The sequence below is a fragment of the Anaeromassilibacillus sp. An250 genome, from assembly GCF_002159845.1.
Classification (GTDB): domain Bacteria; phylum Bacillota; class Clostridia; order Oscillospirales; family Acutalibacteraceae; genus Anaeromassilibacillus; species Anaeromassilibacillus stercoravium.
The window spans coordinates 1-57671 of record NZ_NFJK01000001.1 but is presented as its reverse complement, the minus strand read 5'-3'; the positions used below and the strand labels follow the sequence as shown (position 1 = coordinate 57671).

Genomic DNA, 57671 nt, shown 5'->3' with positions numbered 1-57671 from the left:
GTTTTCCAAAAGAGAGTGAATTGTGAACAACTTCATAATGCGGAATTGTGTAATGGTAGCACGGCAGACTCTGACTCTGTTTGTGAGGGTTCGAATCCTTCTTCCGCAGCCATCGAGGTGTGGCTCAGTTTGGTAGAGCGCTACGTTCGGGACGTAGAAGCCGGAGGTTCAAATCCTCTCACCTCGACCAGTAAAAGCCGAGTACAATTTGTACTCGGCTTTTTTGCGTCTTGATTTCCAGGTTGCATAGCGCGGTTCATTTGGTCATTTATCCAGATAAAAGATGTTTAATAAAAGGTAGTTGGTAGGCCAAAAATAGAGAGGATACGCTCTCGCAAAGTTTCAATACAATCGGGACATAAAAATCCTTTTTGGCTGGTGAATCGGAAAGGTGTTTATTCACATAATGTTTAGATTTGAAAACGTACATCCGCAAGAATAGACAAGAAAATCGAAGGATTTCGAAAAATCAAAAAGATAATTTAAAAAATCCGCGAATTTTACAGAAAAATACAATCATATATTGACAAATGACGGTTTTACTACTATATTAGATTCGTTGCGTTTGCATCTAATACGGCGCGATGCAAATGTCCGCGCGGCGTCCTGCGAAGGGTGCCTGCTTTTGCGGCGTTTGTATGGGGCCGGAGGGGATGGGGCAGGTTGCCGGCATTCCCGAACCGTCAGCCTCGCTTCATTGCCGCAGTCATGTTTGATTGTGAAAAATCCTTTGCGGAGGGCAATGGGAACGGCACGGCTGCGCTTGCGTTTAGTACCGTGAATCATTTTAATCGTTGTTCCGGCTTTCACGCAACGAATTTTACCGCAAAGGGGATGCACTTTTCCAATGGGAGAGACACCAATCATCGAATTAAAAAACATCGCCGTTTCCTTTGATGGCGAGGCCGTTCTGAAAGATTTCAATCTCCGTATCCGGGGAGGCGAATTTGTCACCCTGCTTGGTCCGTCGGGATGTGGAAAGACCACGACCCTGCGGATTGTCGGCGGCTTCGTTCATCCGGACCAGGGCGATGTTTTTTTCAATGGCCAGAAAATCAACGATGTTCCACCGCACAAGCGCGAGGTCAACACCATTTTCCAAAAGTATGCGCTGTTCCCGCATTTGAATGTTTATGACAATGTGGCGTTTGGAATGCGGGTCCATGGCAAAAGTGAAAAGGAAATCAAATCGACCGTGAAGAACATGCTGAATATGGTCAATTTGAATGGCTTTGCGCACCGCAATGTCAATCGCCTGTCCGGTGGCCAACAGCAGCGCGTCGCCATTGCCCGTGCGTTGGCAAACCATCCGAAGGTTCTTCTTCTGGATGAGCCGCTGGGCGCGCTTGACCTCAAGCTGCGCAAGGATATGCAGGCCGAGCTCAAAAAGATTCAGCAGCAGACGGGAATCACCTTCATTTTTGTCACACACGATCAGGAAGAGGCGCTTTCGATGTCCGATACTGTCGTGGTGATGGATAAAGGAGAGATTCAGCAGATCGGTTCTCCGCAGGATATTTATAACGAGCCAAAGAACGCGTTTGTGGCAGACTTTATCGGGGAAAGCAATATTTTGGACGGCGTGATGGTTGACGACTATCTAGCCGAGTTTGCGGGGCAAAGGTTCCGCTGTGTGGACAAGGGGTTTGCGAAAAACGAACCCGTGGATGTGGTCATCCGCCCGGAGGACATCGATGTGGTGGCGCCGGACGAGAGCCCCCTCTCCGGTGTGGTGACCAGCGTGACGTTCAAGGGCGTGCATTACGAGATCATTGTGGATGTCGCAGGGTTTAAATGGATGATTCAATCGACCGACTTCCAGGAGGAAGGCAGTAAGATCGGTTTGCTTTTACAACCCGACGATATCCATATCATGAAAAAATCGGAATATTCCGGAATGTTCGGAGATTATACGACGTTCAGCGATGAGATGGATGAGGATATCCTTGCGTCTCAGAGGGAGGAGGCGGAAGAAGAGGATGAGATCTAAAACCGCTTCCATCCCATATGGAATTTGGATGGCTATTTTTATTGTTGTCCCCATGATTTTGGTGGTGATTTTCGCATTTACCGATAAAAGCGGCCGGTTCACGCTGGAAAATATCGCAGCTGTAGGACAGTATTCCAATGTTTTTTTTGCGCTCCATTTGGCTGGGTGCAATCGCCACAGGGATCTGCCTGCTGGTGGGGTATCCGCTGGCCTATATCATCTCACGCACCGGCGCACGTGTGCAAAGCGTACTGGTGATGCTGGTGATGCTGCCCATGTGGATGAACTTTTTGCTGCGCACCTATGCGTGGATGACGCTCTTGGAGGACAACGGCATCATCAATACGGCGCTTGCCACGCTGGGATTGCCAAAGCTGCATATGATCAATACGTCCGGCGCGGTGGTGCTGGGCATGGTCTATAACTATATCCCCTATATGATCCTGCCGTTGTATTCCGCCCTGGCCAAGATGGACCATTCCGTCATCGAGGCGGCGCAGGACCTCGGCGCCAACCAACGCCGTGTGTTCACGAAAGTGATTTTCCCGCTCAGCATGCCAGGCGTCATTTCGGGGATTACGATGGTGTTCGTCCCCGCAGTGAGCACCTTCATCATCTCCAAGATGCTGGGCGGCGGATCAAACCTGTTGATCGGCGACCTGATCGACATGCAATTCCTTGGAAGCGCGTACAATCCCAATTTGGGGTCGGCTATTTCCCTGGTGCTGATGGTGCTCATCCTGATTTGTATGGGTATCATGAATCAGTTCGACGACGGCGAAACGCGCGGGGGAGGGCTGATGATATGAAAGTTGCATCGAAAGTATACACCTTCCTGGTTTTTCTTTTCCTATACGCGCCGATTTTTGTCTTGATTATTTTCTCCTTCAACGATTCGGATACAATGAGCCGTTCGGTATTTTCCGGCTTCTCGCTGCGGTGGTACGCCCGTCTGTTTGAAGACCGCATGATTATGGATGCGCTCAAAAATACGCTGATCATTGCGGTTGTTGCGGCCGCGGTAGCGACCGTACTTGGCACGGTTGCGGCCATTGGGCTCAATGGGATCCGCAACAAATGGGTCCGCCGCATGATGATGAATGTCACCAACCTTCCGATGGTCAATCCGGAAATTGTAACAGGCGTTTCCCTGATGCTCTTGTTCGTCTTTGTGGCCCAAAGCTTGGGAGGGCTTTCCCTCGGGATGTTGTCCCTGATTTTGGCGCACATTACGTTTTGTACGCCCTATGTGGTGCTGTCCGTCCTGCCAAAATTGCGGCAGATGGACCCGCACCTCTATGAAGCGGCTCAGGATCTGGGCTGTGATCCGCGGCGGGCGTTTTTCAAGGTGGTCCTTCCGGAGATTATGCCGGGCATTGTGACTGGCATGATTATGGCTTTCACCCTTTCCATCGATGACTTTATCATCAGTTACTTTACAAGCGGCACCACCCAGACGCTGCCGATCTATATCTATTCGATGACCCGGAAGCGGGTAAGCCCGGAGATCAATGCACTTTCCACCTTGCTGTTTGTGGCCGTTTTGTTTTTGCTGGTGATTGTCAATCTGCGCCAGGCAAGGGACAAGCGCGCGCAGGAGAGAAAGGAGGGCCTGGAATCGTGAGTTTCAAAAAGCGTTTTCTGGCTCTTTTTGCGGCGGCGCTCCTTTTGCTGGGCATGTCCGTCCCTGCTGGGGCTTCCTCTGAGGAAGAGGAACCGGCTGCACCGAAGCGTGGCGTCACCATCAATGTCTACAACTGGGGGGAATACATCTCCAACGGCGTGGAAGGGACGCTGGATGTAAACGCGGAATTCACCCGCCGCACGGGGATTGACGTGAACTACACCACCTTTGATACGAACGAATCCCTCTATTCTAAGCTGGCCGGCGGCGGGGCCAATTACGATGTGATTATCCCTTCGGACTACATGGTTTCCAAGCTGATCGAAGAGGGGTATTTAGAGAAGCTGGACTTCGATAACATCCCCAACTTCCAGTACATTGACGAGCAATACCGCAATCCCGATTACGACCCGACCAACGAATATTCCGTGCCTTACACTTGGGGTGTCGTGGGAATTTTCTATAATAAGAACTATGTGAAAGAAGAGATCAACAGCTGGAAGATCCTGTGGGATGAAAAATATGCAGGAAAGATTTTGATGTTTGACAACCCGCGGGATTCCTTTGGCATTGCGCAGAAACTGCTGGGATATTCCTTTAACTCCACGGACGAGCGCGAGTGGCAGGAGGCGGCCATGCTGCTGAAAGAGCAGAAGCCGTTGGTGCAGGCATATGTGATGGACCAGATCTTTGATAAGATGGCGAACGGCGATGCGTGGTTGGCGCCGTACTACGCGGGAGATGCGGCCACGCTTGTGGAGGATAACCCAGACATCGGTTTTGCGATTCCCACCGAAGAGGGGACAAACTTCTTCGTGGATGCACTCTGCATCCCAAAAGGGGCTGCTCATAAAAAAGAGGCCGAAGAGTACATCAATTTCCTCTGCGATCCGGAGATTGCCGCCGCAAATGTGGATTACATCGGCTATTCAACCCCGGAATCGGCGGCAAAGGAGTTGCTTCCGAAGGAGACCGTAGAGAACCCGATTTTCTATCCGCCGCAGGAGATTCTGGACAATTCCGAGGTGTTTGTCAACCTTCCGGAGGAAACCAGCTTACTGTTGGATTCCCTCTGGGCAGAGGTAAAGATGGGCGGTCCTGGAGAGACAGCCACGCTAGTGGCAATATTGGCAGGTTTTTTACTGCTCTATATTGGGATTGTCGTCTATAAAAAGATCAAGGCAAAGCGAGAATTGCAATAGATATATCCCCCGGCTTTGGCTGGGGGATTTCCATTTTGAAGAAGCTTCCCCAGCAGGATCCTGATTCCTGCCGGGTTAGAAGTCGTACGTTTGAAAGGATGGTACAACATGGAGCGATTGACCAAGAGAGAACTCCCTGAAAGCCCTTGGCGGGTAGAGCCCGCCGCAGTGGAGCGCACGGAATTCGGCTACAGTGGGACGGCAATCGAACGATTGGCCAAGTTTGAAGACATCTTGGAAGCGGTTTTGGAGGAGCAGGGGCGTTTAGGGCCGAAACTGGAACAAATGCGCATCGATGGAAAGACCCATTCGTATCAGTTTAAGGAAATGATGGGAAAAAAGCTGATGAATGCACATCTGTTGGCGCTTTTCAAAACACATGGGATTATGGACTGAGAAAGAGGATTGCGGTTTCTATAGGAGAATGATACAATAAGAGGGACAAGACGTGTAATGGGGCGTTTTCCGGCCGCCCAAAAGACGCGCGAAATTAGAGAAAGGGGAAGGAAGTATATGCGCACAAAGATTCAAAACAAAACGGCCAGTGCAGAGATCGAGTCCCTGGGTGCCCAGCTGATGAGCCTCAAAAATGCGGAGGGGACGGAATACCTCTGGCAGGGGAACCCTGCATTTTGGAGCAGCCGCGCGCCGGTGCTGTTTCCTACCGTGGGAAACGTACGCGGTGGGACAACGATTATCAATGGAAAGCCCTATGCGCTGAAGCGCCATGGGTTTGCCCGCAATCTGGAGCACTCGGTGTTGGATTCCGGCGCAAATTTTATTGCGTATTCCCTCAAAGACTCAGAGGAGACAAGAAAGCTATATCCGTTTGTCTTTGAACTGCGGGTCACTTACCGGTTGATCGAAAACGGACTTACAACGGAATTTGCGGTGTTTAACCGGGGGGATGAGGAGCTGCCGTTTGGGATCGGCGGCCATCCGGGATTCCGTTGCCCGCTGGTTCCGGGGGAGCGCTTTGAGGATTACCGCATCCTGTTCGAAAAAGAGGAGACGGCCGATTGCCCGACCATTGACATCCAGACAGGTTTGATCGACTTCAATAAGCGCCATACGGTTCTGCGCGGGGAGCGGGAGATCTCCCTGCGGCACGATTTGTTTGTCAACGACGCGCTGGTATTTGATGCGCTTCAATCCACCAAGGTGAAGGTGGTCAGCCGTGTTTCGGGCCGGGGAGTAGAGATGGATTTCGCTGGCTATCCGATGTTGGGCATCTGGTCGCCGTTGGGGGAGGCGCCGCTTGTTGCGCTGGAGCCCTGGGCGGGATGCGCGACGGCCAAGGATGAGGACGACGTGTTTACCCATAAACGGTATCTAAACGTATTGGAGCCGGGAGAGAGTAAAGTCTTCACCTTTACGGTCAAGCTTTTATAAAAATTTGAAATTTGGATAGATTATCCCTGCCATTTTACAGAAATTCCTGTAAAATGGCAGGGATTTTTGATGTACCTTCTCTTTCCCGCAAAACCAATCCCACCCAAAAACCTCCTGAGAATGCCGTAAACCTGCGCCGCTTTGCCAAATTGTGACGGAATAAAAGAATATTGCTAACATATCTTTCACGCAGCGAGGCAAAGTAAGAGATGCCGGTTCGGATAAGAGCCGGCAGGCGGCGTCGAAGGAGGTGAGACCAATGAGACCGTCAAGGAAACATTATGGGAAATATCTGGTTTTTGCGCTGACCGTGACAACCGGTCTTTTGGTGAGTATGGTCGGCGTTGCGCGTTATTTTACCCCGAACGAATATTATGTGAAACGAGGAAACCAATTGCAGTGGGATTCACAGTGGATTTCCCTGGAAGACCCTTACAATGAAGGCGATTTGCCAGCGGGGACAGCGACTTCGTCGAACGAGACCTATCGTGCGGAGTTAATGCTCTTTCACACGGTTCCGGTTAAAACCGTGGACGTAAAGGTGGTGGAAGATCGGGAAGTAGCGCTTTGCGGCACACCGTTTGGGATCAAGATGTTTACCAATGGTGTGATGGTTGTCGGCGTGGCAGATATCCAAGGGGAAGATGGAACGGCGAATCCCGGGACGGACGCCGGATTGGAAGCGGGCGACATCATCACCGCTCTGAATGGGCATCCGGTTAACCGAAACGAAGAAATCGCACAGGCGATGGAAAAGAGCGCGGGAAAGCCTGTGAAAATTGCTTTTCTGCGCGAGCAGGAATCTATGGAGACGACGCTTCTTCCAGTCCGCTCCAAAGTAGATGGGACCTATAAGGCAGGCCTTTGGGTCCGCGACAGCACGGCGGGAATTGGTACGCTGACCTTTTACGATCCCTCCACGCAGGAGTTTGCAGGACTTGGCCATGGAATCTGCGATACGGATACCACCGAGCTGATGCCCCTGCGCAACGGGGAGATCGTACCTGTTACCATCAATGGCGTGGTTAAGGGACAAAAGGGCGCCCCAGGAGAGCTGCGCGGGTATTTCAATACGGATGTCCCCATGGGGACACTGCACGCCAATCTCAATCAGGGGGTCTACGGGCAATTGAATAGCGGCGCTGTGGAAGAACAAAAGCTGGCCGGGGATACGGTCTGCGTTGCCATGAAGCAGGAAGTTCAGGCCGGGGCCGCGCAGATTTTGACCACTGTGGACGGCGGCGAGCCGCAGTTTTACGATGCTGTGATCGAAAAAATTAGTTATCACCATACGGAAAGCAGCAAAAATATGGTCCTCCGGATTACGGACCCCACCCTTTTGAGCACCACCGGAGGCATTGTGCAGGGGATGAGCGGAAGCCCGATCGTCCAAGATGGCAAATTGGTGGGCGCCGTTACCCATGTATTTGTCAATGATCCGACACGCGGATATGGGATTTTTGCAGAGAACATGCTCGGCACCTGTCAGAGCGTGTTGGGAGAGGTAGAAACAACTGCTGCGTAAACGAATGTTTCCAGAGTATATTTCCCCCTAATAAGAAAAATATTTTTACAAGCTATTGCCAATTTTACCAATATATGGTATTATATCAGCACAATCAATCTATTAGGGGGATTTCGTATGGAAAAGCGGTTAAAGGTATTGGTTTCAAATGACAGTGTAGAATTTCAGCAAGAATGCGGCCAAGTTCTGGAGGATTCCGGGATGGAATTGATTTATACGCAAAAAGATGGCGTAAAATTGCTGGAGAAAATCGAAGCAATCCACCCCGATGTGGTCCTTGCCGATCTCTTCATGCCCCGTCTGGACGGCATCGGTGTGATGCATGCGGCGGACAAATTGGGACATCAAAAGCCATTATTTGTAATAATTTCCAATTTTACCAGCCCGACTTTAGAGCGTGAAGTGATGACCTCCGGCGCTGCGTATTTTGCGGTTTCTCCGTTTAATGCATCGGAACTTGCAGAACGCATCGTTCAGATTGTTGGTTTGACGGAAGGTGCCCTTCAACCGGAATCGGAGCCATCTTTGGAAATCCAAGTCACGGAAATTCTGCACCAGATCGGCGTTCCCGCCCACATCAAAGGATACCATTACCTGCGTGACTCCATTATCATGGCAATTGAAACACCGGAAATTATCAATGCGGTGACGAAGCAGCTCTATCCAAGTGTTGCAAAGAAATACGACACGACCAGCTCCCGCGTAGAACGCGCCATTCGCCATGCGATCGAGGTTGCATGGGATCGCGGAGACGTCGATATTCTCAACAGCTATTTCGGCTATACCATCCACAACACGCGCGGGAAGCCAACCAATTCGGAATTTATCGCAATGATCAGCGACCGTCTACGCCTGCATATGAAATCTGCCAGCTAAGTTGCGAATACTCGCTTTTTGGGGATAAGTTGTATTCAAAAAGGCCCTCTCTTCTGTGGAAATCGTCCACGAAGGGAGGGCCAAACTTTTTAAATTGGACAGTTTTATGGTTCTTTGATGGCTTCCATCTTTTGATAAAGCTCTGGAAAATGTTTTTTCATACTCATGGGACGGAACGTTTTGGCGTTGACCCAAGCGTGGAGGGTGGAGCCGGTATTGATCGGCTTGTCCTCGCCCTGCTTGAAGACGCGGTAGGCAAAACGGATTCTGGATGGGGTCAATTCGGCGATGGATGTTTCGACCGTCAAGACGTCCTCATAGCGGGCGACTCCGATGTACCGGCAGCTGAGTTCCACAAGCGGCGTCATTACCCCCATGCGCTCCAATTCCGAATACGTGATGCCCGTCTCTTTAATGAGGTCCGTCCGGCCGATTTCATACCAAACCGGATAATTGGAATGGTGTACAATGCCCATCTGGTCCGTTTCCGCATAACGGACGACCACTTGGCTTTTGCTAATCATAGAATCCCTTCTTTTATCAATAATTTCAAGATTACGATCCGATTTTATCATATTTCCCCGTATGGAATCCAGTATAAAATCTATCATAAAAGTGATATTTCCTGTTGGATATTTTGTAAAGGGAGGTTCAAAAAGTAAATAGGAATCCAGCAAAAGATAATGGGATAATAGGAATTCAGATTTATAAATGTAATGAAATAATTATAATTATTGACTGTTTTACTATAATATGTTAATGTTTAACTGTATGAAAAGCTGGTAAAATATTTTTTACGAGGTCTCAAAAGAAAGGAGGTACTTGGGATCTCAACTTTGCGAATTTTTAAGAAGAAAGGGGAAATTGTATGAAAAGGTGGAAAAAATTTATCAGCTCCATACTCGCAATTGCCATAGCCACCAGCACCCTTCCAGCTTCTTTCGTATCCTTTGCACAGGATATTTCCTTTAAGATTGAAGCGGAGACGGGCTATATGGTGGACCGCGACGGCGAGAAGCTCGATCAGGCACCTGCAACGGATGATCAACATGCCAGCGGAGGGGCGTACTATGGTCATTTTGATGACGGTGCTGGCAGAGGGCTTATCCTGGAAAATGTATCCGAGACGGATGCAACATCGCTTTCCATCAAGTATGCTTCTTATAACCAAGGGACCTTCGATATTTATATCAATGCGTCCGAGGAGGCGTACCAACTAGCATTTATCGCTACGGGTGACTGGTATATGGACACCGGGAGAGAGGTTTCTGCGAACATAGAAATTCCGGCCGGTGCAACCATTAAGATTGTCCCCAGCCGGCCCGCCAATATTGATTACATAACGTTGGGGAGCCGGGCGGCGGACTCCGAGTTGATCGAAGCGGAAACAGGGTATATGGTCGACCGCAACGGCAATCAAATTGATCAAGCGCCTGCTACAGACGACCAATATGCCAGCGGCGGCGCCTATTACGGCCATTTTGATGAAGGCGAAGAGAAAGGGCTCGTGCTGGAAAATGTGACCAGCACCGCCAAAACGTCGCTTTCCATCAAATATGCTTCTTTCAATAACCAGGGAACCTTTGCCATTTATATCAACGATGAGGAAAGCGCTTACCAGCTTTCTTTCAGCGCTACGGGCGGTTGGTATATGAACACTGGAAGGGAAGCATCCGGCTGCATTGAAATCCCTGCTGGTGCAACCATTCGAATTGTCCCCAGCCGTCCTGCCAACATCGACTATATTGTCTTGGGAACCGAGACCGATCTTCCTGCCATTCCCAATGAGGATGACTTTGTCTTGATTGAGGCGGAGACGGGCTACATGGTGGATCGCGGTGGCAATCGAATCGACCAGGCCCCCGCGACCGATGACGAATATGCCAGCGGTGGCGCGTATTACGACCACTTTGACAGCGGCGAGCGCAAAGGTTTGATTTTGGAAAACAATACCGGTGAAGATAAGACTTCCATTGCGATTCGGTATGCTTCCAAAGGGTATACTGGAACCTTCGACCTCTATATCAATGATTCCAAAACCGCGCGCCAGCTCGCATTTACGTCGACCAGCGACTGGTATATGAATACGAGCAATATCGTTTCCGGCCGCATCGACATCCCGGATGGCGCAACAATTAAAATTGTCCCGAGCAATCCGGCGAACATCGACTATATCGTTCTCGGAAATGACGAGACGCTCCCGGTGATCCCGGAAGAAACGGTTTCCCGTGAGCAGGAGCTTGCCCGTCAGATGGAAACGGAAAGCATCGTCCTTGCCCAAAACGACGGCGTCCTGCCGCTCTCTGAGGACACCAAAATCGCGGTATTCGGAAGCGGACAGCTGGCGCCGGCCACCGGCGGTTCCGGTTCAGGAGCGGCCAACGGGGAATACACCTCCAACTTTATTGATGGGCTGTATGAACTGGGGATCGAACCGTATCAGGAGCTTTTGGAGTATTACGAAGAGCGCGTCCATTCCAACCGGGATATCGACCATGGCTGGGATACCAGCACAGAATATCCGGACGAATGGGGTACCCCTTTGTATTCCGGGACAAGCTGGTCGCACGCCGCAGGGGTCAATACGCCCGACGTCAAGTTGGATAACGGGGAAATCACCGACGACGGAATCGTCGCAAGGGCTGCGCAAGAGAGCGATGTCGCCATCGTCTACATCACCCGTACTACCGGCGCAGAAGAGATGGACCGCATCGAGCAACCGGGCGACTGGAACTTGAACGCATCCGAGCGGGTGCTTCTGGAACAGGTTTCGGATAAATTCGATCGGATTGTCGCCATTCTCAGCATCAATGGGCCGATCGAAATGTCGTGGGTAAAGGAATACGGCGTGGATGCCGTCATGATCTCCTATGCAAGCGGTTCCCAGAATGGGTACGCCATGGCGGACCTCGTTTTTGGCAAAGAGAACCCGAGCGCCAAGCTTGCGGATACCATTGTCGAGACTTATGACGAACATCCTACAGCGGATACCTTTGGCTACATTACATATTCGGAGATGGGTCTGGATGGCGAAGCCAACCATACTGCGTTTGGCGATGAGGACCCGATCAGCCCCTATCTGGAAAATATTTATGTCGGCTACCGTTACTTCGATACCTTTGGCAAAGAGGTGCTCTATCCCTTCGGAAGCGGGCTTTCCTATTCGGATTTTGCCTTTGAGGATATGGACGTCGGCTTGAACGCTGCGGACAAGAGCATCACCGTCAGCGCAACCATTGAAAACGTTACGGAGGACCCGTCCATTGTCCCCGGCAAAGAGGTAATGGAGGTCTACGTGTCCATTCCAGACGGGAAACTGGAACAGCCCTATCAGAAGCTGGTCGATTACGAAAAGAGCGAAGAGCTTGCGGCCGGCGAATCCCAGCGGATCTCCATCGATGTCCCGCTGAAAGACCTTGCCTCTTATGATGAGGAACGTGCTGCCTATATCCTCGAGCCCGGCACCTACTATTTGCGCGTCGGTTCCTCTTCGCGGGATACCCATATCGCAGGCGCGTTTACAATCGAGGATACCATCGTTGTCGAACAGTTGACCAATCAATTGGTCATGTCCGACGATGCAAAGGCGTTGTTTGAAGAAAAAGCATTGACAAAAGAGGGGGCGACCCCCATCACGTATGACGGCGAAGCGGAAGAGATGCAGAAGGCAGAGGCAGAAGCGTTTACCGTCACCGCAGACGATGTGGAGGTAAGCCTGGAAGCCCCCACAGTCACGGAACCAAGCTTCCGTGAGCTTCCGGAGGATGAACCGGTCCATAAATTCTCCGAAGTGCAGTCCGGGGATATTTCTCTGGAGGACTTTGTCGCGCAGATGACCGAGGATGAGCTCATCACCTTCCTGTCCGGCGGCAACTACCGCAAAGACGATGGTGTGGGCTATTCGGACGACAGCGGCATCCCGGAGAATTTTGCTTCCAAGGCTTCCGGCGTTGGCGGCGCAGGACAGACCCGCAACATCGAGCGCTTTTCCATCCCGTCCATCACCTTTGCCGATGGTTCGGCTGGAATTGGTTATAGTGCGATCCCAGGCGTCCGCGATAAAAACATCGGCTGGCCGCGCGCAGCGGCGATGGCCTGCATCTGGAACAAGGAACTTCTGCGGGAGTTCGCGGTCGAGATGGGCAAGGCGATGCTGGACATCAATGTCGATGTATGGCTGGCGCCGAGCATCAACTTGCACCGCAATCCTCTGGGAGGACGCGGCAACGAATACTATTCGGAGGACCCGATCCTTTCCGGCCTCGTTGCATCGGTCGTTGCGGAAGGTGTGGCAGAAAGCGGTGTGACAGTCTGCTTAAAGCATTTTGCTGGAAACGACCAGGAGTATTACCGCCGCGGCGTCATCAACGATACCACGGAACAGAATGGCACCAGCCGGGATGCCATCAACGTGATTGCCACCGAACGGACCTTGCGTGAGATCTATTTGAAACCGTTTGAGATGGCTGTAAAGACCGGCAAGGTCATGAATGTCATGTCCGCCTTTAATAAGATCAATGGACAATACTGCGCGTCCAATGAAGGCCTTCTCACCGATATTCTGCGCGGGGAATGGGGCTTCCAGGGCTTTGTAGTGACCGACTGGGGCGACTATGACGTCCTTGCGCATGAAGGGCATGCTTTGGCGGCCGGCAATGACTTGAACATGCCGGGCGGCCACAGCCGGTACTGGATTACAAATAAATACCGCGAGAGCTTGGCGGATGGCAGCCTGACGCTGGATCAGATGCGGCGCAGCGCCTATCGCCTGTTGAACACCATTCAATCGAGTGCACTTTCCTCCATGCCGGAAAAGCACAATTTTGCAAGCAATCTGTCGATTCAATCCACAACCTTGCCCGATGCAAAGATCGGGTTTGAATATTCGGAGAGCAAGGTCAACCCGTTGATTGCCGCTGGAGGGAAAGGCTCGCGCTATTCCTTCCAGGTTGCTGCGGATTCCCCGGCGCAATTGCCAGAGGGCATCACGCTGCGGCCGAACGGAGCGTTAACCGGCATTCCCGCCGCTGGGACGGAGGGAAGCTACGACATTAAATTCCAGGTCACGGATAATACCGGCGCCTCGGCAACCAAACAGCTCACCTTGACGGTGAACGGCGAGCTTTCTATTGCTCCGGAAGAACTGCCGGTTGTTGTGCTGAACGAAGCTTACGAACAGAAGCTCACCGCAAGCGATGCGCAGGGAAATCCCGTGGATGCGATTTTTACCACCACGGATGCTCTTCCCACTGGATTGACCCTTTCCGAGGATGGCACGATCCGCGGAACCTGCACCGATATTGGCGACGGGGTATTTGATATCACCATTTCGGTCGTTTCCAAGGACGGCAGCAAAACCGGAACGGTGTCCTATAAGTTGGACGCCATTTCGAGCACGGCGCAGATTGCCACGGAGTCCCTCGAAGATGCCGTTCCCGGCGAATTCTATAGCTTTGCGCTGTCGGCGGACGGGGGCGTCCAGCCCTATACCTGGGAAGTGAGCGCTCTGCCGGAGGGCTTCGTCCTGCACGACGGCGCCATCAAGAGCGGAAGATTGTCCGGAAAGGACTTCTTGGAGCAGACGGTTCCGGAATCTGCCGAAGGTGTTTATGAAATCGAGGTCAAATTGACCGATTCCATCGGCTACGAGGATACCAAGACTTTCCTGTTGAAGGTTGGAAACCCGGACGAAGAGGCCTTTGCGATCACGACCGGCTCCCTGGAAACTGGACGGGTTGGCGCCAGCTATGAAACGGTGTTGACTTCGATCAATGGGGAAGGGGATGTTCGCTATACCTTGGCGGAAGACAGTGATTCTTTGCCAGATGGAATGACTCTTTCAGAGGATGGAATCCTTTCCGGCACACCGTCCCTGTTGTCTTCCAATCTGTATCGCATCGTCATCCGCGCAACCGATGGGAGCGGCAGTACCTGCGATCGCACCTATTCGCTGTATATTGCAGGCCAGCTTACCGCCGATCCTGCCGCCTTCCAAGTGCTGAATGCATCGGAAGGAAAAGCGTTCAAGCAGAGCTTTTCCGCGACCGGTGGGTATAACAATGAGTACAAATTCGAACTGGCGGAAGGAAGCAGCGCACTGCCGGCCGGCCTGTCGATGACTTCCGACAGCTCCGGTATGACCATTTCCGGAACGCCAGAACCGGGAACCGCCGGCACGTATGAGCTCCTCATTTTGATGGATGCTGCGGAATTTGGAGGAAACCCGGTCACCAGCGTGATCCCCTACACGCTAGTTGTGGAGCCGGAGGAGATCAATCTGGCACTCGAAAAAGACGTCTATGCCAGCTCCTACATCGATATGCCGCCGGAATGGGCGGTCGACGGCAATATGGGCACCCGCTGGTCCTGCTACTGGCAGGATGGGGACGTTGACACGCCGTGGCTGACTGTGGACTTGGGCGCAGATTATGCTATCTACCGGGCTGTCATCTACTGGGAGACCGCACAGGCGAGCGAATACGTGATCCAGGTCTCGGACGACAATGAGACGTTCACCCCGGTGGACGTGGTCGGGCGTTCTCTCAATGGCAACACCCATACGTGGGAAATCGAGGCTACCGGACGCTATATCCGGATGCAGAGCATCAAAGCGGCTACGAAGTGGGGATCGTCCATCTTTGAATTTGAGGTGTACGGGACTCCGGCGGAAGAAACGGATTATAGCATTGCCTCAAAAACCTATGCGATAGATGCAGAAAACGCCATTGTTTCTGGCATCCCGGCGAAGACGACCGCAGAGGATGTCCTGTCCGAATTGACTTGCCAGGCACAAGATGCAACGATTCAAATAGTTGATGCGTCTGGAGAAGCCCTAGATGGCGGTGGCATGGTTGCTTCTCAGATGAAGGTACAGGTTGTCGCTCACAATGAAGTCAGAAAGGAATATGTGGTTTCCGTGCTAGGCGATTTGGATGGATCTGGCGGCCCAAGTGAGGCGGCTATCGAACAAATCCAATCTTACATCCTCGGGGATGCTTCTTTGAATCTTCTCCAAGCATTGAGCGCGGATGTCAAGCCGGATGGAAAGATCAATGTGCAGGATCTTGTTTTGATAAAAAAATCGATCTTGCTCGGCCAATGACTCTTGCAAATCCTAGTTAGATAACCTTTAAATGGCCCCTAAGCCCCTTATACAAGGCTTGGGGGCCAGATGAATGAAGCAGACCAATGACTATGCGGCGATTCCCTCTAAAATAGAACATCCAGATATGGAAAAAAGGCGGTATTCCGATCCCGTGCGAAGGGCACATAACCGGAATATCGCCTTTTCTTTTGAAGTTGATAGGAGAGAGGACTGCTTTAAAAAGATCCTTGCTGTTTGTTGCTGGCACGCACGATTCCTTCCAGCGTGGCCAATCCATCGGATACCATGAGACCATTTCGTGGGATGGGCTCTTTTACATTGGCCCATCCATGTTCGTCCAGTTGTATACCGGCAATTTCCGGTTTATGATGGAATTACAAACGTAAAAACCGGCTTGCCTTAATCAAATCCGGACCTGTCCCCGGTTCTTCGTACCGCCGAAGAAGCAGGGAATGGCAAGAGATGTTCTGGCCTTGTTTGAACCGTTTATCTGGCTAAGGACAGCGCAGCGTTCGCCGTTTGCCAACAGTTGCAATTGATCGTTTAATCCCGAAGATCCGCGTTCCAATCGAAGATAATCCCTGTTTTGGGGTCCATTTCAAATTCATATTTCATGTTGTTATAGGACAGTTCACCCTCGTACCGGCCGCGGCTATCGCCATGTTTTTCCCCAATTTGAATCATATCTGGAGAGGCACCGGGAACTTTTGCTTGGATAATAGCACGGGCTTCCTCTAATGTTACGGCCTTTCCGCCAAGTGCGTCCAGCCATTGTTCATCAACCTCATAATCGGCCCCCACGATCTGACCGCCGGAAATTGACACTTCGAAGTCGTAATCTCCATAATCAGTTTCAAATTCAATATCATAAATAGGGATGTCATGATCTCCGTCCCGCTCTATCTTTACATGATAAGCATCTTCCTCTGGAACACCAGCGTTGGCAAGGGCAATGGATAAGGCTTCTTCTTTGTCAATTGCTGAGGAGAAGATCTCTTCCTGCGAACCGCTGTTTCCTTCAAGTAGCACAGAACCGGCTGCTTCACTCTCAATAGAAGCATCATCTAGGGTAGATGGGATGTCCGATAAATTCACAGAGACAGGATTCCTTCCTGTATTTTGGAAGAATGTAGCCCCTTTTAGATGACAACCTGTAAAAGTGGTGGAAACGAAAAGAAAGGCTAACGCTGTAACCCATATATGTTTTTGCTTGTTCATGAAATTCTCCCCTTACTCGTTCAATTGACCAGTAAAAGCAAAATAACCGGATGTACAAGTTTATGAGGCCACGCAACAGGCTGGAACAACTATTTATTCGCAGATCGCGCCATAGCACTCCGGCCGGCGGTCGCGGAACATCCCCCAGGAAAGCCGCGCCTCCCGGATCGCGGCAAAATCGTACTGTGCGCACAGCACGGCGTCGCTTTCGCGCCCGGCCTGCTGCAAAATGGCGCCGGTCTCGTCGGTCAAAAAACTGCTGCCATAAAATTGCAGTGCAGAAGTCTGCCCGCCGTTTTCGGGGCAAGGGGTGACACGTTCGAGCCCATAGCGGTTGGCCGCTACCACGGGCACGACATTTGCCGCCGAATGGCCCTGCATGGCGCGCTGCCAATGGCCGGCGCTATCCACTTCCAAGATCGGTTCGCTGCCGATGGCTGTGGGGTACAAGAGCAGGTCCGCACCCAGCAGCGCCATGCAGCGCGCCGCTTCCGGGAACCACTGATCCCAGCAGATACCGACGCCGATTTTGCCATAGCGGGTGTCCCATACACGGAAGCCAGTATTGCCAGGCGTAAAGTAAAATTTCTCCTGATAATAGTGGTCGTCGGGAATGTGGGTCTTACGGTAAACGCCCAGGACGCGTCCATCGGCATCGATCATGGCGATGGAGTTAAACAGCCGCGTACCGTCGGCCTCATAAAAGCTGACGGGCAGCACAACGCCCAATTCTGCCGCCACAGCGCGCAGACGCTGCACAGCGGGATTTTCGCTGACAGGCGCGGCATAGCTGTAATATTCGTAACGGCGCTCTTGGCAGAAGTAAGGGCGCTCAAACAGCTCCGGCAGGAGGATAATCTGCGCACCTTTGGTAGCCGCCTGGCGCACCAATGATTCCGCATGGGCCAAATTTTCGCTGGGGTCTTCGACACAGCGCATCTGCACGGCGCTGACAGTAGTAATGGGCATGGGTTCCTCCTTTTTGTTTACGGACGATTCAATGATAAATGTGGTAGTATCTACAATCTACGCGAAGGATGCTGCGTACCACAAGCGGGCCCCTTGTGGCACAGAACAACATGATTTTCGTCAAAACAGGGCAGCTTCGACTCACAACCTTGGAAAGCATATAGGGTTATATGAAAGTGCCTCTTTTGCGAATAGAAATTCATAAGGCGGACATTCCGCCGTGTTTATCCGTGGCCGGGACCTGCTGCGTAATGCAGTGGATGTTGCCCCCGCCCAGCAAGATTGCGCGCGCGTCGATACCAATGACACGCCTGGTGGGGAAGGCTTCGCGCAGGATCGCCAGTGCATGGGCGTCGCTGGCAGCATTTTCTCCGCCAAACTGTGGCACTAGCACCGCGCTGTTGGCAATGTAAAAGTTTGCGTAGCTCCCGGCCAGACGGTCGCCGGGCTCGCGCATGTCCTCGCCGGGGGCAAAATCGTAGGCGGCGCAGTCGGCCTCGGTGCACAGGATTGGATGGTCGGGGATGGGCAGCAGACGCACCTTCAATTTGCGCCCCGCTGCATCAGTCACACCATTCAAATAGTCCAGGCATGCCTTTGACATTGGATACTGCGGGTCAGCTTCGTCGCCGGTCCAAGCTAACACGACCTCGCCCGGCGCTGTGAATGCACAGACGTTATCGACATGCTCGTTTGTCTCGTCCAGGTAAATGCCGCGCGGCAACCACAGAATCTTGCGGATGCCAAGATAGGCAGCCAACTTCTGCTCGATCTGCTCACGGGTCAGGCTGGGGTTGCGTCCAGCACTCAGAAGGCAGGCTTCAGTCGTCAGAAGGGTACCTTCGCCGTCCACGTGGATGGAGCCCCCTTCCAACACAAAATCGCCTGCATCGTAGCAGTCGACGCCCAGCGCCTCGCATAGCGCGGCGGCTACAGCGTCGTCCTTATCCCAATTGGCATACAGGCCGTCGACCGTTCCGCCCCAGGCATTGAACCGCCAGCTGATCCCGCGCAGCGTCCTGCCGTCGGTTACAAACGTCGGCCCTACGTCGCGCGCCCAAGCGTCGTCGCTCTCAATTTCGTGTACGGTTATGCGGGGGAGGTCCGCCACAGCTGCGCGGGCGGCGGCCGCATCTTCGGCGCCGGCAAGCAGGTGGACATCCTCGCCCTTGCTGATCTCGCGGATCACGTCCAGAAAAGCGCACTGTGCTGCCAATGGGTTGCGTCCCCAACTACCGGGGCGCACGGGCCAGATCAGCACGGTGGCGCTGTGAGGGGCAAATTCGGCAGGCATAGTAAAACCGTCTGCGGTGGGCAGGGTGCGTAACAGTGCCATGTCAGGAAAGCCTCCCTTTGAAATCTTCATAGCCGAACCGCCGTACCATTTCGCAGCTGCCGTCTCTGCGGCGCAGGGCGATGTCCGGCAGCGGCATGCCGTTAAAGGTGTTGTTTTTGACCATGGAATAGATGGCCATGTCGCCAAATACCAACCGGTCGCCGATTTTTGGCATCTCATCAAAGCTGTAGTCGCCGATCACATCTCCGGCCAGGCAAGTGCGCGCGCCCAGACGGCAAGTTACGGCTTTTTCGCCAGGCTCCCCAGCGCCGTACAGCGGCGGACGGTAGGGCATTTCCAGCACATCCGGCATATGACAGGCCGCTGATGCATCCAGAATCAGAATTGGCATCCCGTTCTCTACAACATCCATCACCGTGGTAATCAGTGTGCCGGAATTCAGAGCAATGGCCTCGCCGGGTTCAAGGTACACTTCAACACCGTAGGTTTCGCGGATGCGCCGGATCAGCGCCTCCAATGCGGCAAGGTCGTAGCCTTTCCGGGTGATGTGGTGCCCGCCGCCCAGATTCAACCAGCGCAGCCCGTGTAGAAATTGCCCGAACTTTTTCTCGAACGCTTCAAACGTCTCCACCAACGGCGCAGCATCCTGTTCACACAACGTGTGAAAATGTAGGCCCTCGACGCCCTCCGGCAGGGCATCTCCCAGCGCGGCGCGGGGAATCCCCAGCCGCGAACACGGCGCACAGGGGTCATAGATGGCGTGGCCTTCCTGCGTCGAATGCTCGGGATTGACCCGCAGCCCAACACTAACCCCCGCCGCCTGCCAGACGGGGCGGTGGTGCTCCAGCTGGCGCAGCGAGTTAAAGCTGATATGATCGCAGATTTTGCACAGCTCGGCCATCTCTGCGTCGGTATAGGCGGGGCAGAAGACGTGGTTTTCGCCGCCAAGCTCTTCGTGTGCCAAGCGCGCTTCGTATAGGCCGCTGGCCGTTGCGCCCGAGAGATAGTGGGCAATGAGCGGGTAGACCCGAAACATCGAAAACGCCTTCTGCGCCAGCAGGATATGGCAGCCGGTGCGCTGCTGGACACCCTGCAAAATTTCCAGGTTGCGGATCAGCGCGGCCTCGTCAATTAGATAGACCGGGGTGCGCAGTTCTTCCATCGAGCAGTTTGCCATGGCGCTCACTCGACGGTAGCGGGGGCCTCATCGACCACCCACGGCAGTCCATACTGATTCAGCAGGTCCATGAACGGGTCGGGGTCCATCTCTTCCAGATTGAAGACGCCCGGCTTCTTCCACGCGCCGTTCACAACCAGCGCCGCACCGATCATGGCCGGTACGCCGGTGGTATAGCTGATGGCCTGACTGCCAACTTCTTGATAGCACTCCTGATGGTCGCAAACGTTGTAGATATAAATGGTCTTTTCCTTGCCGTCCTTGATGCCGGTAAAGATACAGCCGATGTTGGTCTTTCCCTTGGTGCGCGGGCCGAGGGTGGCCGGGTCGGGCAGAAGGGCTTTCAAAAACTGAATGGGCACAATCTCGCGTCCCTCAAACATGACGGGGCTGGTCGACAGCATACCGACATTCTCCAGACATTTCATATGGGTCAGGTAGCTCTGGCCGAAGGTCATAAAGAAGCGGATGCGCTTGACGCCGGGGATGTTTTTTGCCAGCGACTCGATCTCCTCGTGGTGCAACAGGTACATGTCCTTTTCGCCAACCTGCGGGAAATCGTAGGTGCGGTGGATTTCCATGGGCTTGGTTTCCACCCAGTGGCCATCTTCCCAATAGCTGCCGTTTGCTGAAACCTCGCGCAGGTTGATTTCGGGGTTGAAATTGGTGGCAAAGGCATAGCCGTGGTCGCCGCCGTTGCAGTCGAGGATATCGATGGTATGGATCTCGTCAAAATAATGCTTGAGGGCATAGGCCGAGAAGACGCTGGTGACGCCGGGATCAAAGCCGGAGCCAAGAATGGCGGTCAGGCCAGCCTCGCGGAATTTCTCGCGGTAGGCCCATTGCCAGCTATAATCGAAGTAAGCGGTGAAGCCCTCCTCCTTGCAGCGCTTCTCATAAACAGCGCGCCAGGCGGGGTCATCGGTGTTTTCCGGCTCGTAGTTGGCGGTATCGATATAGTCGACGCCGCAGGCCAGGCAAGCGTCCATGATGGTCAAATCCTGATAGGGCAGCGCGACGTTCAGTACGGCGTCGGGTTTGTACCCATTGATGAGGGCTTTGAGTTCTTCGACGTTGTCGGCGTCCACCTGTGCGGTGGTGATTTTAGTGGTGGTCTTTCCGGCCAACTTTTCCTTCAGTGCGTCGCACTTCGAGACCGTGCGGCTAGCAATGCACAGCTCCGTGAAAGTCCCGCTGTTTTGGCAACATTTCTGGATGGCGACCGAGGCGACGCCCCCGCAGCCGATAACCAACAGTTTGCTCATGAGATACACACTCCTTTTATCATTAGCAGAGATTGGATAACGAATTCAGATGAAAAAGATATTTCCAGGACAGTATGGGGGAGGAAAACTGCCGTTCAACGATCTGGCCTACCCGTTCTCTTCTTCCTCCAAAAGTTCTTCGACATAACGTGGCAACATAAAAGCCCCACGGTGCAGATGGGTTGAGTAATACCACGTTTTGATGTGGCGGGCATTCCAGCGAGCTGCGTTAAAATCCTTCAGTGGATGATATTTTTTCGACGCAAAGCCGAATAGCCAGTACCCCGCCGGGCAGGTGGGAATATGCGCCTGGTATACACGGCTGATAGGGAAGCTGCGGTAAGCACGCTTGTGCATAGCGCGGCAAGTTTCCTCGTCCTCGTCGTAGAAGGGGCTGCCGTGCTGATAGACCATGATGCCATCCTCGTGCAGCGCTTTAAAGCAGCTGCCGTAAAACTCTTTTGTGAAAAGCCCGGCCGCGTGGCCTAAGGGATCGGTACAGTCATTGATGATCAGATCATAATCGTCCGATTTGGTCCGCAGGAATTTCAGCCCGTCCTCGTAGAAGATACGCACACGGGAGTCGCGCAGGCCGCAGGCATTATCCGGAAAATATTTACAACAGACGTCCACGAACAGCTTATCCGGCTCGACGACGTCGATTACTTCGATCTCGTCATACTGCGAAAGTTCGCGCGCGACGCCGCCGTCACCGCCGCCCAAAACCAGGACGCGGCACACATTGGGGTGGACAGCCATCGGGACATGTACAATCATTTCATCATAGGTGAATTCATCTTTTTCGGAGAAGATGACGCTGCCGTCCGACGTCAAAAAGCGACCGAACTCCGGTGAATCAAACACGTCGATGTGCTGGAATTCGCTCTCACCGTGGAATACCTGTTGCTCGACGCGGATGCTCAACTTGACGTTGTCGGTGTGCAATTCACCGAACCAGAGGTCCATATTCTGCATACGATCACTCCTTCAATACATACAGATGGGAGATATCCGAACTAGCCGGCCCCTGCATCGAACAGCCTTTTTCCTTTGCAAATTCGATGTAGTCGATGATCTCCTGGGTGATGACCTCGCCAGGAGCCAAGATGGGGATGCCCGGCGGGTAACACATCACAAATTCGCTGCAAATGCGCCCGGCTGTCTCGTCGATGGGTAGGCATTCCTTTTCCGCATAAAATGCCCGCTGTGGCGTGGCTGCCACCGTGGGGGAGATATACTCTGAGGTGAAAATATTTGTCTCCGGCTTTGCGTAAAGCCGCTTGATATCGGCCAGCGCACCGACCAGACGCTCGATGTCCTGAATGCGGTCGCCAATCGATATGTAGGCCAACATGTTGGACAGGTCGCCGAATTCGACCTGAATGTCGTATTCATCGCGCAGCAAATCGTATACCTCAATGCCGGTCAATCCGATGCCGCGGGTGTAAACGGCCAATTTGGTTACATCAAAATCGAAGATGCTGCCGCCATTAATTAATTCCGAGCCATAGGCATAGTATCCACCGATTTCATTGATCTCGCGCCGGGCGTACTCGGCCATGTCGACCACGCGGGAAAAGCTCTCGGCACCGCGCAGCGCGAGGTTGCGGCGGGAAATGTCGAGGCTTGCCATCAACAGATATGAGGCGCTTGTCGTTTGGGTCAAGTTGATAACGCTGCTGACATATCCAGCATCGACATTTGGTCCAAGGAGCAAAAGCGAACTCTGCGTCAGGCTCCCGCCGGATTTATGCATGGAGATGGCGGCCATATCAGCGCCCACGCGCATGGCGGGGCGGGGTAACCCGGGGCCAAAATACAGATGGGTACCGTGCGCTTCATCAACCAGTGCCAGCATGTTGTGTTCGTGGGCCAGATCGACCAGCGTTTTTAGGTCGGAGCAGATGCCGTAATAAGTGGGATTGTTGATAAAAACGGCCACCGCATCGGGATTTGCCTCCATTGCTGCGCGCACGTCCTCGACTTCCATGCCCAGAGGGATGCCCAACCGTTTGTCGACTTTGGGATCAATATACACAGGGGTTGCCCCACACAGCACCAGTGCATTAATGGCGCTTTTGTGGACGTTGCGCGGCAGGATGATCTTGTCGCCGGGCTTGCAAGCAGCCAGCACCATCCCCTGCACAGAGGAAGTCGTACCGCCCACCATCAAGAAAGCATGTGCCGCATCAAAGGCGTCGGCGGCCAGTTCTTCGGCTTTGCGGATGACGGACACCGGGTGGCATAGGTTGTCTAGCGGTTTCATCGAGTTGACATCGATACTGACACACTTCTCGCCCAGCAGTTGTACAAGTTCGGGATTGCCGCGGCCGCGCTTGTGGCCTGGCACGTCAAATGGCACTACACGTTGACGCCGGAAGCGCTCAAGCGCAGTATAGATCGGCGCCTGCTTTTGGCGTTCCTTGTCCAATGTTCATTCCTCCTGTATCTATCCTTACAGTATCCCGCAAAATGGCAAAAGAAAAAGCAGACAGTGCCCGCCACACGCGACAAGCACTGCCTGCGAAACGATCTATAGGACAGAACAAGCCCCCTTACCATTGCGCGCAAGGCGCACAGGGGGATTTTAGTATCCGGCTGCCTGATCCGTACACTTCAGAGTTTCCGGCGCGCACTAAAGAGGCGCGGCCTTAGCAAATATACTTTACCTACTCTTATTGACGTTTCACAAGTGGTGTGCGATCGCACGGGAAAGAAAGGACCAACTTATAAAATTTGAACCCTGAAAGGTCCATCAATAATTGCGGTGCATTACACCGCACGCGGCAACGGCCAGCCCTGTCCGATGAGCTTTAGGTGGGATTCCCGCCCGGCCAAATATATTTGCATGAGAAGTGCCGTGGCAACATCTATGCATAGCACTTTTATTGTAACATAGATTTGGGCAATGTCAACCGTTTTCGGCGTGATGCGCCATAAGAAACCGGAATGCTACACGAAACCAGCCTGCTTGGCGGCTTCTTATGCGCTATGTGGTAAATGAAAATCATAAAACACAACTTTAGGATCTGCTTTTAAGAATTTATATTGGGAGATCACCGCACAAAATGCAAGAAAAAATCCGACTTAGAACACTCTACCCGCTCCCGATAAAGGATGGAATGCCTTTAAAAGAAGGATTAGACATCCCTAGAAAGATGTAGTATTCTATAGTAGGAGCAGCGCATATGGGCAACGCTTGCAAAACCGGCGGCCGGTTGGAATTCCGGCCGCCGCCGTTGTTAGACTGGAAAGGCCCATGGAAGTAGATCCTACCAGTTGTTTCCGCGAGTTTATTTGTGCGTAAATATTTGGTGGGATCAGTTCAAGTGTTTTTATGCGCACTGGGAAGCCTTTTCCCGTGTGGGAAAAAATTGTGCGAAGGCCTTGGGCCCCCATAAATCTGGATTCAAACATGTGCGCTCCTCATTATACCGGTAAAGGTAAAAGGATTCTAACAGAAGGGATCACGGAACGTTTTCCTAACCAAAAGTTGGCAGAGACGGTCCAGGAATTATAAAATATGAAACAGAAAAAATGGCCTTTTTTTGTAGTAGGCATACTTTTGCTGGTTGGGATTGTAGGGAGCATTTTCGTGCTCCAACAACCGGATACCCAAATCGTGGAAATCGTTCAAGATGGGGAAGTGCTCTATCAGTTTGATTTGGAACAGGCCAGCGATCAAACCATCGAGGTGCAATATGAAGGCCGGGTTAATACCATAGAGATCAAAGACCATCGAATCCATATGTTGGCGGCAGAATGCCCCGACCAGACATGTGTGCATATGGGATGGTTGGATTCGTCCGTGCCAATTGTTTGCCTGCCGCACCACCTGGTGATTCAGTTTGCAGAGAATGGGAATGCATTGGATGGAATGGTTGGCTAATGGGGGTGACAGGTTTGAAAGTAAGAAAGTTGACGGAATTGGCGATGCTTACAGCAGTAGCGCTGATTCTTTTTGTTGTGGAACTCCAAATACCAAACCCTTTTCCAATTCCCGGTGTGAAACTGGGGTTGGCAAATATCATCACTGTCTATGCGGTTTACCATTATCGCGTAAGAGAAGTGTTCCTTTTGGTAGTAGCCCGCATTTTATTGGGCTCTTTTTTTGGTGGAGGGATGATGACCCTTATGTACAGTATGGCAGGAGGTTTATTTTGCCTTGTTGGGATGCTGTTGTTAAAGAGGTTCCTTTCAGAAAAGTATATTTGGATTTGTAGCGTGTTGGGCGCTATATTTCACAATATTGGTCAGATGACTGTGGCCTGTATGGTCGCAGGGTGGGGGATATTGTTCTATCTGCCGTTTTTGCTGATTTCTGGATGCTTGGCCGGGGGATTTACAGGGGTGTGCGCACAATTGATTTTACGCAGAACATCTTTAGAAAAGCAAACCCGTCATTTAGATTGATTAGAGATCAAAACAGGAACAATAGGATGTATTTTGGTAGTGTCTAAAGAACATGACCTTAAAAAGTGGAGCGGGGAAAAACTCCAGAGGCTCTTAAGAAGAGTACCAACGGTTTGAAGACAAAATATGGGGGTGTCAAACAAACGGAGTGCAGATCTTAGGATGGCTTAGGGGAGGGGAACCATTTAGGAAAGCATTGGTAAAATCAATCCCTGCAACAACGTTGAGAATCCCTCATCGAATGGGCAATTCTTTCTTCAGGTCTTTTGCCCGAAACGGCCTTAAAACATTATGCATGACAAAAAGCCAAACCTGGGATGCTTCCTGCATCCCAGGTTTGGCTTGGTGCCGCTAACCGGACTTGAACCGGTACGGAATCACTTCCGAAGGATTTTAAGTCCTTTGTGTCTGCCAATTCCACCATAGCGGCAAATAACGGTAATTATTATAGCACAACACTCGCCCAAAAGCAACGGTTTTGTGCCGGCGAGCACGGGCGACAAGGGGGAAAATAGCATCTCCTGAATGGCCCGATGGGAGGGGGAGGCCATTCAGCCCCCTTGAAAAACCTCCTCAAGGAGACGGATTTCTTCGGCATATCCGTTGAGGTCATTTGGTGTTTCCAATTCAAAGGGTAATGTACAAAGCACAGGATGATTGATGATTTTGGTTAGAGCAGGTAATCCAATATGTCCCTGGCCAATTTTGGCGTGCCTGTCCTTATGGCTGCCAAGCGGATTCAGGCTGTCGTTTAGGTGAATTGCACGGAGCCGGCCTAGCCCGATGACCTTCTCAAACTCCTCTAAGACACTCTCAAGATGATCCACTATGTCATATCCAGCGTCAAAGACGTGACAAGTATCCAGGCAGACCCCCATTTTATCCGTGAGTTCTACCCGGTCGAGGATTGCACGGAGCTCTTCAAATGTACGGCCGACTTCACTACCTTTTCCAGCCATCGTTTCCAAAAGGACCGTTGTATGCTGATCTGGGCGGAGAATGCGGTTCAGCCCTTGCGCAATGAGCTGAATCCCTATCTCCGTTCCTTGCTTCACATGGCTTCCCGGATGGAAATTGTAAAGGTTTCCGGGAAGATATTCCATCGTAGCGAGGTCTTCCGTCATAGCTTGGACGGCAAACTCCCGGAGGCCCTCGTCTGCGGAACAGAGGTTGAGGGTATAGGGTGCGTGCGCGACCAATGTAGAAAAATGTTCTTGTTCTGCCAAGTTATTGAATGCAGCGATATCCGCAAAGTTGACCGCTTTTGCTTTGCTGCCGCGCGGATTGCGGGTAAAGTATTGGAAGGTGTTTGCTCCAATGGAAAGGGCCTCCTTTCCCATGTGCAGATATCCCTTTGAAGAGGATAGATGACATCCAATGTTCAACATAGTATTTCCCTCGCTTGATAAAAGTGAATCCAATCTTAATGAAGTCCGTGTGGATACCTGAAATATAAAAAATACGGCCGTCCAAATCGGGTTCATAACAGGAAACATCAAGAGCAGTCCGGCCAGAAGATCCCCTTTGTAGTATATCATAGGGGCCTGTATCTGTTAAGATATACGGCTACAGGAAAATCAAAAATAGCAACACAAAAAAGCCCACAGGGAAATGTGAGCTTAAATGGACGCACAATCCTGTCAGATTGAATCGAAAAGGACATCTAATAGATGGTCGGGGCTTAATTGTCCTCTCGTACAGCGTTGAGCAAGCGCAGTTACGAAAGATGGATCTGTGGAAACATCTGAAAAGAAGCTTTTACGTTCCCAGCCTTTTTCTGTATATTGGAAGACGGCAATACCAAAAGAACGGTAATGTCCAATAAAAGGGGAAAAGAGAAATTCTTCAGAAGGAACGTATCGATACATGGGCATTTGCTTCCTCCAGATAATCTTTGATATCCAAGTCGAAGAAATAGACAAGGCGAAGAAAAATTTCTGTACCAGGCAAAATGTCCCCTTTTTCGATCTTCTGATATTCGCGTAATGAAATGAAGACAGCATCAGCGGCTTGCTGTTGCGTTAACTTGCGGTCGTCCGTTCGTGCGTGAAAGATATCGTGGGAAAGACGCTTTTTAAGAGACATGAATATTCCTCCTCAAAAAGAAGAATATTCCAGTCTGCTCGATAAGGCGACGAATGATTATTCATATTGTGAAAGATGTAAAATTACATCACTAGATTTTTGTGAAATATCGAATAAAGAAAGATTTATACAAAAAATATTTGTAAAAATTAAAAATATTTATGTTTATAAAGTAAACAATTGAAAAATTACTTACAGATCTTTGAATGAAACGATTTAGAAAGTAACAAACGTGTTCGAAATGCAAAAGATTCTATGAACCATTAAGTTAGGTCTTTATGGTGGAGAGTAGGGCTTCAAATTCGAACCGAGAGCCGCAGAAAAACGTCCGCCACCGCCTATCTCACTTCTAAGCTGTAGCCAATGCCGCGGACACTTCGGATATAGAAATCGGAGGCGTTGCCCAAATTCAATTTACAGCGGACTCTATATACATGGTGGTTGACAATCTCCCGGCCCGTTCCATAATCTGGTTCTTTCCGTATGTGCTCATAGATTTGGATAAACGTAAGGACTCGGCCAGTGTTTTGAGTAAGGCATGGAAAGATATCGGATGCTCTCCTTGATAAGGATCACGTCAGAATCACTTGGATATACACAGCACAGCGTTCAGATTGGTGTATGGTGAGATCCGTGATAACACAGATTTTGGCATCCATCCTCCGTTAGGCTTTGGACATCTACATCATGAAATGCAAACAGTGAAAGCCGAATGGCAGAAGAGGTACCGAGATCATCTTATATGGGTTTTCTTCGCATTTTTATCATTGGCTAAAAAGATATGCCGCATTATAAGCACACATCGATAATGGTTTATCTATTTTTTCTATCCAGCATTATGACGAATAACGCCCGTAAACACAGGAGTTTCTTGTGGCGGCAGAGGAATCATTTTACTGCCAATCTCCTTGCATTTCAGGAAATATGCCATATTGTGCCCCAGGATTCGCATGGTCTGCATTCCTTCCAGATCCTGTTTTACTTCTTCTGGCGTCGTGCCATGCACCATATTCCAATAACGGGAAGTGATGATGGGCATCTGCATCAGGCCAAAATATTTGTTTATCTGATCCCAGGTGGCAGTAGTACCAGCCCTTCTGGCCGATATGACCGCTGCTGCAGGTTTCAGGTAAAACCGGTTGGCGCCTCCGTTCAGATCGGCATAGAACGCTCTGTCTAGGAAAGATGTAATTTCGCCGGCTGCGGCGGCGAAATGCACCGGTGTGCCAAAAACAAATCCGTCGTAATCGCCTGCCAGATCAAGAAAATCATTGACGGTATCCTGCATCACGCAGTGATGCAACCGATCGCATTGATGGCAGGCAATGCAGCCGGAAAAGGGGGGATTGCCGATCCAAAAAACATCCGTATCAATACCGTTTTGGTTCAGCGAGCTGGACACTTCACATAGCGCTGTATAGGTGCAGCCCTCCCTGTGGGGGCTTCCATTGATAAGCAAAACTTTCATTTCTGTGTGTTTCCTCCTTTTTGATGGTTGGTCACCCACTCTAAAATCTCTGTCTCGTCAAATACCAGATTGCCTCCGCCGTGGTAGTTCCCGGTGACGCCACGCTGGGCAAACCAATTGTTATCCGGGGTTTGGATTTGCAGGACAATATCGATCTCATTCCATCCAGCTTCTACATAAGCGTCACGGAGGCTGTTGTAAGCGCTCCAGGCCCGTTCAGAGCCATAATATTCGTCGTTCTGTGCCATGAAAATATAAACCGCTACGCCATTTTCTGCGATAGGGGCATATTCTCCGTCCCATTGGGATGCGCCGTGTAGATATGCCGCATACAGATCCGGGCGCATGGAGACAGCCTGGGACATGGTTTCCCCGCCTGCAGAATATCCGGCTGCATAAACACGGGTTTTATCCACAGAAAAATGATCGATAAAGTATTCTGTCAGCTCAATGGCCTGCTGTGCCGAAGTATCGTGCCAATCTGTGAGCTGGGCAGAGACGACAATCATATCCTCTGGAAGTTCTGTCCAGCATAAAAAGCCTCTCCAATTCAAATTAGAGCCGGAGGATTCTTCCCCGAACCACATCATGTCGTACCCTGGCATGACCATCATCAGGGGATATTCCTGGCGCTCATTGTAGCCGTGGGGAAGGTAATAGCTGTAATGGATCGTCCCTGTTTCGCCCTCCAGAATCTGCTCCGGGATGATCCCTGTCTGTACCGGCAGCTCCGTAGGAAGCGCCATGTCCGGCTCATCGGGAACGTCCGCCTGGGAGGTTTCCTGCAGGGTTTCACTATCCGATGCTGAACTTACGTCGGGCAATGATTGGGGTTTGGCAGCGCAGCTACTGAGAATCGCTAAAAAGGCTATGCCACACAAAAGCAGGCAAAAGGGAAAATGCGTGTTCATTGGCAGGACACCTCCTTGGTGGCCTGCCTCAGGCATTTTTGCACATCCATCTCACCGGTGATCAACTGGTTTCCACCTGCGGAATTGGAACGAATCGCCCCTTCGTAGCAAATCTTTGCGCCCTTATAGGCGGCCTTCCAATCCTTCAGCGCATAGCCTGTCCATCCTTCGTGGGCCTGGAAGGGGATCACCGTCTTGTCTATCCAATCGTGTTTCGAGGGGAAGGTAGCCACAGTGTGCCACCGGATAGGGGCCCCAACAACAGAAACAATGGGATCTTTTCCTAAAATGTGTGTCTTCATCTTGTATACCACTTTCTTTCCTTTGCATCTATTGTAATTCCGTACAGAGGAGCGCAGAAGTCTCCGTTTGTTATGCGGTAGAAACCAAAAGGTTACATGCACGGCTTTCCTTTGGCGTTCAATCCCCGGAAGGTGTGGGAGTACATCCCCAGGGATACCGGCAGCATAATAATCTCCACCACAAGCTGAGTCCAGATCATACCATATAGACCAAAGACCAAGTCCATTACGATCAACATCGGAATATTGAGCAACCCCTGGCGGCAAGAAGTAAGGATCGCAGACTGTATGCCTTTCCCCATGGCTTGTAATGTGTAGCTGATGAGAAAGTTCACGCTCGTTAGCGGCACCGCCAGGCAGGCAATCCGCAAAAAGGAAGCGCCCAAGGTGCTGGTCTGTGTCTCCGGGATAAAGAGATGCAGGATCTGCGGCGCAAAGATGGCAAAGCAGGCGATGAAACAGGCGGACATCACTAGGGCTATCTTCCAGGAGAAAATGGACACCTTGCGCATCCGCCCATAATCCTTGGAAGCAAAATTATACCCCACCAGCGGCATAAAGCCCTGGCACAGCCCCATAGAAACATTCAGAGGGAACTGATCGATGCGCTTCACAACACCATAGGCAGCCACGGGGATGTCACCGTAACCGGAGGCAAGATGGACCATTACCATATTGGAAGCGTTGCCCAGAGTGGTCGCTAAAGCCGATGCCAGCCCTACGGAGAAGACAGGTCGTACAAAGCGGAATGTAAAGTGCCGAGGATTCAAAGAAATGGCAGTCTTGTCCTTCAGCCGGATATACTGGATGATGAAGAACGCCACCGAGACAGTGTTGGAAAGCGCCGTGGCGATAGCGGCTCCCGCCACATCCAGATGGAATGCAAAGATAAAAACTGGGTCCAGCACCACGTTGAGGATGCCGCCGAACATCATGCCGGCACTGGCCTGTTTCGCATGTCCTTCACTGCGCAGCAGATGGCCGAGGGCCAGGTTCACCATGGTTGGCACGCCGCCCAGAACCACTACCCACAGGAGATACTCTTGGGCGTATCCATAGGTATCCGGGCTTGCTCCCAGAAAATTTAATAGGGGGAACCCGCGCAAGCCAGGTGGCCAGGGAAAAGAGAAGTGTCACAGCCGTCCCGCCCCAAATACTGAATACGGAAACATATTTGATGTCCTCGTGGTTTTGCGCCCCCATCATCCGGGAGATCAGGCTGCTGCCGCCCAGGCCGAACAGGTTTCCCAGAGCAGTCAGCAGGTTGAACCAGGGCGATACCAGCGAAACAGCGGCAACCATCAGCGGGTCACCGATCTGTCCCACAAAGAAGGTATCCGCCAGGTTGTAAATCATCGTGACCACCTGGCTGATGATGGTGGGGATGGCCAAAGTCGCTACCGCTTTGGGAACCGGCATTGCTTCAAACAGGTATTTTTCCGCGTCTTCCTCCATTGCTTTCATTGCTTCCTTTCAAAAATAAGCAGGTCCCTCCTGAGAACGGAGAAACCTGCCGATATAGAACAGGCGGGATAAGCCGCTCTGGGTGGTCAGTTGTCTGCGAAGATGGCGCTTAACCATTGGTCATAGGTGGGAATCCAATCCCCGCTGGCTCCAAAGCCATGGGGCATTCCATCAAGCTGCAGCCGTTCTACCGCTACACCCGCTTCCTCCGCTGCGTCTGCATTAGCTAAAAACTGTTTGTAGAATGGGTCACGTGTCCCATAGCAATAGAAGGTGGGGGGCAGATTGCCGGAGTGCAGCAGCTCCACGTCGGTGGTGCCCACACTTAGGCGCCCATAGAAAGAGTAAATCATGCCGCAGGCCGCGGCGTCAGCAGAAACGCTGTCCAGTTCATCCGGCTGATACTTGGGATCAAAAGTAGCTGGGTTTACATCTTCATCAAAATTCAGCAGCATATCCCCGCTTAAGATCCCGCCCGCTGAAAAGCCCATAACGGCAATGTCCCGTGGGTCAATACGGTATTCCTCTGCATGGGAGCGGACAAACCGCACGGCTCTGGCCAGGTCAAGCGCGCCTTCTTGCTGGGTATAGGGCCGCAGGCGGTAGTCTACCACAAAGCTCTGATAGCCCAAAGCACTGAGCGCTTCTGCAACATCGCTTCCTTCCGGCTGATCGCTGCGAAACTGGAATGCCCCGCCGGGGCAGACGAGTATAGCGCCTTTTACATCCACACCGTTCGGGACGGGAAAGCTGGTGATGTATGGCCGGAAGTCCGGGCCATCGGAATAACCGCCGTTGTTGACGGTATACTCTGTTTGCGCCGGGGCATTGCCTTCCTCCCACAGATACAGAACCTGCGGTTCCTTAGGTGTGACGGCGGCAGTTGCCACTGTATTGGCAGGGGTATTTTCCGGCACAGCGGCAACACGGTTCAGTCCAAGGCTTTCCGCCCAGGCTCGGATTGCATCTTTTGTCATATCAGGCGATACCATCAAGACATCATTTCCCATCAAAGCCCCCGGCTGAAGCTGTGAGATGGAGGAGTACAAGCCGGCAGAGGAAATCACATCTTCGTCACTGCCTCCCAGAACAAAGGGGTAGATGGTACGTGCGCCAAAATCATGGCGCTGGAGGAATGCCTCTACTGTTTGGGGGAGTGTATCCCCATCTGGCGCAAACCCCAGCAACACATATTCATACGCATCTGCATGAAGCCCGCTGTCATCCTCTATTTCCTGTAAATCGCCGGAGAGCGCGTCCGCCAGAATATCTGCTGCCTGCGCCACCGTCTCCTGTGCGGGATCGTAAGCAATTAGAATGCTGTTGCCGCTTGGTTTCGTATTGTCATCGTCTGAACGCTCGGTTTGTGAAGAGCTGTTGCCCATATCTAGCGCAAAGTGTCCGGCATCCTCAGACCCGCAGGCGCAGAGGGAAAGCAGAAGCGCCATGGCCGAGAGTATGGATAAAAGCCGTTTCATAGCCAACGCCTTTCCGTCTGTCAGGACAGGTTCAGGCTGTCGAGCCACTCCTGCACATCCGCTTCGCTGACATTGGAGGAGAAACGCTGACCTTCCTGCCAATCGCCTGTGCCAGCCAGCTCGGCCAACAGCTCACCGCTCTCCCCAATACCGGAGCTGGAAGAGGTGCAGAAGGGAATCACGGTTTTGCCAGTGAAATCGTTGGCCTCCACAAATCCATCCACCGGCCACGCGGCGATGCCCCACCAGATGGGGTAGCCGATAAACACAGTGTCATAACTGTCCCAATTGTCCACAGTGTCGGCTACCAGTTCAATATCCCGCAAGGATTCGTCATCATGTTCCTGGTTTACACGGCTGCCATCCACTGTCCAGTTCAGATCATCATCGGTATAAGGATCGGTGGGTTCCAGCTGAAACAAATCGCCTCCGGTGATGTCAGCAATATAGTCCGCCGCTTGTTCCGTGTTGCCGGTGGCAGAGAAATAAACTACCAGAGTGCTGCCGTTTTCCCCCTCAGTTCCTTCAGAGTTTTCCGGCTGAGAAGAAGGCGTTTCGTTCTCTGCCGGCACTTCACTGGGAACAGAGGGGGTGGAGGAAGGCGTACCACTGTTGCAGGCGGCAAGGCCCAATATCATGGCCAAGCTTAAAAACAATGCGGTTAATTTTTTCATATGGATCGTTCCTTTCTTTGTCAAAGAATTTTATTTATAGAATTCCTGGATGATTGCCAGGATTTTCTTATGAGCCATAGGCTTGTAGTTACCCTAGGAGAAGCCAGGAATCTACGTTCTCTTTTGGCTGTCCCTTGCCCACGCCTGACTCTTTGAAAGTGGTAGGGTGGCCAAGCCTTTTGATAAAATCGGCCGGAGCGTCGAGGCCAGCCAGAGGAGCTCCTCATCAGATTTCCCATCGCAGGCGATCCCCCTACATTTTCGGCGAAGCGGACGAATTTGGGAAGCCTTTCTTTATAGATGTACCGCTAATATATCGGAAGGCCTTCTGCTAGGCCGCCGCCATAGGGCAAGCAAAATGGCATGGGCATTTTGCGCCAGGCTGTCCATATGCTCTTTTGCACAACCCTTGCTGAAATAACCCCTTTTGTGTTTTAGAAAATAACGTTGTTCGTGATCATACATTTTTTCTATAAGATGTTTGTTATATCCATAGGATGCTTACCTTTGCGCTTCCCAAAAGGCAACCGCTTCGTCCAACCATCCCTCCGCCACCGTACCGGTTCCCAGGCCGAAGCCATGAGGCAGTCCGGGATAGTGGTGAAACTCCGTTGGAATGCCCAGAGCACTCATAGCGTCCAGGCGGCGCTGCATGGTACGCCAGTTGGCGATGCCATCGTTTTCGCCGGCGCAGGCAAAGGTGGGTGGATCATTTTCTGTGTAGTCGCTGTGGCCGGTGTACTGCATAATCACTGCACCCGGCTGAGGGAGATCGTCCCCGCCAAAAGCTGCCGGGCCGTAAGAGCCAAGCCAAGCCGCCATCCGCGCCCCTGCAGAACCGCCCCAAAGGGAATAGCAATCGGTGTCTACTTCCAGTTCTTCTGCGTTTTCAAAGATAAAGCTGATTGCCCGCGCCAGATCTTCGCAGGCTGTTTGATCCCCAGGGCGGTAGATGAGGGCAAAGGCGTTATAGCCCTGCTTAGATAATTCCAGCGCATGGGGAAAACTATCTTGCATGGCGCCTACATAGGCAAATCCGCCTCCAGCATTGCACACGGCAAACTTTTCTCCCGGCTCACCCTTAAAGAAGAACAACCCGGTGTTCTCCTTTTCGGGGTCTGCCAATTTTTCTTCTTCGGTGTAAATATCGTAGAAAACCGTTTCACCCGCATCGGCCCGTTTCCACAAAGTATTGACGATCTCCACTGTTTCTGCCGGATCGATGTTGTGATACCAGGTCAACTGCAAATCTCCAAGGGTGCTTCCACTCATATACCAATCATCTGTGGGAAACAGCAGGTGGCCATAATTGCCAAACACTGGATCGCTGCGCACCATATCAATCTCTGTATTTTCATCAAAAGGTTCCTGTGTCACATCTGTATCCACATCCGGCACAGAACTTTTTTCTAAGGTTTCCCACTCTTCATTGGGAATAGCGGAAACATCGCGGAGGGTTTTCTCTTCGTTACCACACCCTGTCAGGCAGAGCAGGATACACAAAGCTGACACAAATATTTTCTGTACCTTCATGTCCTTCACCTACCTTTCCTTTTGCTGGTTTTATTATAAAAAAAACGAGACCTCCGCAGAAGTCTCGATTGGTTATTCAGTATTTACCGTTAGGTTAACAGTGGATTTTTCTTTTGATCCTATGCATTTGTGCTGTAAAGATCCATATCCATAATTTGCATTTGAGGATGCTTTTCCAGAGATCCCCTCTGAACAGACCAACATAGTGGTTTCATTTGCATTTCATAAGCATCAGCTTCTCGATGTACAAATTCTGTACAGTCAGTTTGTCCTTCTGAACCAACTTGTGGTGGATAGAAACGGCGCAGAATAATATGGCAACTCTTTTTGTCTGGAAGATCAAAATAAAACACACAGCGCTCCATAAAAGAGGCCATCGCGTTTTATGGCGGATATGGGATAAATTTCAGGGCGATAAAAATAAATCCGAACCCATCGCCTAACGGCACAAGGTTCGGATTTGTACGATGTGGTGGAGCGTCCGCAACCAACGGCGAACACAAATTATGGTTGGCCAGGTCGTCATCTAGGCCCTCCTCAATCTCGTCCAGCAGGATGTCATCAATAACAATCGGCCTATCGCTTCCGTTCAGAATCAGGGTAAAAGTCTCGTCAAACAGATAGATGGCTCGAAGGAAAATATTGATAATGCCCCGTTTCGTATTCTCATCATTCTTATCGCCGTATTTGAGCGCATAGAGGTATGCCCTGATGTCGGGCGCACTCAGCCTGACCTGCTTGTTCATCTCAATGGCCAGCTGTGCTTGCAATTCTTCTTTTTCGCTCTGGCGCTTTTCAATCCGTTCGGTAATCATGTCAGCAGCCTGCCCTTTCTCCAGAGCTTTCCAGAGATTTTCGATGGCAGTATCAGCTTCCTGAATGGCAGCTTTGATGCGTTTGATGGAAACTGTATCCCGGTCGGACTCACAAACTGCGGCTACCGAGGCCGCGATATGTTCAATATTGCTGTCCGTCAGCAGCTTGCGGCATTCCAGCACCACGCGGTTTTCTATCTTTTCTTTGCTGATAACCTTCTTTTTGCATTTGCGCCGTTTGAAATTATTGCAGGCGTAGTAGTGATACGCCTTTCCGGATTTGCCTGTACCGCCATAGCCGGTCATCATCTCACGGCAATAGCCACAAAACAGCTTGGTAGTAAGCAGATATTCCTCCCGACCTCTTGCACGGGCCGGAGCTTTTTTGTTGCGGTCCAGGATATGCTGCACCCGTTCAAAAAGCTCATCCTCCAAAATCCGTGGCATCCCGTCGGGAGTTTCTACCCCTTTGTAGATGTAGTAGCCGATGTAGCGCCTGTTGCGCAGCAGACGGTGCAGACTATTCTTGTTGAACGCTTTTCCCTTGGAGGTTTTGATTTGTCTGGCGTTGAGGGACTGGATAATCTCCGTCACGGTCTTTCCGCTGGCATACTGTTCAAAAATCTCCCGGACGACCGCAGCACCCTCCGGATCAATGTGAAACCGTCGTTCTTCATCCACACGGTAGCCAAGTCCCGGATTGCTGCCGTTGCTCAGGCATTTCTCAGCATTGATGTCCATGCCCCGGCGAATCTTTTGGGAAAGCTCCGCTGAGTAGTATTCAGCCATACTTTCCAAAACGCCTTCCACCAGAATGCCGCTGGCGTCATCGCTGATATTTTCCCGAGCGGAGATGACCCGGACACCGTTCTTTTTCAGCTTTGCCTTGTTGATGGCGCTGTCGTATCGGTTGCGGGCAAAGCGGTCAAGCTGATACACCAGAACGCCCTCAAAGGTATGCTTGTCGCTGTCGGCAATCATCCGTTGGAATTCGGCGCGGCTGTCGGTGGTTCCGCTCTGGGCACGGTCGATATACTCTCCGACAACGAGATAGCCATTGTTTTTAGCATACTCATAACAGGTATGGAGCTGTCCTTCAATGGATTGCTCAGTCTGGCTATGGCTGGAGTAGCGGGCGTAGATAACAACATTCATTGTTTCGCCTCCCCAAGCATTTGCAGCAGCGTTTCTTTGAGCCGTGCATTCATAGGGGATGTGGGGTCAAAACACATCTCCACAAACTTCTGCATCTGGGGATCACTCTGCTGGATTTTTGGCTTGTACTCATACAGCTTGCCTTGAGGATTGTCCGTTCGTCCGAAGATATAGTCTATAGATACATCGAAGTAATCCGCATATCGGGTAAGTGTTTCAAATGTCGGCGAAGTCTGATTCAGCTCATAGCGGTTCAGGCTGGATTGCTTGACACCGACGATCTCGGCCATTTTTACCTGGGACAGCCTAACACTTTCCCGCAGAAACCGCAATCTTTCTGCCACTTCTTTCAAGAGATACACCCCCCATTTGTCAATATCATTTTATCATATATAAGAATAAACCTCAATCCTTTATCAACATAATTGCAACGATAAACTGCTGTTAGCGCATAGTTTTCAAGTTCCACGTTTTTAAGGAGAGCAAATTGTAGCAAGCAATGCTTGTGGCTATCCACAGCCACAAACTTGCTTGTTGAGGGCAGCGCCCCCAAGCCCCCCTTTAAACGCAGAATTTCATTCTGCGGCTGCGCGTTCTGCGAACGCTTTCTATCTATGTCCCCTCGCATTGACTGCCTATAAATATTGAAACATCGCATGTTACCAAGCGAGACGTTCTTTGTTTGCTTCATAAAGCCGTTCCGGCAGCTTGCGCAGATAAGTATTTAATGTACCAATCGCGTTTTCCATGTGAACTTGGGAAATCAAATCATACTCCACAGAACAATATCCGCACGCATCCAACACTCGTTGGGCTTCTTCCATCTGCTCGAATTTTTCCTCGCGTATTTGTGCCGAAATACTGTCATGGGTGACCTGGTACATATAATAGGCAAACAGGCTTTGTTTGATTTTTTCCATTACAATTTCGAACTCCGTGCTGGTGAGAAAATTGTCCAATACCAATGTATCTTTTGTAAAATACATCTGGGGTTCTTCTTCATTCGTGGAATTGTCTTTGCATCGAACCAATTCTGTGATTGCCCCATCGCACAGACCCAGCTGTTCGGAAATATCATGATATTCCCGTTTGCGAGAATTAGAGAGTCCCAGCAGATACTCCACCGACACATCATAAAAATCCGCAAAAGCGACCAGATACTCGATGCTCATGCTGCGGGTACGGCCATACAAAGAATGGACTGGATCGTTAATTTCATAATTTTTGAGATTCGTATGGCTGATGTTGACGCCACGCTCTGCAAGTTGCTTGGAAAGCTGTTCAAAGGACATCTTTTTTTCTTTGCGCAGATCTTCCAGCCGCTCTTTGGTCAGCGCCATCCGTGCTTCGTCATACAGCATGAGTTTATCCTCCTGTCTATATATAAACTATAATTTATATTCGTGTATTTTTTGAAACTAAAATAATTTGTGGTTGATATACCGCATTAAGGCTTTTTCTACGGTATAATTCAATTACAGTTTATGGTTTACGTTTATTATAAATCATAAACTCCATAAAATCAATTCTCTACATGAAATGGAGGAAAGCGCATGGAAAAATGTCTGCATAAGCGGCAACCGAAAAGCTGGGAGGAAAAACAATTTGCCGATTCAAATGACACCCAAGCAAAGAAGAAAAGCCAATGCGCTGATTCGAAAATCCTGCTGCAATTATAACGGCGGCAATTGTATTGCGCTGGATGATGGCGAGCCCTGTGTCTGTGTACAGAGCATCTCCTATTCTCTGTGTTGCACTTGGTTCCGGGATTGGGTTCTGCCGGGTGCTCCGGCTTTACAAGCTGAAATCACCAGTCCCATAGGATTGAAGCGATGCGCAGAATGTGGTGCGCCGTTTCTGGCAAAATCCAACCGTGCCAAGTATTGTTCCAATTGTGCCCGCAAGGTACACCGCCGTCAGAAAACAGCAAGTGACAGGAAACGGAGGTCGAATACGGACAAATAGAGCTTCCAAAAGCCGGATATATGCTCGGTTTCCAGCCTGGCAATCATGGAGGTGAATAGCAATACCCCTTATCGCTCAGAAATCACGTTCTAATTGTCCGCATGGAGGTACCTGTCATGGCTACAAAACCTTTTTACATTCATCAGAAGCCACCGGCCCAAAGTTTTATACGACTGCCCAATTTTCTGTTTGAGGCACCAAGTTTTTGCTCCTTGTCAAGCGAAGCCAAACTGTTGTATGCGATGATCCTGCGTCGAACGGATTTGTCCCGCAAAAACGGATGGGCCGATGATTATGGCAAAATTTATCTGTATTACCCCATCAACGAGGTGTGTGAGCTGCTGCACTGTGGCCGTCAAAAAGCGGTGGACACGCTGCGGGAACTGCAATATGCAGATCTTGTATCCATCAAAAAACAGGGGTGTGGAAAACCCAACCGTATCTACCCAAAACACTATGAAGCGGTTTCGAACGCCGACTTCAAGAAATCCGGTTACGGAACGCCGGAAGTCTGAATAATGAATTCGACAAGTACAGTAATCCGCTTTCTTGAAGTGCGAAAACCAGACGGTAGATAAAAAGAAAAAGATAAATATACCAAGTTTAATTGGATTCATTCCCTTCCTATCCGAGCTATTTTGTGCGGGCTTTTCCGGTGAAAACCCCGGAAGGGAAGGGATGGGAAAGGAGCTCTATGAGAATATTTTCAGGTTTTGAAATTATCTGTTTCCCCTCTATGTGTGGGAACAATTTTTGGCAGCTGTGCATCGCCGGAAAGGAGTGTGAGATGGGCTGAATTGAGCCGAAAAGGTTTTGCTGTTGGGGCAATACACTATGGCCAGCCAGCAAAAACATCAAAATCCATACGAGATCGAACTGCCACAGTCCATCATTGATTCCTTCGCCCGATTCCTCGCACCCGAAATCCAGAAATTATACGCCAGCGAAGAAGGGCGAAAGGAATTGGAAACATGGAAAAAGAAGTATTCTGATAAAAGTCAGGAGTGAAGCAAAGTTCAAAGATAATATGCAAAGGGATGCCCTGTTTTGGGGCATCCCTTTTTGTTGCAGTAATCAGGAGGAAGGGGGTGTTCCATAGGGGCACGTCGCAGGGTACGTCGCATTCCGCGACGTACCAGTTGGAATCGAAGGTAAGCCAAAATCAAATTGAATATTGAGATATTCAATTATAAATTGAAATCTTTTTCGCGGTATGATAAAATAGTACATAACAAAGGGTAAACAAGGAGGAAGATTATGCCTGTTTCTTATAATAAGCTATGGAAAATTCTCATCGACGAAGGAATGAGCAAAACAGATTTAATCAAAGCCTCGAAAATCACCACGAACGCTATGGCAAAACTGGGAAAAAACGAAGATGTACGCGTAGAAGTACTGGTTAAAATCTGCCGGGCACTGAACTGTACATTGGATGATATTGTAGATATTTTACCGGATGATTCCGTAAAGTGAAGGGAGGAATGGATATGAGTCCCGTTTTACCCAAACATCAAATGAGTGAAGAAGATATTAAGCTTCAGTATATTACTCCGTCCATTACCTCCAAGTGGAGCCGGGATAAAATTACCATGGAAACCCGCATCACAGACGGGAAAATCAACTTAAAAGGTAATTTTGTGTTTCGTGAAAAGCCAAAGCGAGCGGACTATATCCTCTACCTCAATGCGAACAATCCCATTGCCGTTGTGGAAGCCAAAGACAACACTCACAGTGTTTCTCACGGGTTACAGCAGGCAATGACCTATGCCAAGATGCTGGATGTGCCCTTTGCGTACAGTTCTAACGGTGACGGCTTTGCTGAACATGATTTTCTTACTGGACAGGAACGGGAATTTGGCCTGGATGAATTCCCAACAGAACAGGAACTTGTTGCCCGATATAAGCAGGAATCCGGCTTGACACCTCAGCAAGAAACATTACAGGAGCAGCCCTACTATACCAGCCAGAACACCTACCCACCGCGCTATTACCAGCGCAACGCCATCAACCGTACGGTGGATGCTATCGCCCGGGGGCAGCAGCGGCTTCTTCTGGTCATGGCCACCGGCACGGGCAAGACCTACACCGCCTTCCAGATCGTGTACCGGCTGCTGCAAAGCGGCATGAAGCGAAAGATTCTGTATCTGGCGGACCGGAACATTCTGGTGGACCAGTCCATCCAGCAGGACTTTGCCCCGCTGGAGAAGGTCACCCACAAAATCAACGTGGCGAAGGACGACAAAAGCACCATCACGTCCCACGAGGTTTACTTCTCGCTGTATCAGCAGCTGGTGGGCGATGATGACCAGGAACATTTCAGCGAGCTGTTTACCCCGGACTTCTTCGACCTGATTATCGTGGACGAGTGTCACCGAGGTTCTGCCAAGGAAGAGAGCCGCTGGCGCAGGATTCTGGAATATTTCCAGTCGGCAACCCAGATCGGTATGACCGCCACCCCCAAGGAAACCAAGTACATCTCCAACCTCAGTTATTTCGGGGAGCCAATCTATACTTATAGCCTGAAAGAAGGCATTGAGGATGGCTTCCTCGCACCCTTCAAGGTCATCAATGTAATGACCGACATTGGTGAGGGCTGGCGGCCGCACAAGGGTCAGCGGGACATCAACGGCGAGGAGATTCTCGACCGGATCTACACCAACAGCGATTACGACTACAACATCATCATTGAGGATCGCATCCGGCAGGTGGCTGAGGAGATTACCCAGTATCTGAAAAGCACCGACCGCATGGCCAAGACCATCGTGTTCTGTGCCACCGAGGACGCCGCCCTGCGCATGCGGGACGAGCTGGCAAAGCTCAACGCGGATATGATGAAGGAGAACCCCGACTATGTGGTGCGCATTACCGGCGGAGATGAATACGGTAAGGGAAAGCTGAAATATTTCATCTCGGTTTCGTCGCCCTATCCGGTGATTGCCACCACCTCCAAATTGCTGTCCACCGGGGCGGACTGCAAAATGACCAAGCTGATCGTGCTGGACGAAATGATCGGCTCCATGACTGAGTTCAAGCAGATCATCGGCCGCGGCACCCGGCTGCGAGAAAAAGAGGGCAAGACCCATTTTGTAGTCATGGATTTCCGCAATGTGACTCGCCTGTTTGCCGACCCGGAGTGGGACGGCCCCATTGAAATCAACGAGGGCTTTGTGCCGGGAGCGAAGCCCTCCGACCCCAAGGACCCGCCGGAAAAAGGCGGCATAGACGACCAGGACCCGCCGCCGGAGCCGAGGAAAAAGCCCATTGTGGACCGGAACGGCTGCCAGGTGCAGATCATCCACAAAACTGTGTCGGTATACGACGCAAACGGCAAACTGCTACGCCAGGAGAGTATTGTGGACTACACCAAGGAAAACATCCGGGGCGAATATGCGTCGCTGGATAACTTTATCCGGCAGTGGTCGGCACAGGAGAAGAAGGAGCAGATCCGCGATTTTCTCCACGAGCGGGGCATCGACCTGGAGCTGCTGAAGACGGAGCAGAACATGTCGGACGTGGATGACTTCGACTTCATCTGCCATGTGGCCTTTGACAAAAAGCCCCTCACCCGCAAAGAGCGGGCCAACAACGTAAAAAAGCGGGACTTCTTCAGTAAGTACAGCGGCGCGGCCCGCGAGGTGCTGGAGGCCTTGCTGGACAAGTACATGAACACCGGCATCTATGAGATTGAAAAAACCGAAATTTTGAAGCTGGACCCCTTCATCCGGCTTGGCAAGCCCGCAAAGATTGCCTCGTATTTCGGCGGCAAACAGGGTTACCTGAAAGCAGTGGAGGAACTGGAACAGGCGATTTATACGGACGAGGTAGTGTAAATGGGAAAGATGACTTCATGGCATGTGGGCGTGGCCGCAGAAGCGTTTGTTGCCGCGCAGTTCGCAAGAATGCGATATGATGTGTCGGTTCAATACGGGGCCAATCAGCCGGAATACGATCTGATCGCCGTTTCGGGGGATAAAATGCTGAAAATCTCGGTAAAGGGCAGCCAGGACGGCGGCTGGGGTCTGACCCAGAGCTACAAAAAGGGCTGCGATTACCATGAGGCTATTCAAAAATGGCTGGACGGTCACCACAAAAAGACGATCTTCTGCCTGGTACAGTTTCAGGGAACCTCGGATGCAGAATTGCCGCGCATGTATCTGGCTTCGCCCACCGAGATTGCTCAGGTGCTGAACGCTTCTGCCGGTGGCCGGGGCGAGACCATTCTGTATGAGTACCACAAATGGGGACCGCGCGCCGCGGGCAGCGGCACTATCGACCGTATCCCGGAGGAATGGCGGTTCACTGAGGAACGGGCACAGTTTATGTTTGAATATTACGGACAGTAAGAAGAGAAAGGTATTTTCATGAGCAATTTAACAGGATTTGTAAAACGGCTGCGCGATATCATGCGCAACGATGCGGGCATTAACGGTGACGCACAGCGTATTGAGCAGATTGCGTGGATGCTGTTTTTGAAGGTGTACGACGCAAAGGAGCAGGACTGGGAATTTGAGGACGAGGAATATCAATCCATCATCCCTGAGAAATGCCGCTGGCGGAATTGGGCTCATGATGATAAATCCGGCGCCGCCCTCACCGGTGAGAAGCTGCTGAATTTCGTCAATAATACGCTGTTCCCAGTGTTGAAAGGCAATGACACAAAGGACGCTGACGGCAAAACCTTGACTCCCGGAATTAAGGTTGATTCCACTACCCCTATCAGCAAAGCCATTGTGCAGACCACCTTTGCCGATGCTAATCAGTACATGAAGGACGGCGTGCTGCTGCGGCAAGTGCTCAATGTCATTGACGAGCTGGATCTCAGTGACTATGAGGAGAGCCATGCCTTCGGTGAGATTTACGAGACCATTCTGAAAGAGCTGCAAAGCGCCGGTTCTGCTGGTGAGTTCTATACGCCCCGTGCTGTCACCGACTTTATGGCCCAGGTCGTCAAACCCCAGATTGGCGAGACCATGGCCGACTTTGCCTGCGGCACCGGTGGTTTTATCATCAGCTGGCTCAATCAGCTGCAAAAGCGCATCAAGAGCACCGCAGATGCGGATAAGTACAGCAACTCCATCTACGGTATCGAAAAAAAGCAGTTTCCCTATATGCTGTGCATTACTAATCTGTTGCTGCACGGGCTGGATGTCCCCCGCGTTTACCACGACAATTCCCTGACGCGAGATGTGCTGGACTATACCGAGGACGACCAGTTCGATGTGGTGCTGATGAATCCTCCCTATGGCGGCAGCGAAAAGGCCGATGTGAAAAATCACTTCCCAGACGACCTTGCCAGCAGTGAGACCGCTGACCTGTTCATGTCGGTCATCATGTACCGACTGAAGCGCAATGGTCGGGCAGCGGTGATCCTGCCCGATGGCTTCCTGTTCGGCACCGACAACGCCAAGGTGAACATCAAGAAGAAACTGCTGCGAGAGTTTAACCTGCACACCATTATCCGTCTGCCAAGCAGTGTGTTCTCGCCCTATACCTCCATCACCACCAACATTCTGTTCTTTGACAATACTCACCCTACCGAGGAAACCTGGTTTTACCGGCTGGACATGCCGGAGGGCTACAAGCATTTCTCCAAGACAAAGCCCATGAAACTGGAGCACTTCCAGCCGGTGCTGGACTGGTGGCACGACCGGCAGGGGATCGCCGAGGACGGCTTCGACAAGGCGAAGAGGTTCACCGCTCAGCAGCTCACCGAAGAGCTGGGTTACAATCTCGACCAATGCGGTTATCCTCACGAGGAGGAGGAGATTCTGGCCCCCATGGACCTGATTCACCGGTACGAGGAGCAGCGAGCGTCGCTGAATGCGGAAATTGACCGGGTGCTCAGTAAAATCACCTCTTCGCTGGGAGGGAACGCAGAATGACCCCACAGGAACTAAAAAATAGCATTTTGCAACTTGCCATTCAGGGTAAGTTGGTGGAACCTAATATCAGGGATTTTCCGGTAGATTTGTCTGCAATCAAGCAGAAAAAAACTGATGAATATGAATTTGAACTTCCGGATAATTGGAGATTGGCGCATCTTGAAAGTATTACAAAAAATATCCCATCCAAAAAATACCAGATTCTTGAATCTCAGGTATTAGCAGATGGTAGATTTCCGGTTATAAGTCAATCGAAAGCATATTCAATTGGGTTTAGTAATGAAGCTGACAAAGTATATCATCATGATAGACCAGTTATTATTTTCGGTGATCACACAAGCGAAGTAAAATTTGTGGAATTTGATTTTGTTGTTGGAGCGGACGGTGTTAAAATTTTCGAGCCGATTGATGATATTATAGTTGGTAAATTTCTCTTTTATATATTTCAATTCTATTCAAGGGATTTAAGCAAAATTGGTGGATATAGTCGGCATTATAAATATATTAAAAATAAGCCATTCCCGCTCCCACCCCTTGCCGAGCAAAAGCGCATTGTTGCCAAAATCGAGGAACTACTGCCCTATATCGACCACTATGAACAGGCATGGAGCAAGCTGGAACAGTTCAACAGCCGTTTCCCGGAGGATATGAAAAAATCCCTCTTGCAGTACGCCATTCAGGGCAAGCTGGTGGAACAGCGTCCCGAAGAAGGTACCGCAGAGGAACTCTTTGCCCAGATTCAAGAGGAAAAACAGCGGCTGATTGCGGAAAAGAAGATCAAAAAGGAAAAGCCCCTGCCCGAAATCACCGATGATGAAAAGCCATTTGATATTCCAGAGAGTTGGAAGTGGGTAAGGCTGCAACAAATTGGAGAATTAAGTCGAGGACGATCTCAAAAACGACCAAGAAATGATCCAAATTTGTTTATAAATGGAACATTTCCATTTATTCAAACTGGAGACGTTGCTAGAGCTAATGGTCATATTTCTTGTTGGTCAACCATGTATAATCAAGAAGGTGTCGCGCAAAGTAGAATCTGGCCAGCGGGTACAGTTTGCCTTACTATTGCAGCAAATATCGGTGATGTTGCAATTTTAGACTTTGACTCTTGTTTTCCAGATAGTGTAGTGGGGTTTAATGCCTATAAGCCTATTATGTCGAATGAGTTTTTTATGTACGGACTAATGTGCTATAAAACAATTCTTGATAAACTGTCTCGTTCAACAGCACAAAAAAACATTAATATAGAAATACTGTCTCAAATAGCATTCCCCCTCCCACCCCTTGCCGAGCAAAAACGCATTGTAGAAAAACTGGAACAGCTGCTGCCGCTGTGTGAGCGGCTGAAGTGAGGAAATATGATAAAAGGGTTTATTGATTATAGAGAAAGTAAAATCCCGTTTGTCATTGAAAATTACCGAATGGAGTTGTTTACAGACAATGACCTCCTCAGTGACTTTTCAAAGGAGCATAATTTTAAGAAAAATTATATTCTCCACGGGCAGTATTTCGGTGTAGGAAGCCAAGGTCAAGCGGCCACTTTTTTTGTGGAGCGTTCGATGGGCAGTACCTGCTATTTGCGCTGCTATATTATCAATACAATAGCCTCAAAAGGCAACTACGATACCATAGGTTTCCAATCACCATTTCTTGATGATGTGTTCCGGTACAAATATAAATACCTGGATATGGTTAGAGAGGGTATCAACTTGGCACTGGAACCCAAGGTTGTACATACGATTCCGTTTGTTATGAATGGTATCCGTTATGAACTGAAGTATCGCATCGGACAAGATTCTCGTTTGGGGCTTCTTGAGGACTTTGATAAAAAAGGAGAGCTTCTTCTCCAGATACAGACAGATGATATACAAGAACTCCACGATATTTCGACGGTTTTGTATCGGCTCACAATGTTTATGCTGTCTACATCAGAAGTGCCGTTTCAGCAGATCACACTATATAAAAATGGTCTAAAAGCAGGATGGTTTTATTGCCCTATGGTTTCAGAAGAAGCGGTATCTTGTAGTGATGGATTTTTTTATCAGTTTGATGCCATGAAATATGTTCCTCGCATCCTAAATAACATAGCGAAAGATTCTGGAAGCAGAATTACCAAAAGTATACCGTTAGGCCACTTAGGAACTTCCGATACATTGTTTTCTCCACAACGCTTTTTACAACAGGTCATGTCATTTGAATATCTGTTTGATAAACTAGAGCCAGATAAGGCAGCAGATAGGAAGTTCCCCTTAAAAGCTGAATTACAATATATGTTTGATGAATTTCCGCAGTTGTTGTCAAATCCCAATCTATCCTCAGGCAAGATTAGTGAGAGGATCAAGGAAACGAGACATCAGATCACTCATGGACATGCCTATTATTATGATTTCAAAAGTGATCCTGAACTCCAATATTTGATTATCATTCTTGATAAGTTGATTAGGAACATGAGCTTATGGTGGGCTGGATTTACAAAAGAAGAAATTCAAGAATACCCCATTTTGTAAGTTGGAAATGTCCATCGTTAAACGTGAAATGGTTGCGGCTATTTAGGTAGACTAGGAAGGAGAATGCATACACATGGCTAATATCATTGCCGTAATTTGGGACTGTGACAAAACCCTTGTAGATGGCTATATGCAAGACCCGATTTTTGAAGAATACGGTATCGACCCAACAGAGTTTTGGAAAGAAGTAAATGCCAAGCCAAAAGAATATGAAAAGGCTGGCATTCGTGTTAACAAAGATACATACTATTTGAATCACTTCATCAAATGCGCGCACAACGGCACCTTGAAGGGATTAAATAACAAAAAACTGCGTGCATATGGCGAGAAGCAAAAGTTTTATAAGGGTATCCCTGAAATATTTGAAAAAACCAAGCAAATGTTCCGAGATGATAAAACCTATTCCGAGTACGGCATCCAGGTAGAGCATTACATCGTCAGCACAGGATTTGCAGAAATTATTCGCGGCTCCAAGCTAATGCCTTTTGTTGATGGTATCTGGGGATGTGAGCTCCTGGAGACCCCTGATGCAGAAGGGAATCTAGTTATTGGTGAGATCCTTTATACAATCGACAATACCACAAAAACCAGAGCCATTTTCGAAATTAACAAAGGTATTGGAAAAATCGAAGGTATTGAGGTGAACTCTAAAATCCCGCAGGAAAATCGTCGAGTGCATTTTGAGAATATGATTTATATTGCCGATGGTCCCAGCGATATTCCGGCTTTCTCTGTGGTGAAAAGAAACGGTGGAGCCACCTTTGCCATCTATCCCAAAGGGGATTGGAAGGCTATGCGGCAAGTAGAGCAGATGCGCGAAGATGGACGTGTGGATATGTATGCAGAAGCGGACTATTCTGAGGGAACTACCGCATATATGTGGATCACAAATAAAATCCAGAAAATAGCTGACAGAATTCGTGATACAGAGAAAGCTAAAATTACGAGCTCTGCTTCCGGGGTTCCCCGTCATCTTGTCTGATGTGATTCCTACTATATGTATAAAAACCAGAGGGTCAAGGCACATCGTACCTTGACCCTCTGGTTCTGTTTTGACATCACAGCCACACTCTTACGGCAAAGCCGCCTTTGAAAAAGTAGGTGTTCGTGTAATGTCCATCTGGTGGAGCATAGCGGGATCGAACCGCTGACCTCTACACTGCCAGTGTAGCGCTCTCCTGAACCTATCGGTTACATACCCCCGCAACCGGGCATTGGAGATATGGTTCAATACGTAAAATCTGGTTCATACCGAATCCCAGAGTTCGTTTTAGTAATCTAGAGCATGTCTTGTGGAATATATGATATTCTGTATGACTTTTCCAGTATCTTCTTTTGTTATCCCTGTAACCAGTTGGCTTTTATTCCTGCGGCATCCATTTCTTTTTTGAGTTGATCTTTCCAATTGGATTCAAATGAAACATATACAACTCCTGAAAGATCACCGGGCAATTCTACACCGGCTTCATGTAATGCAACAACATTTTCTCTCCCTAATTTTGCGCAGAAAAAGCCATGTTCAAAAACAACATTTTGACGTGCTCTATCAGAAAGTTCTACTTTGCCCTTCTCACGCCCTTCATCACATGCGGTATAAAGAATAATCGCAAAAGAAACATCCGAATAAGCTTCAAACTTATCAATAATTGTTTTCCCTTTACTGGGTTCATTGCAAAGGATGATAGGCTCTAATCCAACTCTACGTATAAATAGCTCTACTTGGTTCCGCTTTTCGGTATCATGCCCGTGAACAATAAACACTTTTTGCTTTGGTGTAAGCATACCGATTCCTCCATAAGAATAGCTTGTAAAAAGACTTTTTTTGTGTTGCCAAGTATCAAAGACTCTATTAATCTGCTCTTTCAAAAAATTAGTGTTTTGAAAGCGGCTTACTATTGAGGGAAAGATGAAAAATGTTTTTCTTCGATTTGTTTTAGCTGCACCAACTAGTTCCTTAAAAACATGCAAAACATCGATACTACTTTGATAATGATTACATATTTCCCAATACATATCGACGAGCCTATCATATTCTTCGTCATGAATGAAATTAACTATAGTTTCAGGATAAGCGTCCAACAAAATATGTTTAATGCCCATTAAATCTAATATGTTTGAAAATAATCGAAAATCGTAGTAGCACGATTCAATAGGGATTAAGTAGTTTTCATTAAGCGGTTTGGGAGGTGCATTAGACAATATACTTGCATTATACTCACTAATGTACGCTTTAAGATACTCATGCTGTATGGCTTGGTTTACAAATCGCGATAATCCTAAAAACGAGCTTTTAGATTCAGCCAGAACCGCTTCCAAAGTAACAGATTCGCCGCGTTCCTTAAGTAACATGGGAATCGGGCGTAACCGTTCGGCAGCCCAGGGGTCTCTTTCTACAATCGGCTTCCAAATTGCAGATTTATCAGATAAAACAATCCACTGTGTAGCTATTGTGATTCCCATTGTGGAGTTTCTGTGAATGAGCAAATTCTGATATTTACTTAAAAAAGCCCAATGATCCTCATTATAAAACCCTAAGTGATTATCTTTCACTCGCTCATATTCTGATATCTTTTTCGCAATGTATTGATCAATGCTAATTTCTCTAAGTGGGAGATAAACTAGATGTTCGTCCAAATAGAGTGAACATTCAAAAACTGCTTGAAATGCAATATTAGATTGAACAATAAATGCTGGCGGCAAAAGACAATACTGGGAAGTTAATAAGATCGCAGCATTTATACTTTGTCTTAGTTGTAAAATGAGCCTACTGGTATAATCCCTTAGTGCATTCGGATCTTTCGGTACAGTAGCATAAGTCTTCCAATTATCCGGGCTTAAAAAATCTAGAAAAATATTTTTTTTCATTTTCTGCTTATCGCATTTTTAATAATTTTTGCAATTTCAGAAGAAGAAATAATTGAATCTGTATTTAATGAAACCACTTTTTGCGGATTCAAAGACATTATCCATCGATCGTAGTAACCGTTAAGTTTTTTAATATACTCTATCGTAATATCTTGCTCAAATGAACGATTGCGTTTCTTAATGCGCTCCATAGAGTTTTCGGGAGAACAGTTCACATAAAGGAAAAGATCAATAGGCGGAGCAAACTTTACAATACTATTATAAAGCATTTTGTAAACATCAAATTCTTTGTCCGACATATTTCCTTTATCATAGTGAAGCTGTGCAAAAGTAATCAATTCATCTAAACAACGATCCATTAATACAACTTTTGCCTCTAGATTATTCTGTATATTTAAATAATTGTTGGCAATCATTGCCATTGTCGAAATTCTACTATGAAAGGCCCATTTTTTCATATCTTCGTAAAAGTCAGGCAAAAAGATATTCTGACTCACATCTTCTTCAATCGAAAGACAGTTATCTAAATTTTTCGACAAATCTTTTAGTATAGTGCTTTTTCCGACTGCTATACCGCCAACAATTGCTATGCGAAATGCTTTATTTTGCACATCGCTCACCTCGAACTTCAACCAATTTTTCTATAAGCTTGTCCTCATCGGTATATACACCCAAGGATAATTTGAGACCTCCGACGACAAATTGATTCAGGTACATTGTTTGATTATCAATACCAGGTTTACTAACATCTGGTGGAGTTTGCAAACGAATATCAGTGGCTAGGCCAATGCAACCCCAATAAAACTGTTTGTCCACTTTTTTCGACAAACAGTTCATGTATCCAGCTTCCCACATCGTACCAGAATCTTCAGCAATTTGACAGACAAATATATTCGAACTCTCGAGCTCAGTTATATCAGCTAAATGAATTTTTTCAGAAGTTATATCGGTTCTTGTTTTATCATTTATAGAATCGTTTTCATTTGGACAATATACTTGAAAGCCGTGTTCTCTTAGTTTTTGGGCTAAACGTAAGTTATTCATCACATCAGCATATGTAAACATAGGTCCACCAAGGTAAATCTTAGGCATTTTCACAACACAACACCCCTTCTTTTTTAAAAACTCCCATAATAAAATGTAAAAAATCTGAAGACAAGTTTTCAAGTGGTTGATTATTTAAATAGTAATAATCGTAGTTATAATCCTCAACATTGTCATCAGAGTAATTACCATATTGTATTTCAGATTGGTTGTTTACTTTTGTCCTAATTAAAAGAGTTATACATTTAGACTTCACTCTTCTCTTAAAATCATCTATCTGATCATTTTCACGTATATGAACAAACAGAATATCTATGTCACTTTCCATAAATTTATAATACTCTTCTTCTAAATATTTGTTGGGAAGACCATTATAATTTATAAATGCACGTTTTAAATCGGACAAAAATTTCCTGGATTTTTTATCTTTCTCTCCATTCCAGCCAAATTCTCGTGCAATTTTTTTAATAGGGGTAATGGCTGAAACGGTTTCTGATTTAAAAAAGTTTGCAGTAATATCGCAGACAGTATCTTTTCCAGCTCCACCTTTTCCATTAATAATTACCACGACTTTTTCATTAAGACGAATATATGGCGTTTTCATGACTTTCTCCCAGTATACAGATTACACTTCATATACCAATTTACGGAAATCAGAAAACATTTTTAGTAGGTCTCCCTTACCAATGCCGTATTGCATATAAAGCGATTTCGCTATTTTATCGAACTGTACATTATCATAAAAATCTAAATTCTCATGGGTATAGAAAAAATATAACAAATCCAATACACACTCATCAGATATTGAGTCGTTATTGCTATAACGACTCGCCCATGATCTAGCAGATTCCCAATAGCGTATGTCAGGGGAGAAAATATCATTGCTCATTTGCTCGGTCTTTATTTTCTCTAAAAGATCAATAAAATAATTATTCATAAATATTACTCCTCGTGCATCCAATGTTAACAATATCCAAATCGATTTGAAATATATAGAAAATGTGTACGCGTTTGTTCTTACCTATACATCTAAATATAATTGTCAATATTCACACTTTATAGAACTACTGTCTACACTATTATGTTTTGATTAGTATTTGTCTTCCACCTAAATAAAACAACTAAAAGTACATATCAATATTACCATAAGTCCATTCAAAATTCTAGATTGCTAAAGCAATTTCATCGATGCATTAACTAGTATAGTCATCTCGAACAATGTCTTCATTTGTTGGTAGCACTAACATGAAGAGCTGTGCTTGAAACCATTCTAATTTCTCCCCCACAAAGTTATTTAAAACTTTAACTTCTTGTTATCTTTGACCATTTATCTATTTGGCATCATCAGCCATAATTCGGCCAACTAGGCAATTCCTAACTAATATCGCTATTTTCTGACGGCAATCACCCCTTCTGTCTTGTCTACGCAAAATTTCAGGAACATATCGTCAATTGCTAAGTTTCTTGCTTCCGCGTGTTTAAGCTTTCGTTATTGTTTCCATCGTCCAAAGAAACACCGCAATCGATGTCTGTAATTTTCTGATCGACTTGCTTTTCCCGATTATAGTAATCTCCTTCTATGAACAGGAACATGATATTATATATCATAGCATTCTCTGGTTTTTTCTTCAACCAATTCCTTCCGAATGCCCTTGCGTTCCAGCCGTTCTTTAAAGTGTTCATGGTTATTCCGCTTAATGAGCCACCTAAAACACTCTTCACATGTTTTCTACTGGGCAACTCCCATAACACGATAAATTTTATGTTTTGTTCTGTTTGTTTTCTTGCTGTTGCGCCTTCTCCATAGAATATCTTTATAAATTAGGCCGAGCAAAGGAAATCGGCAACGACACCCGACAACAAACCTTAAAAACCTTCAACCCAATATCTTGCCACCACTCCTTGTTGTTTAACTTTTCTTGCAAAATTTTGATTCTTACAACGACGTGTATAAAGGGGACATAACAGAAAGCCTAATAATCGACTGCCAATCTTACACAAAATCCCGCCCAAACGAGACTACGGGCGGTATTTTTGTATCTTGGCGGAGAAAGGAGGAACTTCCCACGGGGCTTGACTGAAAAGTTGAGTCCTTTTTTTACGCCCAAAAACAGGAGGTAAATGCTTATGGCAGATGATAAAACCACGAAAATGCCGGAGCAGCCGGTAACGGATACCGGGCCGGGCAAGGAAACTCCGCCCGAGCAGGAGAAAACGCCTACTCCCCCGGAGGCCGAAAAAAAGACGGAACAGCAGGCAAAGAGCCCGCAGGTGTCCGTCTATGACTTCGCTGAAATTATGAAAGGAAAGAAAGCCGAGGAACGGGCGGCAGCTTCCGGCGGGGAAAAGCCTGCCCCGGCAAAAACGGAGAAACCGGAAAAGCAGCCGGAGGCTCCGAAAAAGTCCGAAGGAAAACAGGAAAAGCCCAAAGAGCCCGAGCAGCCGAAGCGCCGGGGCCGTCCCCCGAAAGAGGATAAGGACAAGACCGCCGCTCCGAAGCCCAAAGCCCCCGCACAGAAAAAGCAGGAAAAGGCACCCAAAGAGAAACCGGAGAAAAAAGCGGCTCCCACGGTGCAGGCCGCTCCCGCTCCGAAGGAACCCGAGGGACCGAAGGAGGCTCCCCGCCGTGGCGAGGAACAGATCGTATATATCAAGCTGAACGAGCTCCACGCCTTCAAAAACCATCCCTTTGAGGTCCGGGACGATGAAGAAATGCGGGCTATGGTGTCCAGCGTCAAGGACAAGGGCGTTACCCAGCCTGCTATCGTCCGTCCCCGTGAGGATGGCGGCTATGAAATCGTGTCCGGCCACCGCCGCCAGAAGGCCAGCGAGCTTGCCGGATATGCGGATATGCCCTGTATCGTCCGCAACCTGACGGACGATGAAGCCATCACGCAGATGGTTGAGGACAATCTGAACCAGCGTGAAGAAATTCTCCCCAGCGAGCGGGCCAAAGCTCTGAAAATGCAGCTTGAGGCCATCAAGCACCAGGGCTCACGCACTTCGGGACAGATTGACCCGAAGGACGCAGGAAAACGCTCCAACGAGATCGTGGCCGAGCGGAACAAGATGGCCGTCAAGCAGGTGCAGCGGTATATCCGGCTGAATGAGCTGGTCCCCGACCTGATGAAGCTGATGGACGAGAAAAAGCTGGGCTTCACTACGGCGGTGGAGCTTTCCTACATCGGCAAGAAAAACCAGAACTATATCGCCGTCGCCATCGACAGCCAGCAGTCCTCGCCTTCGCAGGCGCAGGCAAAGCGTATGCGGGAGCTGGACGAAAAGAAGCTGCTCAACGGGGATGTGATCGACGGCATTATGCGGGGTTGTTCATCCAGCGGGGAATGAGTTTCGGTTCCGGCACCGCCTGATATTCCAGCGGCACATCCCCACGGAGGTTTTCGTGGTCCCGTTCCCGGCGCTCCCGGTTCCGGTCCAGCTTGTTCCATTCCTCCACCACGGCCCGGAAATCCTTTTCGGTGCGTGCGGCTTCCTCCAGCCGCCGTATGGCCTCGGCCCGCAGCTCCCGTTTCAGTCGCTTTTCGCTGACCGGGGCGGCTTCTTCTTCCTCGGTTTCCAGTTCGGCATCATAATCGACGGGATGCTCGTCCTGCTCCAGCTCATTTTCCAGCTCGGCCAGACGTTCTTCCGCAAGCGCCTGTTCCAGCGTTTCTTCCGCCCCTGCGCCTGTCCCATCGTCCCATCCGGTGAAGCCACCCTCGGTATCCAGAAGCTCGTCATCAGACAGATACGCCATGACCCCACCTCCTACAATAAAGTTACGGTTCAAGGCGCGGCAGCCAGCCGCGTCTTTTTCCATCTCAAAGCCGAAGCTGTTAGAATGGGAGAGCAAATTGCCTGACATAGCTCACCTTGGGCCGACACGCCCGTAAATGAGTCCGTCAGCCGCCTCTCTCATTCGCAGCATTCGATTTGCGCAGGTTGTACCACCGATTTGCGGTGCGTTCGCGTCACCCAGGAGATTGAACAGGCGATGAGTAAACGGCGGAAAGCCATATCCAATCAGAAGGAGGAGCAAAATGAACGCAGTAGGGATCGACATTTCCAAAGGGAAAAGCACGGTGGCTGCCCTGCGGCCAATGGGTGAAGTGGCATTTCTGCCACAGGAATTTCTCCATACCGAAGTTGGTTTGGAGCAGATGGCTGGCGCCATCGTCGCATTGGGCGAAGATACCCGCGTCATCATGGAATCCACAGGCCGTTACCACGAACCGGTAGCGGCAGCACTACATGAGTACGGGATCTACGTCTGCGTCCTGAATCCGCTGCTCATCAAGCAGAGCGGCGGCGGCTCCATCCGCAAGGTCAAGACCGACAAGGCTGACGCTCTGAAGATTGCAAAGTATGGCCTTGACAACTGGGTGGATCTGCGGGAATATACTCCCATGGATACGATTAGACAACAACTGAAGCTGTGCAGCCGCCAATACAATCTCTACATGAAAACAGTGGTGTCGCTGCAAAACAATCTCATTTCGCTGACCGACAAGACCTTTCCCGGTGTAAACGAGCTTTTCTCCAGCCCAGAGCGTGCTGACGGCCACCAGAAATGGGTGGATTTTGTCATGACCTTCTGGCATTGCGATTGCATCTGCCGTGCCAGCGAAAAGGCGTTTACAGAACGTTACCAGAAGTGGTGCAAACGCAAGGGATACCATTTCAGTGCAGAGAAGGCGCTGGACATTTACGCCGGAAGCTGTGGCCATTTTACGACACTGCCGAAAAACGAGAACACAAAGCTGCTCATTGTCACGGCTGCTCAACAACTTCTGGCGGGAAAGACCACGCTGGCCACTCTGCGGGCGGAAATGACGCGGCTTGCATCCCAACTTCCAGAATACGAAACCGTGTGCGCCATGTACGGCGTTGGGAAAATAACTGCCGCGCAGCTTATGGCCGAAATTGGAGATGTGCGCCGTTTCCCGCGCCGCAGCTCCATCGTGGGCTTTGCAGGTGTTGATCCCGGCGTGGATGAATCCGGCAAGCACAGCGCAAAGAGCGTTCCCACCACAAAGCGAGGCTCACCACATTTGCGTAAAACACTCTACCAAATCATCTGCACATACCTGAAAAAGTCTCCAGCGGATGAGCCGGTGTACCAGTTCCTTGATAAGAAACGCGCAGAGGGCAAGCCCTACTTTGTCTACATGACTGCCGCTCAGAACAAGTTCCTGCGCATCTACTACGCCCGCGTGAAAGAATGCCTGGAGGCCTTTGATACAGAACCTGCTAAGCAATCGTAATCTTTAACAACCGAATTTCTTTCCGGCTGGCGAGATGCTTTCTCTCCGGTCTGGTTTGTTGTACCTTTTTTAGCCTCGCAAAATTTGCGGGACTTTTTTTATTTCATCTATTGACTTTTGTTTGCAGGACTCTTTTAAAAAAATATTTTGCGATTTTTCAAAAATGGTTCCGTTTTGCATCCCGGATTTCTCCTATTAGTGAAAGA

Annotated in this window: 53 protein-coding genes, 3 tRNA genes and 2 pseudogenes; 27 read left to right on the top strand and 31 right to left on the bottom strand. The window is 49.4% G+C overall.

Going from position 1 to position 57671, the window contains the following annotated elements; genetic code table 11:
* The first annotated feature begins 38 nt into the window (after positions 1 to 38).
* The 10 genes and pseudogenes from B5F54_RS00285 to spo0A all read left to right on the top strand — a co-directional run bounded on the left by B5F54_RS00285 (position 39) and on the right by spo0A (position 8609).
* A tRNA-Gln gene (locus B5F54_RS00285) sits at positions 39 to 112 on the top strand.
* A gap of 1 nt (position 113) precedes the next feature.
* A tRNA-Pro gene (locus B5F54_RS00280) sits at positions 114 to 190 on the top strand.
* Between the two features lie 657 nt (positions 191 to 847).
* On the top strand, positions 848 to 1990 hold the full coding sequence (potA, locus tag B5F54_RS00275) for a spermidine/putrescine ABC transporter ATP-binding protein (RefSeq protein ID WP_087228852.1): 1143 nt from the start codon (positions 848 to 850) through the stop codon (positions 1988 to 1990).
* Positions 1980 to 2799, top strand: a pseudogene (locus B5F54_RS00270) (ABC transporter permease). The gene potA and the pseudogene B5F54_RS00270 overlap by 11 nt, the downstream one beginning before the upstream one ends.
* On the top strand, positions 2796 to 3614 hold the full coding sequence (locus B5F54_RS00265; RefSeq protein ID WP_087228849.1) for an ABC transporter permease: 819 nt from the start codon (positions 2796 to 2798) through the stop codon (positions 3612 to 3614). Before B5F54_RS00270 ends, B5F54_RS00265 begins: the two are co-directional and overlap by 4 nt.
* A complete protein-coding gene (locus tag B5F54_RS00260; protein ID WP_242969600.1) occupies positions 3611 to 4816 on the top strand; it encodes an ABC transporter substrate-binding protein in 1206 nt (401 codons plus the stop codon). Before B5F54_RS00265 ends, B5F54_RS00260 begins: the two co-directional genes overlap by 4 nt.
* Before the next feature lie 108 nt (positions 4817 to 4924).
* Positions 4925 to 5212 carry a hypothetical protein gene (locus tag B5F54_RS00255; RefSeq protein ID WP_087228846.1) on the top strand — a complete coding sequence of 96 codons (288 nt, stop codon included), beginning with the start codon at positions 4925 to 4927 and terminating at the stop codon, positions 5210 to 5212.
* Positions 5213 to 5329: 117 nt separating this feature from the next.
* Positions 5330 to 6208: an aldose 1-epimerase family protein gene (locus B5F54_RS00250; RefSeq protein ID WP_172749473.1), complete on the top strand. Its 879-nt coding sequence runs from the start codon at positions 5330 to 5332 to the stop codon at positions 6206 to 6208.
* 259 nt (positions 6209 to 6467) lie between these two features.
* Positions 6468 to 7733 carry a SpoIVB peptidase gene (gene spoIVB, locus B5F54_RS00245; protein ID WP_087228841.1) on the top strand — a complete coding sequence of 422 codons (1266 nt, stop codon included), beginning with the start codon at positions 6468 to 6470 and terminating at the stop codon, positions 7731 to 7733.
* 117 nt (positions 7734 to 7850) lie between these two features.
* Positions 7851 to 8609, top strand: a complete 759-nt coding sequence (gene spo0A / locus B5F54_RS00240; protein WP_087228838.1) for a sporulation transcription factor Spo0A — start codon at positions 7851 to 7853, stop codon at positions 8607 to 8609.
* A 104-nt stretch (positions 8610 to 8713) separates the two neighbouring features.
* Here the strand turns inward: spo0A and B5F54_RS00235 are convergent, their stop codons facing one another.
* Positions 8714 to 9133, bottom strand: a complete 420-nt coding sequence (locus B5F54_RS00235) for an acyl-CoA thioesterase (RefSeq protein ID WP_087228835.1) — start codon at positions 9131 to 9133, stop codon at positions 8714 to 8716.
* Between the two features lie 344 nt (positions 9134 to 9477).
* On the opposite strand from B5F54_RS00235, the gene B5F54_RS00230 reads away from it, so the two are divergent.
* A complete protein-coding gene (locus tag B5F54_RS00230) occupies positions 9478 to 15711 on the top strand; it encodes a putative Ig domain-containing protein (protein WP_087228832.1) in 6234 nt (2077 codons plus the stop codon).
* Between the two features lie 73 nt (positions 15712 to 15784).
* Positions 15785 to 16003, top strand: coding sequence for a hypothetical protein (locus B5F54_RS17230; protein ID WP_140400294.1), 219 nt, complete (start codon positions 15785 to 15787; stop codon positions 16001 to 16003).
* 254 nt (positions 16004 to 16257) lie between these two features.
* Here the strand turns inward: B5F54_RS17230 and B5F54_RS00225 are convergent, their stop codons facing one another.
* The 7 genes from B5F54_RS00225 to B5F54_RS00195 all read right to left on the bottom strand — a co-directional run bounded on the left by B5F54_RS00225 (position 16258) and on the right by B5F54_RS00195 (position 24071).
* A complete protein-coding gene (locus B5F54_RS00225; RefSeq protein WP_087228829.1) occupies positions 16258 to 16932 on the bottom strand; it encodes a PepSY domain-containing protein in 675 nt (224 codons plus the stop codon).
* 93 nt (positions 16933 to 17025) lie between these two features.
* Positions 17026 to 17901 carry an N-carbamoylputrescine amidase gene (gene aguB / locus B5F54_RS00220; protein WP_087228826.1) on the bottom strand — a complete coding sequence of 292 codons (876 nt, stop codon included), beginning with the start codon at positions 17899 to 17901 and terminating at the stop codon, positions 17026 to 17028.
* A gap of 199 nt (positions 17902 to 18100) precedes the next feature.
* Positions 18101 to 19237 (bottom strand): agmatine deiminase, encoded by a 1137-nt coding sequence (gene aguA, locus B5F54_RS00215; RefSeq protein WP_242969599.1) that lies wholly within the window; start codon positions 19235 to 19237, stop codon positions 18101 to 18103.
* A 1-nt stretch (position 19238) separates the two neighbouring features.
* The gene (nspC, locus tag B5F54_RS00210; RefSeq protein ID WP_191362348.1) at positions 19239 to 20375 is read right to left on the bottom strand and encodes a carboxynorspermidine decarboxylase; all 1137 of its coding nucleotides are present in this window, start codon (positions 20373 to 20375) and stop codon (positions 19239 to 19241) included.
* A 5-nt stretch (positions 20376 to 20380) separates the two neighbouring features.
* Entirely contained in the window at positions 20381 to 21640 is a 1260-nt protein-coding gene (locus B5F54_RS00205; protein ID WP_087228819.1) for a saccharopine dehydrogenase family protein, read from the bottom strand.
* A gap of 108 nt (positions 21641 to 21748) precedes the next feature.
* Entirely contained in the window at positions 21749 to 22606 is an 858-nt protein-coding gene (gene speE, locus B5F54_RS00200; protein WP_087229551.1) for a polyamine aminopropyltransferase, read from the bottom strand.
* 13 nt (positions 22607 to 22619) lie between these two features.
* A complete protein-coding gene (locus B5F54_RS00195; RefSeq protein ID WP_087228816.1) occupies positions 22620 to 24071 on the bottom strand; it encodes an aminotransferase class I/II-fold pyridoxal phosphate-dependent enzyme in 1452 nt (483 codons plus the stop codon).
* 1092 nt (positions 24072 to 25163) lie between these two features.
* Here B5F54_RS00195 and B5F54_RS00190 point away from each other — a divergent pair.
* Both B5F54_RS00190 and B5F54_RS00185 read left to right on the top strand, forming a co-directional pair.
* Positions 25164 to 25529, top strand: a complete 366-nt coding sequence (locus B5F54_RS00190) for a NusG domain II-containing protein (RefSeq protein ID WP_087228813.1) — start codon at positions 25164 to 25166, stop codon at positions 25527 to 25529.
* 14 nt (positions 25530 to 25543) lie between these two features.
* The gene (locus B5F54_RS00185; protein WP_087229548.1) at positions 25544 to 26053 is read left to right on the top strand and encodes a Gx transporter family protein; all 510 of its coding nucleotides are present in this window, start codon (positions 25544 to 25546) and stop codon (positions 26051 to 26053) included.
* Positions 26054 to 26396: 343 nt separating this feature from the next.
* On the opposite strand, the gene B5F54_RS00180 is transcribed toward B5F54_RS00185, so the two are convergent.
* The 17 genes and pseudogenes from B5F54_RS00180 to B5F54_RS00105 all read right to left on the bottom strand — a co-directional run bounded on the left by B5F54_RS00180 (position 26397) and on the right by B5F54_RS00105 (position 39299).
* Positions 26397 to 26483, bottom strand: a tRNA-Leu gene (locus tag B5F54_RS00180).
* Positions 26484 to 26604: 121 nt separating this feature from the next.
* Complete coding sequence (locus B5F54_RS00175) at positions 26605 to 27441, bottom strand: deoxyribonuclease IV (RefSeq protein WP_087228810.1); 837 nt, start codon at positions 27439 to 27441, stop codon at positions 26605 to 26607.
* 252 nt (positions 27442 to 27693) lie between these two features.
* Positions 27694 to 27921, bottom strand: coding sequence for a DUF6514 family protein (locus B5F54_RS17225; RefSeq protein ID WP_140400293.1), 228 nt, complete (start codon positions 27919 to 27921; stop codon positions 27694 to 27696).
* Positions 27899 to 28138 carry a helix-turn-helix transcriptional regulator gene (locus B5F54_RS00170; protein WP_087228807.1) on the bottom strand — a complete coding sequence of 80 codons (240 nt, stop codon included), beginning with the start codon at positions 28136 to 28138 and terminating at the stop codon, positions 27899 to 27901. The genes B5F54_RS17225 and B5F54_RS00170 overlap by 23 nt, the downstream gene beginning before the upstream one ends.
* A gap of 338 nt (positions 28139 to 28476) precedes the next feature.
* Positions 28477 to 28695, bottom strand: a pseudogene (locus B5F54_RS18360) (winged helix-turn-helix domain-containing protein); the annotation flags it as partial.
* A 269-nt stretch (positions 28696 to 28964) separates the two neighbouring features.
* Positions 28965 to 29606 carry a flavodoxin family protein gene (locus B5F54_RS00160; protein WP_087228804.1) on the bottom strand — a complete coding sequence of 214 codons (642 nt, stop codon included), beginning with the start codon at positions 29604 to 29606 and terminating at the stop codon, positions 28965 to 28967.
* A complete protein-coding gene (locus B5F54_RS00155) occupies positions 29603 to 30517 on the bottom strand; it encodes a prolyl oligopeptidase family serine peptidase (RefSeq protein WP_242969598.1) in 915 nt (304 codons plus the stop codon). The genes B5F54_RS00160 and B5F54_RS00155 overlap by 4 nt, the downstream gene beginning before the upstream one ends.
* A complete protein-coding gene (locus tag B5F54_RS00150) occupies positions 30514 to 30819 on the bottom strand; it encodes a hypothetical protein (protein WP_087228801.1) in 306 nt (101 codons plus the stop codon). Before B5F54_RS00150 ends, B5F54_RS00155 begins: the two co-directional genes overlap by 4 nt.
* Positions 30820 to 30911: 92 nt before the next feature.
* Positions 30912 to 31820, bottom strand: a complete 909-nt coding sequence (locus tag B5F54_RS00145; protein WP_087228798.1) for an MATE family efflux transporter — start codon at positions 31818 to 31820, stop codon at positions 30912 to 30914.
* Entirely contained in the window at positions 31783 to 32274 is a 492-nt protein-coding gene (locus tag B5F54_RS00140) for an MATE family efflux transporter (protein WP_195560693.1), read from the bottom strand. Before B5F54_RS00140 ends, B5F54_RS00145 begins: the two co-directional genes overlap by 38 nt.
* A gap of 95 nt (positions 32275 to 32369) precedes the next feature.
* The gene (locus B5F54_RS00135) at positions 32370 to 33809 is read right to left on the bottom strand and encodes an alpha/beta hydrolase fold domain-containing protein (protein ID WP_140400292.1); all 1440 of its coding nucleotides are present in this window, start codon (positions 33807 to 33809) and stop codon (positions 32370 to 32372) included.
* The gene (locus tag B5F54_RS00130) at positions 33782 to 34435 is read right to left on the bottom strand and encodes a flavodoxin (protein WP_191395319.1); all 654 of its coding nucleotides are present in this window, start codon (positions 34433 to 34435) and stop codon (positions 33782 to 33784) included. The genes B5F54_RS00135 and B5F54_RS00130 overlap by 28 nt, the downstream gene beginning before the upstream one ends.
* Before the next feature lie 501 nt (positions 34436 to 34936).
* Entirely contained in the window at positions 34937 to 35968 is a 1032-nt protein-coding gene (locus B5F54_RS00125; RefSeq protein ID WP_087229537.1) for an alpha/beta hydrolase, read from the bottom strand.
* A 119-nt stretch (positions 35969 to 36087) separates the two neighbouring features.
* A complete protein-coding gene (locus tag B5F54_RS17220; protein WP_140400291.1) occupies positions 36088 to 36321 on the bottom strand; it encodes a hypothetical protein in 234 nt (77 codons plus the stop codon).
* Positions 36322 to 36351: 30 nt separating this feature from the next.
* Entirely contained in the window at positions 36352 to 37938 is a 1587-nt protein-coding gene (locus tag B5F54_RS00120) for a recombinase family protein (protein WP_087228790.1), read from the bottom strand.
* The gene (locus B5F54_RS00115; protein ID WP_330396765.1) at positions 37935 to 38282 is read right to left on the bottom strand and encodes a helix-turn-helix domain-containing protein; all 348 of its coding nucleotides are present in this window, start codon (positions 38280 to 38282) and stop codon (positions 37935 to 37937) included. Before B5F54_RS00115 ends, B5F54_RS00120 begins: the two co-directional genes overlap by 4 nt.
* Positions 38283 to 38597: 315 nt before the next feature.
* A complete protein-coding gene (locus B5F54_RS00105; protein WP_087228781.1) occupies positions 38598 to 39299 on the bottom strand; it encodes a helix-turn-helix domain-containing protein in 702 nt (233 codons plus the stop codon).
* Between the two features lie 192 nt (positions 39300 to 39491).
* Between B5F54_RS00105 and B5F54_RS18225 the strand changes: the two genes are divergently transcribed.
* The 11 genes from B5F54_RS18225 (at position 39492) to B5F54_RS00055 (ending at position 49274) form a co-directional block, all read left to right on the top strand.
* Entirely contained in the window at positions 39492 to 39617 is a 126-nt protein-coding gene (locus B5F54_RS18225; protein WP_275532218.1) for a hypothetical protein, read from the top strand.
* Entirely contained in the window at positions 39589 to 39903 is a 315-nt protein-coding gene (locus tag B5F54_RS00100; RefSeq protein ID WP_242969608.1) for a cysteine-rich VLP protein, read from the top strand. The genes B5F54_RS18225 and B5F54_RS00100 overlap by 29 nt, the downstream gene beginning before the upstream one ends.
* A gap of 116 nt (positions 39904 to 40019) precedes the next feature.
* The gene (locus B5F54_RS00095; protein ID WP_087228776.1) at positions 40020 to 40418 is read left to right on the top strand and encodes a replication initiator protein A; all 399 of its coding nucleotides are present in this window, start codon (positions 40020 to 40022) and stop codon (positions 40416 to 40418) included.
* A 319-nt stretch (positions 40419 to 40737) separates the two neighbouring features.
* Positions 40738 to 40911: a hypothetical protein gene (locus tag B5F54_RS17470; RefSeq protein WP_172749471.1), complete on the top strand. Its 174-nt coding sequence runs from the start codon at positions 40738 to 40740 to the stop codon at positions 40909 to 40911.
* A gap of 249 nt (positions 40912 to 41160) precedes the next feature.
* Positions 41161 to 41376: a helix-turn-helix domain-containing protein gene (locus tag B5F54_RS00085; RefSeq protein ID WP_087228773.1), complete on the top strand. Its 216-nt coding sequence runs from the start codon at positions 41161 to 41163 to the stop codon at positions 41374 to 41376.
* Positions 41377 to 41390: 14 nt separating this feature from the next.
* Positions 41391 to 43733 carry an EcoAI/FtnUII family type I restriction enzme subunit R gene (gene hsdR, locus B5F54_RS00080; RefSeq protein WP_087228770.1) on the top strand — a complete coding sequence of 781 codons (2343 nt, stop codon included), beginning with the start codon at positions 41391 to 41393 and terminating at the stop codon, positions 43731 to 43733.
* Entirely contained in the window at positions 43734 to 44246 is a 513-nt protein-coding gene (locus B5F54_RS00075; RefSeq protein WP_207651936.1) for a hypothetical protein, read from the top strand. It abuts the gene before it with no gap.
* An 18-nt stretch (positions 44247 to 44264) separates the two neighbouring features.
* Positions 44265 to 45785, top strand: a complete 1521-nt coding sequence (locus B5F54_RS00070; protein ID WP_087228768.1) for a class I SAM-dependent DNA methyltransferase — start codon at positions 44265 to 44267, stop codon at positions 45783 to 45785.
* Positions 45782 to 47137: a restriction endonuclease subunit S gene (locus B5F54_RS00065; RefSeq protein WP_087228765.1), complete on the top strand. Its 1356-nt coding sequence runs from the start codon at positions 45782 to 45784 to the stop codon at positions 47135 to 47137. Before B5F54_RS00070 ends, B5F54_RS00065 begins: the two co-directional genes overlap by 4 nt.
* Before the next feature lie 6 nt (positions 47138 to 47143).
* Positions 47144 to 48292, top strand: coding sequence for a hypothetical protein (locus B5F54_RS00060; protein WP_087228762.1), 1149 nt, complete (start codon positions 47144 to 47146; stop codon positions 48290 to 48292).
* A 73-nt stretch (positions 48293 to 48365) separates the two neighbouring features.
* The gene (locus B5F54_RS00055; RefSeq protein WP_087228760.1) at positions 48366 to 49274 is read left to right on the top strand and encodes a haloacid dehalogenase-like hydrolase; all 909 of its coding nucleotides are present in this window, start codon (positions 48366 to 48368) and stop codon (positions 49272 to 49274) included.
* A gap of 356 nt (positions 49275 to 49630) precedes the next feature.
* On the opposite strand, the gene B5F54_RS17950 is transcribed toward B5F54_RS00055, so the two are convergent.
* From B5F54_RS17950 to B5F54_RS00025, 5 genes are read right to left on the bottom strand one after another with little or no spacing between them, the layout of a single operon-like run.
* Entirely contained in the window at positions 49631 to 51157 is a 1527-nt protein-coding gene (locus B5F54_RS17950; RefSeq protein ID WP_087228757.1) for a TIR domain-containing protein, read from the bottom strand.
* Entirely contained in the window at positions 51154 to 51777 is a 624-nt protein-coding gene (locus tag B5F54_RS00040; RefSeq protein WP_172749469.1) for a deoxynucleoside kinase, read from the bottom strand. The genes B5F54_RS17950 and B5F54_RS00040 overlap by 4 nt, the downstream gene beginning before the upstream one ends.
* The gene (locus B5F54_RS00035; RefSeq protein ID WP_087228752.1) at positions 51758 to 52249 is read right to left on the bottom strand and encodes a nucleoside 2-deoxyribosyltransferase; all 492 of its coding nucleotides are present in this window, start codon (positions 52247 to 52249) and stop codon (positions 51758 to 51760) included. The genes B5F54_RS00040 and B5F54_RS00035 overlap by 20 nt, the downstream gene beginning before the upstream one ends.
* Complete coding sequence (locus B5F54_RS00030; protein ID WP_087228749.1) at positions 52242 to 52805, bottom strand: hypothetical protein; 564 nt, start codon at positions 52803 to 52805, stop codon at positions 52242 to 52244. Before B5F54_RS00030 ends, B5F54_RS00035 begins: the two co-directional genes overlap by 8 nt.
* Before the next feature lie 21 nt (positions 52806 to 52826).
* Complete coding sequence (locus B5F54_RS00025; RefSeq protein ID WP_087228746.1) at positions 52827 to 53138, bottom strand: hypothetical protein; 312 nt, start codon at positions 53136 to 53138, stop codon at positions 52827 to 52829.
* A 1190-nt stretch (positions 53139 to 54328) separates the two neighbouring features.
* On the opposite strand from B5F54_RS00025, the gene B5F54_RS00015 reads away from it, so the two are divergent.
* Positions 54329 to 55549, top strand: coding sequence for a ParB/RepB/Spo0J family partition protein (locus B5F54_RS00015; RefSeq protein ID WP_442856096.1), 1221 nt, complete (start codon positions 54329 to 54331; stop codon positions 55547 to 55549).
* On the opposite strand, the gene B5F54_RS00010 is transcribed toward B5F54_RS00015, so the two are convergent.
* Positions 55518 to 55958, bottom strand: coding sequence for a hypothetical protein (locus B5F54_RS00010; protein ID WP_442856095.1), 441 nt, complete (start codon positions 55956 to 55958; stop codon positions 55518 to 55520). The two genes, B5F54_RS00015 and B5F54_RS00010, sit on opposite strands and share 32 nt — an antisense overlap.
* 283 nt (positions 55959 to 56241) lie before the next feature.
* Between B5F54_RS00010 and B5F54_RS00005 the strand changes: the two genes are divergently transcribed.
* Entirely contained in the window at positions 56242 to 57465 is a 1224-nt protein-coding gene (locus B5F54_RS00005; RefSeq protein ID WP_087185407.1) for an IS110 family transposase, read from the top strand.
* The last annotated feature ends 206 nt before the right edge of the window (positions 57466 to 57671 follow it).

Coding starts and splice junctions, on each gene's coding strand:
- potA (WP_087228852.1), top strand. CDS start 848: ATGGGAGAGACACCAATCATCGAATTAAAAAACATCGCCGTTTCCTTT.
- B5F54_RS00265 (WP_087228849.1), top strand. CDS start 2,796: ATGAAAGTTGCATCGAAAGTATACACCTTCCTGGTTTTTCTTTTCCTA.
- B5F54_RS00255 (WP_087228846.1), top strand. CDS start 4,925: ATGGAGCGATTGACCAAGAGAGAACTCCCTGAAAGCCCTTGGCGGGTA.
- B5F54_RS00250 (WP_172749473.1), top strand. CDS start 5,330: ATGCGCACAAAGATTCAAAACAAAACGGCCAGTGCAGAGATCGAGTCC.
- spoIVB (WP_087228841.1), top strand. CDS start 6,468: ATGAGACCGTCAAGGAAACATTATGGGAAATATCTGGTTTTTGCGCTG.
- spo0A (WP_087228838.1), top strand. CDS start 7,851: ATGGAAAAGCGGTTAAAGGTATTGGTTTCAAATGACAGTGTAGAATTT.
- B5F54_RS00235 (WP_087228835.1), bottom strand. CDS start 9,133: ATGATTAGCAAAAGCCAAGTGGTCGTCCGTTATGCGGAAACGGACCAG.
- B5F54_RS00230 (WP_087228832.1), top strand. CDS start 9,478: ATGAAAAGGTGGAAAAAATTTATCAGCTCCATACTCGCAATTGCCATA.
- B5F54_RS17230 (WP_140400294.1), top strand. CDS start 15,785: ATGAAGCAGACCAATGACTATGCGGCGATTCCCTCTAAAATAGAACAT.
- B5F54_RS00225 (WP_087228829.1), bottom strand. CDS start 16,932: ATGAACAAGCAAAAACATATATGGGTTACAGCGTTAGCCTTTCTTTTC.
- aguB (WP_087228826.1), bottom strand. CDS start 17,901: ATGCCCATTACTACTGTCAGCGCCGTGCAGATGCGCTGTGTCGAAGAC.
- aguA (WP_242969599.1), bottom strand. CDS start 19,237: ATGGCACTGTTACGCACCCTGCCCACCGCAGACGGTTTTACTATGCCT.
- nspC (WP_191362348.1), bottom strand. CDS start 20,375: ATGGCAAACTGCTCGATGGAAGAACTGCGCACCCCGGTCTATCTAATT.
- B5F54_RS00205 (WP_087228819.1), bottom strand. CDS start 21,640: ATGAGCAAACTGTTGGTTATCGGCTGCGGGGGCGTCGCCTCGGTCGCC.
- speE (WP_087229551.1), bottom strand. CDS start 22,606: ATGGACCTCTGGTTCGGTGAATTGCACACCGACAACGTCAAGTTGAGC.
- B5F54_RS00190 (WP_087228813.1), top strand. CDS start 25,164: ATGAAACAGAAAAAATGGCCTTTTTTTGTAGTAGGCATACTTTTGCTG.
- B5F54_RS00175 (WP_087228810.1), bottom strand. CDS start 27,441: ATGTTGAACATTGGATGTCATCTATCCTCTTCAAAGGGATATCTGCAC.
- B5F54_RS17225 (WP_140400293.1), bottom strand. CDS start 27,921: ATGTATCGATACGTTCCTTCTGAAGAATTTCTCTTTTCCCCTTTTATT.
- B5F54_RS00170 (WP_087228807.1), bottom strand. CDS start 28,138: ATGTCTCTTAAAAAGCGTCTTTCCCACGATATCTTTCACGCACGAACG.
- B5F54_RS00160 (WP_087228804.1), bottom strand. CDS start 29,606: ATGAAAGTTTTGCTTATCAATGGAAGCCCCCACAGGGAGGGCTGCACC.
- B5F54_RS00155 (WP_242969598.1), bottom strand. CDS start 30,517: ATGAACACGCATTTTCCCTTTTGCCTGCTTTTGTGTGGCATAGCCTTT.
- B5F54_RS00150 (WP_087228801.1), bottom strand. CDS start 30,819: ATGAAGACACACATTTTAGGAAAAGATCCCATTGTTTCTGTTGTTGGG.
- B5F54_RS00145 (WP_087228798.1), bottom strand. CDS start 31,820: ATGGTGAACCTGGCCCTCGGCCATCTGCTGCGCAGTGAAGGACATGCG.
- B5F54_RS00140 (WP_195560693.1), bottom strand. CDS start 32,274: ATGGAGGAAGACGCGGAAAAATACCTGTTTGAAGCAATGCCGGTTCCC.
- B5F54_RS00130 (WP_191395319.1), bottom strand. CDS start 34,435: ATGAAAAAATTAACCGCATTGTTTTTAAGCTTGGCCATGATATTGGGC.
- B5F54_RS00125 (WP_087229537.1), bottom strand. CDS start 35,968: ATGAAGGTACAGAAAATATTTGTGTCAGCTTTGTGTATCCTGCTCTGC.
- B5F54_RS00120 (WP_087228790.1), bottom strand. CDS start 37,938: ATGAATGTTGTTATCTACGCCCGCTACTCCAGCCATAGCCAGACTGAG.
- B5F54_RS00105 (WP_087228781.1), bottom strand. CDS start 39,299: ATGCTGTATGACGAAGCACGGATGGCGCTGACCAAAGAGCGGCTGGAA.
- B5F54_RS18225 (WP_275532218.1), top strand. CDS start 39,492: ATGGAAAAATGTCTGCATAAGCGGCAACCGAAAAGCTGGGAGGAAAAA.
- B5F54_RS00095 (WP_087228776.1), top strand. CDS start 40,020: ATGGCTACAAAACCTTTTTACATTCATCAGAAGCCACCGGCCCAAAGT.
- B5F54_RS17470 (WP_172749471.1), top strand. CDS start 40,738: ATGGCCAGCCAGCAAAAACATCAAAATCCATACGAGATCGAACTGCCA.
- B5F54_RS00085 (WP_087228773.1), top strand. CDS start 41,161: ATGCCTGTTTCTTATAATAAGCTATGGAAAATTCTCATCGACGAAGGA.
- hsdR (WP_087228770.1), top strand. CDS start 41,391: ATGAGTCCCGTTTTACCCAAACATCAAATGAGTGAAGAAGATATTAAG.
- B5F54_RS00075 (WP_207651936.1), top strand. CDS start 43,734: ATGGGAAAGATGACTTCATGGCATGTGGGCGTGGCCGCAGAAGCGTTT.
- B5F54_RS00070 (WP_087228768.1), top strand. CDS start 44,265: ATGAGCAATTTAACAGGATTTGTAAAACGGCTGCGCGATATCATGCGC.
- B5F54_RS00065 (WP_087228765.1), top strand. CDS start 45,782: ATGACCCCACAGGAACTAAAAAATAGCATTTTGCAACTTGCCATTCAG.
- B5F54_RS00060 (WP_087228762.1), top strand. CDS start 47,144: ATGATAAAAGGGTTTATTGATTATAGAGAAAGTAAAATCCCGTTTGTC.
- B5F54_RS00055 (WP_087228760.1), top strand. CDS start 48,366: ATGGCTAATATCATTGCCGTAATTTGGGACTGTGACAAAACCCTTGTA.
- B5F54_RS17950 (WP_087228757.1), bottom strand. CDS start 51,157: ATGAAAAAAAATATTTTTCTAGATTTTTTAAGCCCGGATAATTGGAAG.
- B5F54_RS00035 (WP_087228752.1), bottom strand. CDS start 52,249: ATGCCTAAGATTTACCTTGGTGGACCTATGTTTACATATGCTGATGTG.
- B5F54_RS00030 (WP_087228749.1), bottom strand. CDS start 52,805: ATGAAAACGCCATATATTCGTCTTAATGAAAAAGTCGTGGTAATTATT.
- B5F54_RS00025 (WP_087228746.1), bottom strand. CDS start 53,138: ATGAATAATTATTTTATTGATCTTTTAGAGAAAATAAAGACCGAGCAA.
- B5F54_RS00015 (WP_442856096.1), top strand. CDS start 54,329: ATGGCAGATGATAAAACCACGAAAATGCCGGAGCAGCCGGTAACGGAT.
- B5F54_RS00010 (WP_442856095.1), bottom strand. CDS start 55,958: ATGGCGTATCTGTCTGATGACGAGCTTCTGGATACCGAGGGTGGCTTC.
- B5F54_RS00005 (WP_087185407.1), top strand. CDS start 56,242: ATGAACGCAGTAGGGATCGACATTTCCAAAGGGAAAAGCACGGTGGCT.